General features: G+C 48.0%; 43 protein-coding genes, 1 rRNA gene and 5 pseudogenes (1 of these 49 running past the window's edge). 31 read left to right on the forward strand and 18 right to left on the reverse strand.

Annotation, left to right across the window (positions count from 1 at the left end):
* Nucleotides 1–45: 45 nt before the first annotated feature.
* Nucleotides 46–1,588: ribosomal RNA gene (locus AYY17_RS05695) — 16S ribosomal RNA — on the reverse strand.
* 493 nt (nucleotides 1,589–2,081) lie between these two features.
* Between AYY17_RS05695 and AYY17_RS05700 the strand changes: the two genes are divergently transcribed.
* Both AYY17_RS05700 and mdtD read left to right on the forward strand, forming a co-directional pair.
* Entirely contained in the window at nucleotides 2,082–2,768 is a 687-nt protein-coding gene (locus AYY17_RS05700; RefSeq protein WP_067422121.1) for a FadR/GntR family transcriptional regulator, read from the forward strand.
* Nucleotides 2,769–2,853: 85 nt separating this feature from the next.
* Nucleotides 2,854–4,269 carry a multidrug transporter subunit MdtD gene (gene mdtD / locus AYY17_RS05705; protein ID WP_067422123.1) on the forward strand — a complete coding sequence of 472 codons (1,416 nt, stop codon included), beginning with the start codon at nucleotides 2,854–2,856 and terminating at the stop codon, nucleotides 4,267–4,269.
* Nucleotides 4,270–4,404: 135 nt separating this feature from the next.
* Here mdtD and rbsR read toward each other — a convergent pair whose 3' ends face one another.
* The 6 genes from rbsR to rbsD all read right to left on the reverse strand — a co-directional run bounded on the left by rbsR (nucleotide 4,405) and on the right by rbsD (nucleotide 10,371).
* Nucleotides 4,405–5,406, reverse strand: a complete 1,002-nt coding sequence (gene rbsR / locus AYY17_RS05710) for a ribose operon transcriptional repressor RbsR (protein WP_412779009.1) — start codon at nucleotides 5,404–5,406, stop codon at nucleotides 4,405–4,407.
* Between the two features lie 4 nt (nucleotides 5,407–5,410).
* Nucleotides 5,411–6,337 (reverse strand): ribokinase, encoded by a 927-nt coding sequence (rbsK, locus tag AYY17_RS05715; RefSeq protein WP_067422269.1) that lies wholly within the window; start codon nucleotides 6,335–6,337, stop codon nucleotides 5,411–5,413.
* A gap of 79 nt (nucleotides 6,338–6,416) precedes the next feature.
* Nucleotides 6,417–7,307, reverse strand: coding sequence for a ribose ABC transporter substrate-binding protein RbsB (gene rbsB / locus AYY17_RS05720; RefSeq protein WP_067399262.1), 891 nt, complete (start codon nucleotides 7,305–7,307; stop codon nucleotides 6,417–6,419).
* Between the two features lie 156 nt (nucleotides 7,308–7,463).
* Nucleotides 7,464–8,435 (reverse strand): ribose ABC transporter permease, encoded by a 972-nt coding sequence (gene rbsC, locus AYY17_RS05725; RefSeq protein WP_067422127.1) that lies wholly within the window; start codon nucleotides 8,433–8,435, stop codon nucleotides 7,464–7,466.
* 3 nt (nucleotides 8,436–8,438) lie between these two features.
* Nucleotides 8,439–9,944: a ribose ABC transporter ATP-binding protein RbsA gene (gene rbsA, locus AYY17_RS05730; protein ID WP_067422129.1), complete on the reverse strand. Its 1,506-nt coding sequence runs from the start codon at nucleotides 9,942–9,944 to the stop codon at nucleotides 8,439–8,441.
* Between the two features lie 7 nt (nucleotides 9,945–9,951).
* Nucleotides 9,952–10,371: a D-ribose pyranase gene (gene rbsD, locus AYY17_RS05735; protein WP_067422131.1), complete on the reverse strand. Its 420-nt coding sequence runs from the start codon at nucleotides 10,369–10,371 to the stop codon at nucleotides 9,952–9,954.
* A 348-nt stretch (nucleotides 10,372–10,719) separates the two neighbouring features.
* Here rbsD and AYY17_RS05740 point away from each other — a divergent pair, with 348 nt between their 5' ends.
* The 3 genes from AYY17_RS05740 (at nucleotide 10,720) to viaA (ending at nucleotide 14,363) form a co-directional block, all read left to right on the forward strand.
* Entirely contained in the window at nucleotides 10,720–11,259 is a 540-nt protein-coding gene (locus tag AYY17_RS05740) for a lytic polysaccharide monooxygenase (protein WP_067422133.1), read from the forward strand.
* Between the two features lie 144 nt (nucleotides 11,260–11,403).
* Nucleotides 11,404–12,915, forward strand: coding sequence for an ATPase RavA (gene ravA / locus AYY17_RS05745; protein ID WP_067422135.1), 1,512 nt, complete (start codon nucleotides 11,404–11,406; stop codon nucleotides 12,913–12,915).
* The gene (viaA, locus tag AYY17_RS05750) at nucleotides 12,909–14,363 is read left to right on the forward strand and encodes an ATPase RavA stimulator ViaA (RefSeq protein ID WP_067422137.1); all 1,455 of its coding nucleotides are present in this window, start codon (nucleotides 12,909–12,911) and stop codon (nucleotides 14,361–14,363) included. The genes ravA and viaA overlap by 7 nt, the downstream gene beginning before the upstream one ends.
* Nucleotides 14,364–14,386: 23 nt before the next feature.
* Here the strand turns inward: viaA and asnA are convergent, their stop codons facing one another.
* Nucleotides 14,387–15,379 (reverse strand): aspartate--ammonia ligase, encoded by a 993-nt coding sequence (gene asnA, locus AYY17_RS05755; RefSeq protein ID WP_067422139.1) that lies wholly within the window; start codon nucleotides 15,377–15,379, stop codon nucleotides 14,387–14,389.
* A 163-nt stretch (nucleotides 15,380–15,542) separates the two neighbouring features.
* Between asnA and asnC the strand changes: the two genes are divergently transcribed.
* The 16 genes and pseudogenes from asnC (at nucleotide 15,543) to AYY17_RS05835 (ending at nucleotide 31,993) form a co-directional block, all read left to right on the forward strand.
* Complete coding sequence (gene asnC / locus AYY17_RS05760) at nucleotides 15,543–16,004, forward strand: transcriptional regulator AsnC (RefSeq protein WP_067368974.1); 462 nt, start codon at nucleotides 15,543–15,545, stop codon at nucleotides 16,002–16,004.
* 89 nt (nucleotides 16,005–16,093) lie between these two features.
* Nucleotides 16,094–16,537: an FMN-binding protein MioC gene (gene mioC, locus AYY17_RS05765; RefSeq protein ID WP_067422141.1), complete on the forward strand. Its 444-nt coding sequence runs from the start codon at nucleotides 16,094–16,096 to the stop codon at nucleotides 16,535–16,537.
* Between the two features lie 372 nt (nucleotides 16,538–16,909).
* Nucleotides 16,910–18,798: pseudogene (gene mnmG / locus AYY17_RS05770) on the forward strand (tRNA uridine-5-carboxymethylaminomethyl(34) synthesis enzyme MnmG).
* Nucleotides 18,799–18,801: 3 nt separating this feature from the next.
* The gene (gene rsmG / locus AYY17_RS05775) at nucleotides 18,802–19,428 is read left to right on the forward strand and encodes a 16S rRNA (guanine(527)-N(7))-methyltransferase RsmG (protein WP_067422271.1); all 627 of its coding nucleotides are present in this window, start codon (nucleotides 18,802–18,804) and stop codon (nucleotides 19,426–19,428) included.
* A 602-nt stretch (nucleotides 19,429–20,030) separates the two neighbouring features.
* Nucleotides 20,031–20,409, forward strand: a pseudogene (gene atpI / locus AYY17_RS05780) (F0F1 ATP synthase subunit I).
* Between the two features lie 30 nt (nucleotides 20,410–20,439).
* Nucleotides 20,440–21,264, forward strand: a complete 825-nt coding sequence (gene atpB, locus AYY17_RS05785; RefSeq protein ID WP_067399287.1) for a F0F1 ATP synthase subunit A — start codon at nucleotides 20,440–20,442, stop codon at nucleotides 21,262–21,264.
* 51 nt (nucleotides 21,265–21,315) lie between these two features.
* Nucleotides 21,316–21,555 (forward strand): F0F1 ATP synthase subunit C, encoded by a 240-nt coding sequence (gene atpE, locus AYY17_RS05790; RefSeq protein ID WP_000429386.1) that lies wholly within the window; start codon nucleotides 21,316–21,318, stop codon nucleotides 21,553–21,555.
* Nucleotides 21,556–21,613: 58 nt separating this feature from the next.
* The gene (gene atpF, locus AYY17_RS05795) at nucleotides 21,614–22,084 is read left to right on the forward strand and encodes a F0F1 ATP synthase subunit B (protein ID WP_067368990.1); all 471 of its coding nucleotides are present in this window, start codon (nucleotides 21,614–21,616) and stop codon (nucleotides 22,082–22,084) included.
* A 12-nt stretch (nucleotides 22,085–22,096) separates the two neighbouring features.
* Nucleotides 22,097–22,630 (forward strand): F0F1 ATP synthase subunit delta, encoded by a 534-nt coding sequence (gene atpH, locus AYY17_RS05800; RefSeq protein WP_067399290.1) that lies wholly within the window; start codon nucleotides 22,097–22,099, stop codon nucleotides 22,628–22,630.
* A gap of 14 nt (nucleotides 22,631–22,644) precedes the next feature.
* Nucleotides 22,645–24,186: a F0F1 ATP synthase subunit alpha gene (gene atpA, locus AYY17_RS05805; RefSeq protein ID WP_067422143.1), complete on the forward strand. Its 1,542-nt coding sequence runs from the start codon at nucleotides 22,645–22,647 to the stop codon at nucleotides 24,184–24,186.
* Nucleotides 24,187–24,239: 53 nt separating this feature from the next.
* On the forward strand, nucleotides 24,240–25,103 hold the full coding sequence (atpG, locus tag AYY17_RS05810) for a F0F1 ATP synthase subunit gamma (protein WP_067422145.1): 864 nt from the start codon (nucleotides 24,240–24,242) through the stop codon (nucleotides 25,101–25,103).
* Nucleotides 25,104–25,137: 34 nt separating this feature from the next.
* Nucleotides 25,138–26,520, forward strand: a complete 1,383-nt coding sequence (gene atpD, locus AYY17_RS05815) for a F0F1 ATP synthase subunit beta (protein WP_067399299.1) — start codon at nucleotides 25,138–25,140, stop codon at nucleotides 26,518–26,520.
* Between the two features lie 21 nt (nucleotides 26,521–26,541).
* Nucleotides 26,542–26,967 (forward strand): F0F1 ATP synthase subunit epsilon, encoded by a 426-nt coding sequence (locus tag AYY17_RS05820; RefSeq protein WP_004236731.1) that lies wholly within the window; start codon nucleotides 26,542–26,544, stop codon nucleotides 26,965–26,967.
* Nucleotides 26,968–27,098: 131 nt separating this feature from the next.
* Nucleotides 27,099–28,472, forward strand: coding sequence for a bifunctional UDP-N-acetylglucosamine diphosphorylase/glucosamine-1-phosphate N-acetyltransferase GlmU (glmU, locus tag AYY17_RS05825; RefSeq protein ID WP_067422147.1), 1,374 nt, complete (start codon nucleotides 27,099–27,101; stop codon nucleotides 28,470–28,472).
* A gap of 234 nt (nucleotides 28,473–28,706) precedes the next feature.
* Complete coding sequence (glmS, locus tag AYY17_RS05830) at nucleotides 28,707–30,536, forward strand: glutamine--fructose-6-phosphate transaminase (isomerizing) (RefSeq protein ID WP_067422149.1); 1,830 nt, start codon at nucleotides 28,707–28,709, stop codon at nucleotides 30,534–30,536.
* Nucleotides 30,537–30,835: 299 nt separating this feature from the next.
* A complete protein-coding gene (locus tag AYY17_RS05835) occupies nucleotides 30,836–31,993 on the forward strand; it encodes a methyl-accepting chemotaxis protein (protein WP_067422151.1) in 1,158 nt (385 codons plus the stop codon).
* A gap of 105 nt (nucleotides 31,994–32,098) precedes the next feature.
* On the opposite strand, the gene AYY17_RS05840 is transcribed toward AYY17_RS05835, so the two are convergent.
* From AYY17_RS05840 to nagK, 3 genes are all read right to left on the reverse strand, one after another.
* Nucleotides 32,099–33,640: a methyl-accepting chemotaxis protein gene (locus tag AYY17_RS05840; RefSeq protein WP_067422153.1), complete on the reverse strand. Its 1,542-nt coding sequence runs from the start codon at nucleotides 33,638–33,640 to the stop codon at nucleotides 32,099–32,101.
* Nucleotides 33,641–34,025: 385 nt separating this feature from the next.
* Nucleotides 34,026–35,072 carry a DUF2169 family type VI secretion system accessory protein gene (locus AYY17_RS05845; RefSeq protein ID WP_067422155.1) on the reverse strand — a complete coding sequence of 349 codons (1,047 nt, stop codon included), beginning with the start codon at nucleotides 35,070–35,072 and terminating at the stop codon, nucleotides 34,026–34,028.
* A 700-nt stretch (nucleotides 35,073–35,772) separates the two neighbouring features.
* Nucleotides 35,773–36,684 (reverse strand): N-acetylglucosamine kinase, encoded by a 912-nt coding sequence (nagK, locus tag AYY17_RS05850; protein ID WP_067422273.1) that lies wholly within the window; start codon nucleotides 36,682–36,684, stop codon nucleotides 35,773–35,775.
* Nucleotides 36,685–36,888: 204 nt separating this feature from the next.
* Here nagK and asd point away from each other — a divergent pair, with 204 nt between their 5' ends.
* The 5 genes from asd (at nucleotide 36,889) to AYY17_RS05875 (ending at nucleotide 43,644) form a co-directional block, all read left to right on the forward strand.
* Complete coding sequence (gene asd, locus AYY17_RS05855; RefSeq protein ID WP_067422157.1) at nucleotides 36,889–37,998, forward strand: aspartate-semialdehyde dehydrogenase; 1,110 nt, start codon at nucleotides 36,889–36,891, stop codon at nucleotides 37,996–37,998.
* A gap of 1,031 nt (nucleotides 37,999–39,029) precedes the next feature.
* A complete protein-coding gene (locus AYY17_RS05860; protein ID WP_067422159.1) occupies nucleotides 39,030–40,412 on the forward strand; it encodes a glutamate decarboxylase in 1,383 nt (460 codons plus the stop codon).
* A gap of 65 nt (nucleotides 40,413–40,477) precedes the next feature.
* Entirely contained in the window at nucleotides 40,478–41,959 is a 1,482-nt protein-coding gene (gene gadC / locus AYY17_RS05865; RefSeq protein ID WP_067399325.1) for a putative glutamine/gamma-aminobutyrate antiporter GadC, read from the forward strand.
* A complete protein-coding gene (gene glsA, locus AYY17_RS05870) occupies nucleotides 41,956–42,885 on the forward strand; it encodes a glutaminase A (RefSeq protein ID WP_067422161.1) in 930 nt (309 codons plus the stop codon). The genes gadC and glsA overlap by 4 nt, the downstream gene beginning before the upstream one ends.
* A 96-nt stretch (nucleotides 42,886–42,981) precedes the next feature.
* Nucleotides 42,982–43,644, forward strand: coding sequence for a MarC family protein (locus tag AYY17_RS05875; protein WP_067399332.1), 663 nt, complete (start codon nucleotides 42,982–42,984; stop codon nucleotides 43,642–43,644).
* 79 nt (nucleotides 43,645–43,723) lie between these two features.
* On the opposite strand, the gene gyrB is transcribed toward AYY17_RS05875, so the two are convergent.
* From gyrB to dnaA, 4 genes and pseudogenes are all read right to left on the reverse strand, one after another.
* Nucleotides 43,724–46,138, reverse strand: coding sequence for a DNA topoisomerase (ATP-hydrolyzing) subunit B (gene gyrB, locus AYY17_RS05880; RefSeq protein WP_067422163.1), 2,415 nt, complete (start codon nucleotides 46,136–46,138; stop codon nucleotides 43,724–43,726).
* Between the two features lie 27 nt (nucleotides 46,139–46,165).
* Complete coding sequence (gene recF, locus AYY17_RS05885) at nucleotides 46,166–47,248, reverse strand: DNA replication/repair protein RecF (RefSeq protein WP_067422165.1); 1,083 nt, start codon at nucleotides 47,246–47,248, stop codon at nucleotides 46,166–46,168.
* Nucleotides 47,249–47,251: 3 nt separating this feature from the next.
* A complete protein-coding gene (gene dnaN / locus AYY17_RS05890; RefSeq protein WP_067369032.1) occupies nucleotides 47,252–48,352 on the reverse strand; it encodes a DNA polymerase III subunit beta in 1,101 nt (366 codons plus the stop codon).
* A gap of 4 nt (nucleotides 48,353–48,356) precedes the next feature.
* Nucleotides 48,357–49,762 (reverse strand): annotated as a pseudogene (dnaA, locus tag AYY17_RS05895) (chromosomal replication initiator protein DnaA).
* A gap of 774 nt (nucleotides 49,763–50,536) precedes the next feature.
* Here dnaA and rpmH point away from each other — a divergent pair.
* The 5 genes and pseudogenes from rpmH (at nucleotide 50,537) to mnmE (ending at nucleotide 54,385) form a co-directional block, all read left to right on the forward strand.
* The gene (gene rpmH / locus AYY17_RS21115) at nucleotides 50,537–50,677 is read left to right on the forward strand and encodes a 50S ribosomal protein L34 (protein ID WP_004393543.1); all 141 of its coding nucleotides are present in this window, start codon (nucleotides 50,537–50,539) and stop codon (nucleotides 50,675–50,677) included.
* Between the two features lie 18 nt (nucleotides 50,678–50,695).
* Nucleotides 50,696–51,056 (forward strand): annotated as a pseudogene (gene rnpA, locus AYY17_RS21120) (ribonuclease P protein component).
* Entirely contained in the window at nucleotides 51,020–51,277 is a 258-nt protein-coding gene (yidD, locus tag AYY17_RS05900) for a membrane protein insertion efficiency factor YidD (protein WP_067399341.1), read from the forward strand. Before rnpA ends, yidD begins: the two are co-directional and overlap by 37 nt.
* 2 nt (nucleotides 51,278–51,279) lie before the next feature.
* A complete protein-coding gene (gene yidC, locus AYY17_RS05905) occupies nucleotides 51,280–52,902 on the forward strand; it encodes a membrane protein insertase YidC (RefSeq protein WP_067422167.1) in 1,623 nt (540 codons plus the stop codon).
* 119 nt (nucleotides 52,903–53,021) lie between these two features.
* Nucleotides 53,022–54,385, forward strand: a pseudogene (mnmE, locus tag AYY17_RS05910) (tRNA uridine-5-carboxymethylaminomethyl(34) synthesis GTPase MnmE).
* Nucleotides 54,386–54,460: 75 nt separating this feature from the next.
* Here the strand turns inward: mnmE and AYY17_RS05915 are convergent.
* The 3 genes in view from AYY17_RS05915 to AYY17_RS22130 are tightly spaced (at most 4 nt apart) and all read right to left on the reverse strand, a layout consistent with a single transcriptional unit that may run on beyond the window.
* Nucleotides 54,461–55,264, reverse strand: a complete 804-nt coding sequence (locus AYY17_RS05915; RefSeq protein ID WP_067422169.1) for an energy transducer TonB — start codon at nucleotides 55,262–55,264, stop codon at nucleotides 54,461–54,463.
* 4 nt (nucleotides 55,265–55,268) lie between these two features.
* Nucleotides 55,269–56,330, reverse strand: coding sequence for a TonB-dependent receptor domain-containing protein (locus tag AYY17_RS22125; protein WP_235845300.1), 1,062 nt, complete (start codon nucleotides 56,328–56,330; stop codon nucleotides 55,269–55,271).
* On the reverse strand, nucleotides 56,305–57,671 hold the 3' portion of the coding sequence (locus AYY17_RS22130) for a TonB-dependent receptor plug domain-containing protein (protein WP_235845301.1). 529 nt of this gene lie beyond the right edge of the window; the window shows 1,367 of its 1,896 coding nt (coding positions 530–1,896); the start codon falls outside the window, past its right edge; it ends in the stop codon at nucleotides 56,305–56,307. The genes AYY17_RS22125 and AYY17_RS22130 overlap by 26 nt, the downstream gene beginning before the upstream one ends.

Genomic DNA, 57,671 nt, shown 5'->3' on the forward strand with positions numbered 1-57,671 from the left:
TATCAGACAATCTGTTGTGAACACTCACATTCTCTACCGACTAGGTAAGGAGGTGATCCAACCGCAGGTTCCCCTACGGTTACCTTGTTACGACTTCACCCCAGTCATGAATCACAAAGTGGTAAGCGCCCTCCCGAAGGTTAAGCTACCTACTTCTTTTGCAACCCACTCCCATGGTGTGACGGGCGGTGTGTACAAGGCCCGGGAACGTATTCACCGTAGCATTCTGATCTACGATTACTAGCGATTCCGACTTCATGGAGTCGAGTTGCAGACTCCAATCCGGACTACGACGTACTTTGTGAGTTCCGCTTGCTCTCGCGAGGTCGCTTCCCTTTGTATACGCCATTGTAGCACGTGTGTAGCCCTACTCGTAAGGGCCATGATGACTTGACGTCATCCCCACCTTCCTCCGGTTTATCACCGGCAGTCTCCTTTGAGTTCCCGCCATTACGCGCTGGCAACAAAGGATAAGGGTTGCGCTCGTTGCGGGACTTAACCCAACATTTCACAACACGAGCTGACGACAGCCATGCAGCACCTGTCTCAGAGTTCCCGAAGGCACCAAAGCATCTCTGCTAAGTTCTCTGGATGTCAAGAGTAGGTAAGGTTCTTCGCGTTGCATCGAATTAAACCACATGCTCCACCGCTTGTGCGGGCCCCCGTCAATTCATTTGAGTTTTAACCTTGCGGCCGTACTCCCCAGGCGGTCGACTTAACGCGTTAGCTCCGGAAGCCACGCCTCAAGGGCACAACCTCCAAGTCGACATCGTTTACAGCGTGGACTACCAGGGTATCTAATCCTGTTTGCTCCCCACGCTTTCGCACCTGAGCGTCAGTCTTTGTCCAGGGGGCCGCCTTCGCCACCGGTATTCCTCCACATCTCTACGCATTTCACCGCTACACATGGAATTCTACCCCCCTCTACAAGACTCTAGCCGACCAGTCTCAGATGCAATTCCCGGGTTGAGCCCGGGGATTTCACATCTGACTTAATCAACCGCCTGCGTGCGCTTTACGCCCAGTAATTCCGATTAACGCTTGCACCCTCCGTATTACCGCGGCTGCTGGCACGGAGTTAGCCGGTGCTTCTTCTGTCGGTAACGTCAATTGCTGAGCATATTAAACTCAACACCTTCCTCCCGACTGAAAGTACTTTACAACCCTAAGGCCTTCTTCATACACGCGGCATGGCTGCATCAGGCTTGCGCCCATTGTGCAATATTCCCCACTGCTGCCTCCCGTAGGAGTCTGGGCCGTGTCTCAGTCCCAGTGTGGCTGATCATCCTCTCAGACCAGCTAGAGATCGTCGCCTAGGTGAGCCATTACCTCACCTACAAGCTAATCCCATATGGGTTCATCTGATGGCGCGAGGCCCGAAGGTCCCCCGCTTTGGTCCGAAGACATCATGCGGTATTAGCTACCGTTTCCAGTAGTTATCCCCCTCCATCAGGCAGATCCCCATACATTACTCACCCGTCCGCCGCTCGTCAGCAGAGAAGCAAGCTTCTCCCTGTTACCGCCCGACTTGCATGTGTTAGGCCTGCCGCCAGCGTTCAATCTGAGCCATGATCAAACTCTTCAATTAAAAGTGTTTGATGCTCAAAGAAATAAACTGTTTACTGCTGCTTCTTTCGAAGCTGCTGTTTTGGTCACTCTTCAAGACTTCTCAAAAATAATATTTTTTGCGATATGTCCTGTGAGTGCCCACACAGATTGTCTGATAAATTGTTAAAGAGCGTTGCAACTTACGCTGCCGTTGCCGGTCTTCTGCGTTGTTGCGAGGCTGCGTATGTTACGCTTTTCACCTCTGAAGTCAAGCATTTGTTTTTCAACTTTTTGCTGTCCTTCTCACTGTCGGCGCGCTTGTCAGCGTGTTGTTCCGTGTCAGTGAGGGCGCATTATAGACACTCGTTCAGATCTGGCAAGTGTTTATTTGAAAAAAATGTGCGTTCGCGTTTTTTTTAGACAAAACACGGGTATTTGGATTTTTATTCACCAGTTTTGTCATCAATATGCGTCATAATACCCCTTATTAGTCATTTCCCTGCTTTGCTAATGCATCACGTCAAGGAATCCGAATGCAGTTTTCAGAACAACTCAATGCCTCACAAAAGAATCTGTCCTATCTTCTGGCTGAAAAACTGGGGAAACAGATTTTATCCGGTCACTATCCGCCTGAATCTATATTGCCGGGTGAGATTGAGCTGGCCGCTCAATTTGAGGTCAGCCGGACCGCCGTCCGTGAAGCCGTCAAAATGCTGGCAGCGAAAGGGATGGTGTTACCCCGCCCGCGCATAGGAACCCGGGTTATGCCGACCATCAGCTGGAATTTTCTCGATCATGATTTTATTAAATGGTGGCTGAGCAGTGGTGACCACCGCCTGGTACTGAAGTATTTCCGTGAATTGCGTATCGCCATAGAGCCACAAGCCTGTGCACTGGCCGCTGTTAATGCCGCCAAAGAACAAAAACAGTCTCTTTCTTTTCTTTTAAAGGAGATGACATTGTTGTCAGATGATTTTGAGCGCGAAAAATGGATTGCTGTTGACCACCGTTTTCATCATTTAATTTATCAGGCGTGCGGAAATCCGTTCTTTGCTTCTTTCGCCAATTTATTCGATTTTGTGTATCACAACTTTTTTGAATCCATTACGACAAACCAGGTAATAGAGGTTGATCTCCATAAAGAGATAGTGGATGCCATTCTTGATGGTAATGGTGAGCGGGCCCTCCATGCTTGTCAGTTGTTGTTGAGCAAGGTATGAATGTGTAATAGTTATATTCATGACTATTAGCTTATGACTATATAGTAGTAGTGACAGTTACAAAGATAATGCATTAAGGGAAAATATGTTTAAAACAGCCCGGAATATGGCGGGTCTGCCGTGGATCGCCGCAATGGCGTTCTTTATGCAGGCGCTTGATGCCACCATTCTGAATACGGCTTTGCCGGATATCGCCAAAAGTCTGAACCATTCACCACTGGCGATGCAGTCTGCTGTCATCAGTTATACGCTGACAGTGGCATTGCTGATCCCGGTCAGTGGCTGGCTGGCAGACCGCTTCGGTACACGCCGGGTGTTTATTATTGCTGTTATTCTGTTTTCCCTGGGGTCTTTATTATGTGCCTTTTCTCCGAGCCTGCCGTTTTTAGTCACATCCCGGGTTATTCAGGGGATCGGCGGGGCGATGATGATGCCGGTTGCCCGCCTCGCATTATTACGTGCCTATCCGCGCAGTGAATTACTGCCGATTCTGAACTTTGTTACGATCCCCGGGTTAGTCGGTCCTGTATTGGGACCTTTGTTAGGTGGGATTTTAGTTACCTATGCGACCTGGCACTGGATTTTTATCATTAATATCCCTATCGGGATTTTAGGGATTATCTATGCCATCCGCCACATGCCTGATTTCACTATGCCTAAGCGCCGGTTTGATACCTTAGGGTTTGCGCTGCTCGGCGCCGGCCTGGTTTCACTTTCTGTCAGCCTGGATTTGTTCGGTGATAACGGACAGATCCCCGCGATGCCGTTCCTCGTCATGGGCGGTGGTTTTCTGTTACTGGTCTTTTATGCGCTCCATGCCCGCCGTATTACTGCACCGATTATTCCGTTAAGTCTGTTCCGCACGCGGACATTCAGTGTCGGGATCGCCGGAAATGTCGCCACACGCCTCGGTACGGGATGTATCCCGTTTCTGATGCCGCTGATGTTACAGGTCGGATTCGGCTATCCGGCCGTTGTCGCCGGAATGATGATGGCACCGACCGCTATCGGGGCAATTGTCGCCAAATCTGCCGTTACACAGATATTACGCCGCTATGGTTATCGCCTGACACTATTTGCTATCACATTGGTGATCGGGTCAATTATTTCTTCTTTCTGGTTCCAGTCGCCGGGCATGTCGATTTATCTGCTGGTTCTGCCGCTGTTTGTTTTAGGGATGGCGATGTCCACCCAGTTTACTGCAATGAACACCATTACTCTGGCAGACCTTACGGATCATAATGCCAGCTCGGGTAACAGTGTGCTGGCGGTAACACAGCAGCTTTCTATCAGTTTCGGGATTGCGGTGAGCGCATCAGTGTTGCGCTATTTTGAATCGCAGGATGAAGGGTCGGTTGTGGATAATTTCCATGCAACCTTTGTAACTGTCGGCGTGATGACGATTTTGTCCGCGTTTGTGTTCTTGTTCCTCAGCCGGACTGACGGACGGAATCTGATTAAAAAGAAAACCAGTCCCGCGGATACCCCGGCAACACACTAATATCCCCTTATTCATTCAAACTGCAGGTGTGTTGGCTGCTCTCAGCCAGCCGGGTCACATACTTGTGTATGCTCCCCGTCTGTCTTCCCTTGCCGCCTGCCTGCATCCTGAATGACGTTGGGTATAAAAACTATATCAGTGGGCAATCACCGATCCCCGGTCCACCAGCACCGGGGTCAGTACCAGCAGGTCAGATGGCGCGTCAGCATCATCCATACGGCGCAGTAGTTTATCGACAGCCAGTTTGCCCAGTTCATCTTTCGGCTGATGAACCGTTGTCAGCGGCGGGGTAAGATACGCCGCCAGATCGATATCATCATAACCAATCACCGCGATATCCTGCGGGACACGCAGTCCTTTCTGATATATCGCCTGATATGCCCCGACGGCCATTGCATCATTTCCGGCAAAAACAGCCTGCGGCAGAACCGGTAGTGATAACAGCTGATTCATGGCGGTAAAACCACCGCTGAACTCAAAATCACTTTCCAGTACATATTCTGCGGGCACATTCAGTCCGGCCAGTGACATTGCGCAGTAAAATCCCTCCAGGCGGGATTTCGCAGGTGATTTATCCAGCGGACCGGCAATACAGGCGATGCGGGTAAATCCATTTTCGATTAAATGATTTGTGGCAATTTCACCGCCGAGAAATGAATTATCCTGAATAACATCGCCACCGTATTCAAACGGTGACCAGTCCATCATTACCATAGGGATGCGCGGATAGCGGCTGAAAACATCCGGTGACGGTCCCCGGGTTTCCGTACACATCAGCAATAAACCATCGACCCGCTTTTGCAGCAGCGTTTCCAGGCTGCTGTTCATCCGCTGGTGATCCCCTTCCGTATTACAGAGGATCAGGCTGTAACCCCGCTCATAGCAGCTGCGCTCAACGCCACGGACAACTTCGGCATAAAACGGGTTATTACTGGTGGTGACCAGCATCCCGATAGTTTGGGTGCGGTTCATTTTTAAACTGCGCGCCAGCGCAGACGGCGCGTAATTCAGTTCAGTGATGGCATCATCAACTTTCTTGCGCACACCATCACTGACAAAACGATTGTTATTAATAACGTGGGAAACTGTTGAGGTCGAAACACCCGCCAGCCGTGCCACATCTTTCATTGTCGCCACAGTCTTAACCACGCGCAGCTAAAAAAGCATCAATTTCTTTACGCCATGGCACAGACGACTGTGCGCCGCGCCGTGTTACTGAGATTGCAGCAGCAGCATGAGCAAAACGCACTGCATCATCCGCTGGTTTGCCTTCCAGCAGCGCAGTCACATAGGCACCATTAAACGTATCACCTGCCGCAATCGTATCGACTGCATTCACTTTAAAGCCTGGGATACAGCGCCCTTCCCCGTTAATACTGAGCCAGACACCCCGGCTGCCCAGGGTGATAAGCACCTGTTCAATACCTTTGTCATGCAGCGCCTGTGCCGCTTTCGCCGCACCGGTTTCATCACTGACGGAAATCCCGGTCAGTTTTTCTGCTTCCGTTTCATTTGGCGTGATGACATCAACCAGACTCAGCAAAGTGTCAGGTAATTCACGGGCCGGTGCAGGGTTTAAGATGACTTTTGTCTGATTTTTCTTTGCGATTTCAGCCGCCGCAATCACTGTTTCCAGCGGAGACTCAAGCTGCATCAGCAATGCGTCCGACTGTGCCACAATCATCTGATATGGTGAAAAACATTCAGGAGTCAGTGCGGCATTCGCACCTGCGCTAATCCCAATCACGTTTTCACCGTCTCCGTTAACAAAAATCATCGCAACGCCGGTCGTGGTTTCCGGTATCACGCTAATCGCCGCGGTATGAATACGGTCATGCTTTAATTGAGCGAGGATCTCCGCGCCGATGGCATCATCACCCACACAGGCAATAAAGGTAATATCAGCACCACTACGCCCGCAGGCAACCGCCTGGTTTGCGCCCTTGCCGCCGAATGCTGTCTGGTATTGCTTACCGATCACCGTTTCGCCGGGGGCCGGAAACTGCGCAATATTCATAATGTGATCGACATTAATACTGCCAAGAACTGTCAGACGGGATGTTGTCATTACCTTTATTTCCTTATAGCTTACAATACTGCCGGTACGATACGCCCCGGCACACATGGTGCGTGCCGGGGAAATACAGTCAGTCTTTTACAATCAGTTCTAATTCAACCGGGATTGTTTTATCTGTTTTCTCACCTTTGAGAATTTTGTCAGCGGTCTGAATACCGATAATACCAATCTGGTCAGGGCGCTGTGCAACGGTTGCACTTAATTTGCCGCTTTTCACCGCTTTAATACCATCAGCTGTGCCGTCAAAACCCACCACCAGCACATCGTCACGACCGGCAGTCTGTAATGCGCGCTGCGCACCTAATGCCATTTCATCATTCTGTGCAAATACCGCCTGAACAGCCGGGTGCGCTGTCAGCAGGTTCTGCATCACATTCAGACCTTTGGTGCGGTCAAAATCAGCAGGCTGGCTCGCCAGAACATTCATTTTGTGCTCTGCAACTGCCTGTTTAAAGCCTTCGCCGCGCTCACGGGAGGCAGATGTTCCGGTAATTCCTTCCAGCTGAATAACTTTTGCATCATTACCGGCTTTACGGGCAATAAAATCACCGGCCAGTTTGCCGCCGAGGACGTTATCAGAGGCTACGTGGCTGACAACTTCACCTTTGTTGGCAACACGGTCTAAGGTGATAACCGGGATATTCGCTTTATTTGCCATCAGAACCGCATTACCGACTGCATCAGAGTCTGTCGGGTTGATAAGCATCAGTTTGGTGCCTTTGACAGTCAGATCCTGCACATTTGCCAGCTCTTTCGCCGGGTTATCCATAGAATCCAGCACAACCAGGTCATAACCCAGTTTGTTGGCTTCTTTCTGCGCACTGTCTTTCATGGTGACAAAGAACGGATTGTTCAGAGTGGAGATAACCAGGGCAATTGACTCTTTGGCCAGCGCATTTGCACTGATAGTGGCACTCAGCGCAACAACAGATAACAGGGTCGCAATCTTTTTCAGTTTCATATATCAGTTCCTGTAGGATCGGGTAAGTATACCCTTATTCATTCAAACTGCAGGTTCGTTGGCTGCGCTCAACCCGCCGGGTCACATAGTTTATCTATGCTCCTCGTCGGGCGGAGCTTGCCGCCTGCCTGCAACTTGAATGACGTTGGGTATAGATTATTTACTGCTTTTATTATCAACGAGTACGGCCAGCAAAATCACAACGGCTTTAACAATCATCTGGTAATTGGATGAAATTCCCAGCAGATTCAGCGCGTTATTCAGAAAACCTAAAATCAGCGCCCCGATAAGGGTGCCCATGATGCGTCCTTTCCCTCCGGCAAGACTGGTGCCGCCCAGAACCACTGCCGCAATGGCATCCAGCTCATAACCATTCCCGGCCATTGGCTGTGCAGAGGACAAACGCGCCACTTCAATCACACTGGCTAATGCCGCCAGCAGACCACACAATGCGTAAACAATAATTTTGATTTTATCGACACTGATACCGGACAACCGGGTGGCGGATTCATTACCGCCCAGCGCATAGATATGACGTCCGAGGCGGGTATGGTTCAGCAGATACCAGGCGCCGGCAAAAACGATAATCATCAGCCAGACCGGTGCGGGGATCCCGAACAGGCGACCGATCCCCAGCCAGCTGAATACATCGGCATTATCGCTGAAACCGGTACTTACCGGGCTGCCGTCGGTATACACACGGGTTACACCGCGCAGTAACAGCATCATTACCAGTGTGGCAATAAACGCCTGTACTTTTCCCTTGGCAACTATTATCCCGGTAACACCACCGATTGCCGCTCCCAGCGCCAGTGCGCCGAATACCGCCACAATCGCATTCACATCCGCGCCGACCATAGATGCCGCAACGGCGCCGGTCAGTGCCAGCAGAGAGCCGACAGACAGGTCAATTCCGGAAGTCAGGATAACCAACGTCATCCCTACCGCCATGATGGCGTTAACCGATGTCTGCTGAAGAATATTGAACATATTGTTGAGCGTAAAAAAGGTCGGGCTGATCATTGAGACGACAAAAATCAGGATAAATAATGCGATCAGTGATTTCTGCTCAAGCAGCCATTCTTTGGTAAACCAGCGCTTAGACGCCGGGGTTGAATCTGTACGCATATCTTACTCCTGCCCTGCGCCATATTGTTTGCCGACTGCCGCGGCCATTAATGCTTCCTGAGAGACCTGGTCTGCCGCAAACTCGCCGCTTATCCGTCCCTCATGCATAACAAGGATGCGATCACTCATTCCCATCACCTCCGGCATTTCCGAAGAGATAAGAATGATGCTTAGTCCCTCTTCTTTAAATTTATTAATCAGCTGATAAATTTCTTTTTTTGCCCCGACATCCACACCGCGCGTCGGCTCATCGAGGATAAGGACTTTCGGCCGGGTCATTAATCCGCGGGCAATCGCCACTTTCTGCTGATTTCCGCCGGATAAGAAGCCAATAGTCTGATCCATTCCGGGGGTTTTGATATTGAACAACTGAATAAAATCACCGACAGTCAGATGCTCTTCTTTATGATTAAGCCGCCCGGTTTTGCTGCTGAAATGCGGCAGTGCGGTCAGGGACATATTTTCTTTTACCGACATACCCAGCACCAGACCATCACGTTTGCGGTCCTCGGAGATATATACGATGCCGCTATCCAGTCCGGCTTTAGGCGATGAAATCTGACAGGTTTTGCCGTCGAGGGTCACGGTTCCGCCGGTTTTCGGCAATGCGCCGTAAATGATTTTCATCAGTTCTGTGCGCCCGGCGCCCATCAGCCCGGAGATTCCGAGGATCTCATTTTCATGCAGTGTGAAGCTGACATCATGCACATCGTGCCCGCTCAGATTTTTCACCACCAGCTTCTCTTTGCCGCGCGGTAAATTCAGGCGAGGATACTGTTCTTCCAGTTTGCGCCCGACCATCATTTCAATCAGGGTATCTTCTGTCAGTTCAGAAACCGGTTTTTCGCCGATAAACTGGCCGTCACGGAAAACCGTCACATCATCGCAAATCTCAAAAATTTCTTTCAGGCGGTGGGAGATATACACAATGCCGCAGCCCTGCTCACGCAGTTCACGGATAACACTGAAGAGGGATTCGGTTTCAGTGTCAGTCAGCGCGTCCGTCGGTTCATCCATAATGATGACTTTAGACTCAAAACTGAGCACTTTGGCAATCTCAACCATCTGCTGATCACCGATAGAGAGATCGGCCACCAGCCGGTGGCTGCTGTAGCGCAGATTCAGGCGGGCCAGTAATTTATCGGCTTCGGCATACATTTTTTTCCAGTCAATCGCGCCGAATGCCCGGGTAAACTCGCGTCCCAGAAAAATATTTTCGGCGATCGTCAGCTCAGGAATAAGGTTCAGTTCCTGATGGATAATCCCGATCCCGGCTTCCTGAGACGATTTAGGTCCCGTAAACCCGCACTCCTGCCCCAGAAACAGAATCTGACCGGCGTCTTTTTTATAGATCCCGGTCAGCACTTTCATCATGGTGGATTTTCCGGCACCGTTTTCCCCGACCAGCGCCATGACTTTACCGGGATACACCCGCAAAGCGGCACCGGATAAAGCTTTCACGCCGGGGAACGCTTTATCAATGCCTTTCAGTTCAAGTAACGGTTCCATAGCCACCTCAGAACGTGACGCCGGAGAACAACATAACATTGGCGAACGGCGTACATTCACCGGTACGGATCACCGCACGACTGTTTTGTGTCTGTAATTTAAAAGAGGCATGAGTCACATACTGAATCTGAATCACATTGCCCTGCTGTAACTCCAGTGCTTTCAGGTGCGCCACAATGGCATCATGCAACTCACTGTTACGGGTCTGAATATCTTCAGCCATTAACGCCGCTTCCACCTGCATTTCCTGCGTTATCACTTTAAACACAGACATAAAATCAGGCACACCCTGCGTTAACGCAAGATCAATACGAGGTGTGGCAGGCGGGATTGGCAGCCCGGCATCAGCGATAGTGATATGATCCGTATGACCCAGACGCGAGATAACGGCGGAAACATCACTGTTCAGTAAAGCCCCTTTCTTCATAAAATCCTCCTGAGCGAAACGTTTCGCTTTTGATATATGGTAGAAAAAACACAAGAAAACACAATGTTCAGCAATGAAAATTGTGATGGTGATCGAAACGTTTCGCTTATGAATATGTTAAATAAAAAAACTAACTGATTGAATGGCTTATAGCTGAATGGATTCACTTCAAAAAATACAGCCAGCACAAATAATCACACGCCGCTGACCCGGTGTAATCCCCTGTTTTCCGTCACTGACCTGCCGGTATATAACATTCTGATAATCCCCCCGCATCGCTATGCTCTCCGGGACACATAACCGGAGATCCATCATGCAAAAAAATACATAATCATCCCCCTTATCACTATGCTGTTCGCCACATCTGTTCTGGCTCACGGATATATCATCAGCCCGGCCAGCCGTTCCGAAAACTGTAAAGCGGGCAGCAATCCCGCCCAAATGTGTGGCTCAGCGCAGTGGGAGCCTCAGAGCATTGAAGCACTTTCCGGCTTTCCCGCAGGTAATTTTCCGCCGGATGGTCATCTGGCCAGTGGCGGAATTCCCCGCTTCCTGCCACTGGATATGCCCGGTGACGGCTGGCATAAAGTCCCTGTTAAAGCAGGAAAAACAGAATTTGTCTGGCGCAATACCGCATCCCACAAAACCCGGAACTGGCGGTATTACATCACCCGTCCGAACTGGGACAGTCACACGCCGCTGACCCGCAATTCCTTTGAACCGGAGCCGTTCTGTGTTCATGACGCAAAAGAGAGCGTGCCGCCGGTAACCCTTTCTCATCAGTGTGATATTCCGGAGCGTACCGGTTATCAGGTGATATACGGCGTATGGGAGATTGCAGATACCGCTAACAGTTTTTATCAGGTCATTGATGTCCGTTTTGACTGAACACCGCCGCCGCCGGAACTCCCGGCGGTTTTTTTATCATTAATTACCTGAAAAACAGAATAAACGTGATTTAACACAGTAAACACGGTAGCTTTTTTAGTTTATAAAGGCAGAAACTGCATCAGTAAATTTACGGGGATCGCCATGCAACGTTCAGAACGCATTGCTTTATTAAGCCGCCATCTGGAAACCGGCCTGTATGAACGCCAGCACGCCATCCGGCTCTGTTTATTAGCCACTCTCTGTGGTGAAAGTGTTTTTTTGCTCGGTCCGCCGGGAATAGCCAAAAGTATGATCGCACGGCGGATGAAACAAATATTCAGCCATGCCCGCGCGTTCGAATATCTGATGACCCGCTTCTCCACACCGGAAGAGATTTTCGGCCCTCTCTCTATTCAGGCATTGAAAGATGAAGGGAAATATCAGCGCATCACACAAGGTTATCTGCCGGATGCGGAAATTGTTTTTCTCGATGAAATCTGGAAAGCCGGTCCGGCTATTCTCAATACACTGCTGACCGCTATAAATGAACGCAAGTACCGCAATGGTAACAGTGAAGATACTATTCCCATGCGCTTGCTGGTGGCTGCATCGAATGAATTGCCGGACAATGACAGCAGCCTGGAAGCGCTTTATGACCGGATGCTTATCCGGCTGTGGCTCGATAAGTTGCAGGAAAAACAGAATTTCCGCGCCATGCTGAACAATACTCAGCGCGTCCCTGAAGACGTGATCCCCACACATTTACAGGTTACAGATGAAGAATACCATCAGTGGCAGACTGAGATTGACAGCATTGTGCTGACCGATCAGATATTCGAGCTTATTTACCAGTTACGCCGCGATATTGAACGGCTGGATAATGCGCCTTATATTTCTGACCGCCGCTGGAAAAAAGCCCTGAGACTGTTACAGGCCAGTGCCTTTTTTAACGGGCACGGCAGTATTACACCATTAGATCTTATCCTGCTGAAAGATTGCCTCTGGCATGATATGACCTCGCTGAAATCCATCCCGCAACTGCTGACACAACTGATGAGTGAACAGGCTTACCAGCAGCGCAGCCTGCTGCTGAAACTGGAGAAACACTATCAGGAGTGGCTGCTGGCAACACAAGCACAGCAATTACAGGATGCATTCGCTGTCATCAAAAATTCAGGGCGTTTCGCGCGCAAAGCCAGTTATGCATTACCGGATAACCAGCCGCCCGGCGCACTGACACTCTTTCTGCATACGCCACTCACATTGCATGATATTACTGTCACACATGTGGTTATTGAGCGCAGTGCTTTTGATACCTTTTTTGAAAAAGGCGAGCACATTGCAGTGAAATTCAACGGGATAGGATTTACCCAGTCTGTTTCTGCGGTGGTTAATGATAACGGACAGTTAATACTGCGTGATGTCAGCCTGCGCAGTTCCACACTGTTTCCCGCCGGAGAAAACCATCAGATGACGGATATTCAGAGGCAAACCTGGCTCGATACCTTGTCACCTATCCGCCAGTCACTGGTGCAACAGCGCCAGTTATTCGCACAGCATCAGCCGGCGCTGTTTATCAGCCATGAATGGATAGCCCTGATTGAAGAGAGCTTTCTGCCGGTTACAGAACGCCTGGAACAACTGACACACCAGATAAGCGGTAACCTGTGTTAAGTCTTTCGGCATTGGACCTGGCACTGGCCATTAATGAAGGGGAGCTGATTGAAGAGATCCTGCTGACATTATTAGCCGCCCCGCAGTTAGCCTGGTTTTTTGAAAAACATCCTCGTCTGAAGCGGGCGGTATTACACGACCTTCCTTCATGGCGGAAATCGCTGGAAGAGCGGGTGAAAGAAGCGCTCGTTCCGGCCGCGCTGGCAGAAGAATTCCGCCTTTACCAGCAAAGTATCAGTGCTGACCGCGTGGAATTTTACCGCCTGCTGCCCGGTGTGCTCACAGCCCTGTCAGAAAATAACTCCCCGTTTTCACCGGAAGCGCACCGCCTGCACCGCGATGAGCAGGAAACTACCTCACATCAGATTTTATTTAACCAGCGCTGGCGGCTGAGCCTTATCCTGCAGGTTACGACATACCACAAAAAAATTCTGGAGCAGGAAAAAGAACAATTACTGGCTGAGCTTCAGCAACATCTGGCTCTGAGCGGTAATTTAGATCCCCTTATCAGTGAAAATGATCGTGCTTCCGGTAAGTTGTGGGATCTGGCGAAAGGATCACTCAGGCAACCTAAACAAACAGATGATCTTCTGCTGCGCTACAGCGAGTTTCTGAAATCCCAGCCGGAGCTGGAAAAACTGGCGTCGCTGCTGGGGCGCAGTCAGACAGCAAAATCCGTTCCGGAAGAGAGCCATATACTTGAGCCATTCATAGTGACAGAACAGGTACCGGATTTTACACCGGAAGAAGTCAGCGGCGTCGGGCTGAGTGATGATGTACTGCGCCTGCTGCCGGCTGAACTGGCGTTTCTCGGTATAAGTGAGCTGGAGCTGGAGTTCTACCGGAAACTGGCGGAAAAACAATTATATACCTATCGCCTGCAAGGCGACCACTGGCAGGAGCGTCAGGTAATGCGTCCGGTTGTTCATCATCATGATGAAAAGCAGCCACGCGGACCATTCATTATCTGTATAGATACTTCCGGTTCTATGGGAGGCTTCAATGAACGCTGCGCCAAAGCATTTTGTCTGGCACTGGTGAAAATAGCGATGGCGGATAACCGTCAGTGCCATGTGATGCTCTTCTCCACAGAACAGGTACATTATGATTTTCTGGACCGGGATGGTATCGAACAAATGACCCGCTTTCTGTTGCAGAGTTTTAAAGGCGGAACTGATCTGGCGTCCTGTCTGGCAGAAACAGCAAAACGGCTGGAGATGCCGCAGTGGCGTGATGCGGATGTGGTTGTGATGTCTGATTTTATTGCCCAGCGGTTGCCGGATGACGTGGTAAAACAGGTAAAACACTCACAGTTACAGGGGAAACACCGCTTCCATGCGGTAGCCCTGTCCCATTACGGAAAGCCCGGTATCATGCGTATTTTTGACCACATCTGGCGCTTCGATACCGGCTTAAAAACACGTTTGCTACGCCAATTCAGACGGTGAGCCGGTCAGCTCACCGGGAACATTTACAGCATATCAGCGATAGTTTCGCGCACTTCCGGTGCCCAGACGCTGCACTGTACCTGACCGATATGGCTGCGTTGCAGCAATAACATCACCAGACGCGACTGACCAATCCCGCCACCGACAGTCTGCGGCATTTCACCGGCAGCCAGCGCTTTATGCCAGTCCAGCTCCATGCGCTCCTGCTGACTGGTCAGATCCAGCTGGCGGGCCAGTGTAACCGGGTCCACGCGGATCCCCATGGAAGATAACTCAAACGCATCCTGTAATACCGGGTTCCACACGAGGATATCCCCGTTTAACCCTTTGTAACCGTCGCTGTTTTCAGTCGTCCAGTCATCGTAATCAGGTGCGCGGACATCGTGTGATTCACCGTGTGATAATTTACCGCCGATGCCGATTAAAAAGACGGCGCCCAGCTCTTTTGCGATGGCACGCTCACGACCTTTGGCATCAAGATCCGGATAACGTGCAAGCAGTTCTTCAGAGTGAATAAAATGAATTTGGTCCGGCAGGAACGGTGTCAGACCAAATTCCTTACTTACTGCAAGTTCTGTTTCTTTTATTGTCTGATATATTTTACTCACTGTCTGCTTCAGATAAGGCAAGGTACGCTCCTCATCTGCCATCACTTTTTCCCAGTCCCACTGATCAACATACACAGAGTGGATTGGGGTTAAGCGATCCTCATCAGGACGCAACGCTTTCATATCAGTGTACAAACCCTGTCCCGGCTGAAAATCAAAACGCCCTAAGGTTTTACGTTTCCATTTAGCCAGTGAATGTACAACTTCAAAGGTTGAGCCCGGCAATGATTTAACTTTCACCTGAACCGCTTTTTCACTTCCGGATAAATTATCCTGAGTACCATCACCCACGCGGCTTAAGATAGGACCCTGAACTTCAATCAGGCCCAGTTGTTTTTCCAGCAGACGTGAAAAATAAGATTTCACGAAGCTGATTTGCTGCTGCTGTCGGATGAATGATTTTTCCATGATAATAATCCTTGTTATGCGGAACATGTATTGCCTGTGAGATAGATTAAGCAACAGAATAGGGTATAAATTCAATATACTTTATCAAAAATACCCTTTACCATTTATAAAATTCATTTTAAAGGCGTCTAAAATGAATTTTCGCTAATTTAGAGGGCTTAAAATGACCGAAATTTATCAGATCGATAATCTGGACCGTGACATACTTCACGCTTTAATGGCAAATGCCCGCACACCTTATGCGGAATTAGCTAAAAAATTCGCCGTCAGTCCGGGAACCATTCATGTCCGCGTCGAAAAAATGAAGCAGGCAGGTATCATCACCGGGACGCGGGTGGATATCAGTGCAAAGCACCTGGGCTTTGATGTGACCTGTTTTATCGGCATCATTTTGAAAAGTGCCAAAGACTATCCCACCGCTCTGACAAAACTCGATAAGCTTGAAGAGGTGGTTGAAGTCTATTACACCACCGGGCAGTACAGCATTTTTATTAAAGTGATGTGTAAAACGATCGAGTCACTTCAGGATGTACTTATCAACAAGATCCAGAGTATTGATGAGATACAGTCCACCGAAACACTTATCTCCTTACAAAACCCGATCATACGAACGATCCACCCGTAAGAAAAAAAATGTTATAACCACAATATCCACAGGTAGATCCCAGCTGTTTCACAGAGTACAATGTCGGCTCTTTACAGCAGGGGATCACCATGACCACAGTTACACTCATCAGCGGAAGTACAATGGGCAGCGCAGAATATGTCGCTGAGCATGTTGCGGAAATACTGGATAACAGCGGGTTTACCACTGATATACAGCATGGCCCTGAACTGAATGATGTCCCGCAGCAGAACTGCACCTGGTTAATCGTCGCATCAACGCATGGCGCAGGTGACCTTCCTGAAAATATTCAGCCATTCGCTGACGCCCTGCGTGAGCAGAAACCTGACCTGAGCAGCATCCGCTATGGTGCTATCGGGATCGGCAGCAGTGAATATGATACTTTTTGCGGTGCAATCCGGACGCTCGATACGCTTCTTGCTTCTCTGGGTGCGCAAAAAATCGGTGAATCACTCGAAATAGATATCCAGAAACATGAGATTCCTGAAGATCCCGCGGAGATCTGGATCAAAGAATGGATAAATTTGTGCTGATTTGCTGATAAAAACAGCAGTCAGATGTGGATAACTCTGGGATCAACCTGCGATCAACCCGTAGTTATTCACTGAATAAGATCGCCTCTCCTACCCCCCTGTGGATAAACAGGTCTTTTAACCCCAGCTTATACGTGCCGGGATCAACGGAACCTCACAGGAAAGGATCCTTTACAGTTTAATGATCTGTATAGGGATTTTTAACTTATCCACAGAAGGTCACGATCCTAATAAAAGATCTAATAAAGAGATCTTTAAATAAAAAGATCTTTAAATAATTACACCGCTCATACCGCACATGGTCAGATGCCACGAGTTGAGTTATATTCTTTTCCCCGATGCACAACTGCATTTTGTAATGAAGGTTTTAACATGTTTTATCCGGATCATTTTGACGTCATAGTTATCGGTGGTGGCCATGCCGGTACTGAAGCTGCAATGGCTGCTGCACGAATGGGTCGTCAAACTCTTTTGCTGACTCACAATATCGACACTCTGGGTCAGATGTCCTGCAACCCTGCTATCGGTGGGATCGGCAAGGGACATCTGGTAAAAGAGATCGATGCCATGGGCGGTCTGATGGCACATGCCACTGACTGCGCCGGTATTCAGTTCAGAACACTCAATAACAGCAAAGGACCGGCTGTTCACGCCACCCGTGCCCAGGCTGACCGTGTGCTTTACCGGCAAGCCGTCAGAATGGCTCTGGAAAATCAGCCTAACCTGACTATCTTCCAGCAACCGGTTGAAGATCTTATCGTTGAAAACGATATAGTGACCGGTGCTGTAACCAAAATGGGACTGAAATTCAGGGCAAAATCTATTGTGCTGACAGTCGGGACATTCCTGGACGGCAAAATTCATATCGGACTGGAAAACTACAGCGGTGGCCGTGCCGGTGATCCGCCGTCTGTCTCCCTGTCACACCGTCTGCGGGAATTGCCGCTGCGTGTTGGTCGTCTGAAAACAGGCACACCGCCACGTATTGATGCACGGACTATTGATTTTGCTCAGCTGGCAGCACAATACGGTGATAATCCGGAGCCGGTTTTCTCGTTCATGGGAAATGTGGATCAGCATCCTGAACAGATGCCGTGCCACATCACGTACACCAATGAAAAAACCCATGATGTTATCCGTCAGAATTTAGATCGCAGCCCGATGTACGCCGGTGTGATCGAAGGGATCGGGCCGCGTTACTGCCCGTCCATTGAAGATAAAGTGATGCGGTTTGCTGATCGTAATCAGCATCAGATTTTCCTGGAGCCTGAAGGGCTGACCAGCAATGAGATTTACCCTAACGGGATCTCCACCAGCCTGCCGTTCGATGTGCAGATGAAAATCGTTCATTCGATGAAAGGCCTGGAAAATGCACAAATTGTCCGTCCCGGTTATGCCATCGAATATGATTTCTTTGACCCCCGTGACCTGAAACAAACGCTGGAAAGCAAACATCTGCACGGCTTGTTCTTTGCCGGTCAGATTAACGGCACGACAGGTTACGAAGAGGCTGCGGCTCAGGGCCTGCTGGCAGGACTGAATGCAGCCCGTTATGCGACAGAACAGGAAGCTGGTTCCCGCGCCGTGATCAGGCATATATCGGCGTACTGGTTGACGATCTCTGTACGCTCGGCACCAAAGAACCGTACCGGATGTTTACGTCCCGTGCGGAATACCGCCTGATGCTGCGTGAAGATAACGCCGATGCCCGTCTGACCGAAACCGGTCGTGAATTAGGGCTGGTGGATGATGCCCGTTGGGCTCATTTCTGCGAAAAAATGGAGTTGATCGAAAAAGAACGTCAGCGCCTGCGCGATATTCGTGTACATCCGCAATCGGAATCAGTCAAAGAGATCAATGCGATCCTCAATACTCCGCTGTCAAAAGAAGCTAACGGGGAAGATCTTCTCCGTCGTCCGGAAATTGACTACGCGGGACTGATGACCCTGAGTACATTTGCCCCGGGTGTCGATTCTCCGGTTGCTGCTCAGCAGGTGGAAATTCAGGTGAAATATGAAGGGTATATTTCACGTCAGCAGGAAGAAATTCAGCGTCAGTTGCGCAATGAAAATGCCACACTGCCGGCTGATATTGATTACCGCCAGGTATCCGGCCTCTCTAACGAAGTCGTGGCCAAACTTATCGATCATAAACCGACATCCATCGGACAAGCTTCCAGGATTTCAGGTATCACACCGGCAGCCATTTCAATTTTGCTGATCTGGCTGAAAAAACAGGGACTTTTGCGGCGGAGTGCGTAAGTGATGAATGATTTACACCAACAATTGTCTGCGTTGCTGCGCAGTGCGGATATCCGGCTGACCGATCAGCAAAAACAGCAGTTGGTCGGCTATGTGGACATGCTTCACAAGTGGAACAAAGCCTACAATCTGACATCGGTACGTCAGCCGGAACAGATGCTGGTACGCCATATCATGGACAGCATCGTTGTTAATCCGCACCTGACCGGCAACCGGTTTATCGATGTCGGTACGGGGGCCGGTCTGCCGGGGGTTCCGCTGGCGATTGTCCGCCCCGATGCACATTTTGTCCTTCTGGACAGCCTGGGCAAGCGCATACGCTTTCTTAAGCAGGTTCAGCATGAGCTGGGACTGACAAACATCGAGCCGGTTCAGTGTCGTGCGGAAGAGTATCAGGGGGAACGGTTTGACGGTGTCATCAGCCGGGCATTTGCCTCACTGGACGATATGCTCAAATGGTGCCGGCATTTGTCTGCGCAAGAGAACGGACGGTTTTTTGCACTGAAAGGAAGTGTTCCGCAAGAGGAACTGACCCGGTTACCTGAAGGTATTTCTCTGGTGAATGTGGAGAAATTATCGGTTCCGCAACTTGATGAACAACGCCATCTGGTCGTTCTTAAAGTAAATTGAGTTTGCTGTACATCAAAAAACTGAAATATATTTAAGGGGTCGGAGTCAGCGCATTTTCTGCACCGCCCCTTTATTTTTACCGGTTTGAAAATAAAATGCGTAACGGTGACGTTACAAAATGACAACTGGTGACAGAGTAAACATTGGTCTGTTTTTATACCGGAAAAATGCGGGCAGGCAAATTTTCCCGATAATCTATTTTTTAAAAAAAAAATTATTTAATTTAAAATTAATCTGTAAATATCAGATTGTCATTTAAATATTTAATTAACTGGTTGATTGGTATTACTATTTTAACTATCGTTAATCGCTATAAAATGTTAATTCAACTAATGTATTTTATGTTATGTGATTTTTATCACGTTTCAAAAATGAGTCGCGCATCGTATTCTGAGGTAAGGTAGACTCTCTTTTTTATACGATTTGTGGTGGATGCAGAGAAATTAATTTTTTATTCACTTTTTCGCTACTTATTGATTGAAAACAATCTGACTGCCCGTATAATTTGCACGTTTTTGTCTCTTGACACTCTCGCGCAAAGGCAGTTTTATACATCATCAGTAAGCCTGACTCTAAAGGTGCATACGGGGAAAATAAATGTCATGTCTGTCTCCCTTTTCAACGGAAAATTGACTAAAAAACTGTTATTTTTGCAGTTTATGACGTTTGTTGTACTTAGTGCGCTTTTTTGCATAAAAAGTATCGAATGGGGTGCTTCCGCGCTGGCCGGGGGAGTTGCTGCATGGATACCGAATGCGATTTTTTTTGCTGGTTAGTAACCGGCAGAAAGCGTACGAGGAATTACAGTCGTACCGGATTGCATGGTTTTTTGTACTGGGGGAAGGGTTTAAAGTTATCCTTGCGATAGCAATACTGATGGTTGCTTTAGGAGTGTTTAAAGCGGCAGTTGTACCACTTGTACTGACCTATTTAGCGGTGCTTTTTGTGCAGATTATTGCACCGGCCGTGCTAAGCCGTTAGCGGTTTTAACAACAAAGGGTAAGAGGCATCATGTCTGCATCAGGAGAAAGTTTAACCACAAAAGAGTATATCGGTGGACACCTGAATAACCTTCAGCTGGACCTGAATACTTTCGAGTTGGTCAATCCCCATGCGAACGTTACTCCATCGTTTTGGACGCTGAACATTGACTCCCTCTTCTTCTCAGTCATATTAGGTATTTTATTTTTATGGCTTTTCAGAAGAGTGGCAAAGAAAGCGACAAGTGGCGTTCCCGGGAAATTTCAGACTGCGGTAGAAATGCTTATCGGCTTTGTTGATAGCAACGTACGTGATATGTATCACGGCAAGAGCAAGGTTATTGCACCTCTCGCATTAACTGTGTTCGTGTGGGTGCTATTGATGAACGCACTGGACTTATTACCAATCGACTTCATTCCGTATATCGGTGAACACATCCTCGGTTTACCTGCTCTGCGTATCGTTCCGACCGCAGATGTAAGTATCACACTGTCGATGGCGATTGGTGTATTTGTTCTTATCCTCTTTTACAGCATCAAGATGAAAGGCGTGAAAGGATTTGCTAAAGAGCTGACATTACAGCCCTTTAACCATCCTATCTTCATTCCTGTCAACCTGATTCTGGAAGGGGTAAGCCTGCTATCAAAACCGGTATCACTCGGTCTCCGACTGTTTGGTAACATGTATGCAGGTGAGCTGATCTTCATTCTTATTGCAGGTCTGCTACCGTGGTGGTCACAGTGGTTACTGAGCCTTCCGTGGGCTATTTTCCACATACTGATTATTACGTTACAAGCCTTTATCTTTATGGTTCTGACGATCGTCTATCTGTCGATGGCATCTGAAGAGCACTAATTTTTATTATCAATAAACTGTGATTTAACTGAAACAAACTTGGAGACTGTCATGGAAAACCTGAATATGGATCTGCTGTACATGGCTGCCGCTGTAATGATGGGCCTGGCGGCTATCGGTGCTGCGATCGGTATCGGCATCCTCGGTGGGAAATTTTTGGAAGGTGCTGCTCGTCAGCCTGATTTAATCCCTCTGCTGCGTACGCAGTTCTTCATCGTTATGGGTCTGGTTGACGCCATCCCGATGATCGCTGTGGGTCTGGGCTTGTATGTAATGTTTGCGGTCGCGTAGTGACGCGGCTTCACCCTGATATTTACATCAACTCAATTAACAAAAGAGGTATTGTGCTGTGAATCTTAACGCAACAATCCTCGGCCAGGCCATCGCGTTTGTCCTGTTTGTTTTGTTCTGTATGAAGTTTGTATGGCCACCGATTATGGCGGCCATTGAAAAGCGTCAAAAAGAAATTGCTGACGGTTTATCTTCCGCAGAACGTGCTAAAAAGGACCTGGACTTAGCGCAAGCCAATGCGACCGACCAAATGAAAAAAGCGAAAGCGGAAGCATCTGCCCTTATCGATCAAGCGAATAAACAACGCGCTCAGATTATCGATGAAGCAAAAGCAGAAGCGGAAGTTGAGCGTAGCAAAATCGTTGCTCAGGCACAGGCGGAAATTGACGCCGAACGCAAACGGGCACGGGAAGAGTTACGCAAGCAGGTCGCCATTTTAGCTGTCGCGGGTGCCGAGAAAATTATTGAACGTACCGTGGATGAAGCTGCTAACAGCGACATCGTTGATAAACTTGTCGCTGAACTGTAAGGAGGATGGGGCATGTCTGAAATCGTTACTGTAGCTCGCCCCTACGCCAAAGCAGCTTTTGACTTTGCTGTGGAAAACCGGGCCGTTGAAAAATGGCAGGATATGCTTTCGTTCACCGCTGAAGTGACACGCAATGAGCAGATCGAAGATCTGATTTCCGGTTCGTTTGCTCCGGAAACCTTAGCTCAGGCGTTCATTACTGTATGCGGTGATCAAATCGATGAGCATGTTCAGAACCTGGTTCGTATCATGGCTGAGAACGGGCGCTTAGTGACCCTGCCGGAAGTTTGCCGTCAGTTCGCATCACTGCGGGCTGCGCTGGAGTCAACTGTTGAAGTTGAAGTCACTTCAGCCGCTGAGCTCAATGAACAGCAGCTGGCGAAAATTTCTGCAGCGATGGAAAAACGTCTGTCACGCAAAGTTAAGCTGAATTGCAAAATTGATAAGTCTGTTATCGCGGGGTTTGTATTGCGAGCAGGTGACCTTGTCATCGACAACAGCATTCGCAATCGACTCGAGCGTTTAACCGACGTCTTGCAGTCTTAAGGGGACTGGAGCATATGCAACTGAATTCCACCGAAATCAGCGAACTGATCAAGCAGCGCATTGCTCAGTTCAATGTTGTGAGCGAGGCTCACAACGAAGGTACGATTGTTTCCGTCAATGACGGTATCATTCGTGTCCACGGTTTAGCCGAGGTTATGCAGGGTGAGATGATCTCTCTGCCGGGTAACCGTTATGCAATTGCACTGAACTTAGAGCGCGACTCTGTTGGTGCGGTTGTTATGGGTCCGTATGCCGACTTAGCAGAAGGCATGAAAGTTAAGTGTACCGGTCGTATCCTGGAAGTTCCGGTTGGCCGTGGTCTGTTAGGCCGCGTGGTCAACACTCTGGGTGAGCCTATTGATGGTAAAGGTCAGCTTGACCACGATGGCTTCTCACCTGTTGAAGTTATCGCACCGGGTGTTATCGAGCGTCAGTCTGTAGACCAGCCTGTACAAACCGGTTACAAATCTGTCGATGCGATGATTCCTATCGGTCGTGGTCAGCGTGAGTTGATCATCGGTGACCGTCAGACGGGTAAAACTGCTCTGGCAATCGATGCAATCATCAATCAGCGTGATTCTGCAATCAAATGTATTTACGTTGCGATTGGTCAGAAAGCATCCACTATTGCAAACGTTGTCCGCAAATTAGAAGAACACAATGCCCTGGCTAACACGATTGTTGTCGTGGCGAGTGCGTCTGAATCTGCGGCACTGCAATATCTGGCACCGTATTCTGGTTGCGCGATGGGTGAATACTTCCGTGACCGCGGTGAAGATGCGTTAATCATTTATGATGACTTATCTAAACAGGCTGTTGCTTACCGTCAGATTTCCCTGCTGCTGCGCCGTCCGCCAGGACGTGAAGCATACCCGGGTGACGTTTTCTACCTGCACTCCCGTCTTCTGGAGCGTGCTGCGCGTGTAAACGCAGAATATGTGGAAGCGTACACGAAAGGTGAAGTGAAAGGCCGGACTGGGTCACTGACCGCACTGCCTATCATTGAAACTCAGGGCGGGGATGTTTCCGCGTTCGTTCCGACGAACGTAATCTCCATCACTGATGGTCAGATCTTCCTGGAATCGAGCCTGTTCAACGCCGGTATCCGTCCTGCGGTTAACCCGGGGATCTCTGTATCCCGTGTGGGTGGTGCTGCACAGACTAAGATCATGAAAAAACTGTCCGGGGGTATCCGTACCGCACTGGCACAGTATCGTGAACTGGCGGCGTTCTCACAGTTCGCATCTGACCTTGATGATGCAACCCGTAAACAACTTGACCACGGTCAGAAAGTTACCGAGTTGCTCAAGCAGAAACAGTATGCACCAATGTCAGTGGCACAACAGTCTCTGTCACTGTATGCAGCTGAGCGTGGTTACCTGGAAGATATCGAATTATCTAAAGTCGTGCCGTTTGAAGCAGCACTGATTGGCTATGCCATGCGTGAACATGCTGATCTTCTTAAAGAAATCGACCAGACGGGTAGCTATAACGATGATATCGAAGCGAAGTTGAAAAACGTCCTCGATACCTTCAAGGCAACTCAGTCCTGGTAATACTAAACGGCCTGTGTGAACAGCGCAGGCCGTCTGGTTCATGAGGAGAGCAAATGGCCGGCGCAAAAGAGATACGTTCGAAGATCGCTAGCGTACAAAATACGCAGAAGATCACAAAAGCGATGGAGATGGTCGCGGCGTCCAAAATGCGTAAAACGCAGGACCGGATGGCGGCCAGCCGTCCTTATGCAGAGACCATCCGCAGTGTGATTGGTCACATTGCATTAGGTAATCTGGAATACAAACATCCATACCTCGAAGAGCGTGAGGTTAAACGTGTCGGGTACCTGGTTGTTTCTACCGACCGTGGTTTGTGTGGTGGCCTGAACATTAACCTGTTCAAGAAGCTGATTGTTGAGATGAAAGATTGGGCTGATAAAGGTGTTCAGACTGATCTGGCTCTTATCGGGTCCAAAGCAGCGTCATTCTTTTCCGCAGTGGGCGGGAATGTGGTTGCTCAGGTTAACGGCATGGGTGATGAACCTTCGCTGTCTGACCTTATCGGCTCAGTAAAAATCATGCTTCAGGCTTACGACGAAGGTCGTCTGGACAAGCTGTATATTGTAACTAACCGGTTCATTAATACGATGTCCCAGGCTCCGATTATTGTTCAGGTATTGCCATTGCCGCCAAGCGATGATGAAACCATGAAGAAAAAGAGCTGGGATTATATTTACGAACCCGATCCTAAAGCGTTACTGGATTCCTTATTACGGCGCTACATCGAAGCGCTGGTATACCAGGGCGTGGTGGAAAACCTGGCCAGTGAGCAGGCCGCACGTATGGTTGCAATGAAAGCTGCAACTGATAACGGCGGTAACATGATCAAAGAGCTGAATTTAGTTTACAACAAAGCGCGTCAGGCAAGCATCACACAGGAGCTCACCGAGATTGTTTCCGGTGCTGCCGCGGTTTAACAGCTAGGTTTACGAATTACGCAGAGGATTCAAGATGGCTACTGGAAAAATCATCCAGGTTATCGGCGCCGTTGTGGACGCCGAATTTCCTCAGGATGCGGTACCGAAAGTGTACGACGCGCTTGAGGTTATGAATGGTAAAGAAAGGCTGGTGCTGGAAGTTCAGCAGCAGTTAGGCGGCGGTGTTGTCCGTTGTATCGCAATGGGTACATCTGACGGCCTGAGCCGTAACCTGGTCGTAACTGATTTAGGTCACCCGATTGAAGTACCTGTTGGTGTGAAAACCTTAGGACGTATCATGAACGTTCTGGGTGATCCTATCGATATGAAAGGTGAAATCGGCGCAGAAGAAAACTGGTCTATTCACCGTGCGGCACCTACTTATGAAGAACTGTCTAACTCCCAGGAGTTGTTAGAGACAGGGATCAAAGTAATGGATCTGATTTGCCCGTTTGCAAAAGGCGGTAAAGTCGGTCTGTTCGGTGGTGCGGGTGTGGGTAAAACCGTAAACATGATGGAGCTTATCCGTAATATCGCGATTGAGCACTCCGGTTACTCTGTATTTGCAGGGGTCGGTGAGCGTACTCGTGAAGGTAACGACTTCTATCATGAAATGACAGATTCAAACGTTCTGGACAAAGTATCACTTGTGTACGGCCAGATGAACGAGCCACCGGGAAACCGTCTGCGCGTAGCACTGACCGGTCTGACCATGGCGGAAAAATTCCGTGATGAAGGTCGTGACGTACTGCTGTTCGTTGATAACATCTACCGTTATACACTGGCCGGTACTGAAGTATCTGCACTGTTAGGCCGTATGCCTTCAGCGGTAGGTTACCAGCCGACACTGGCGGAAGAAATGGGTGTTCTTCAGGAACGTATCACGTCAACCAAAACAGGCTCTATCACGTCTGTTCAGGCCGTTTACGTCCCTGCGGATGACTTAACTGACCCATCTCCTGCAACTACGTTCGCCCACTTGGATGCGACCGTTGTTCTGAGCCGTCAGATTGCGTCACTGGGTATCTACCCTGCGGTAGATCCTCTGGATTCCACCAGCCGTCAGCTTGACCCGCTTGTTGTTGGTCAGGAGCACTATGATGTGGCTCGTGGTGTGCAGTCAATTCTCCAGCGTTATCAGGAACTGAAAGATATCATCGCAATCCTCGGGATGGATGAGCTGTCAGAAGAAGATAAACTGGTTGTTGCCCGCGCCCGTAAAATCCAGCGCTTCCTTTCTCAGCCGTTCTTCGTGGCAGAAGTCTTCACTGGTTCACCAGGTAAGTTCGTTTCCCTTAAAGACACCATCCGTGGCTTTAAAGGTATTCTGGAAGGTGATTACGATCATCTGCCGGAACAAGCGTTCTACATGGTGGGTACCATCGAAGAAGCCGTGGAAAAAGCGAAGAAGATTTAATCCGGTTGACAGGAGGCTGATATGTCTGCAATGACGTTTCACCTGACGGTAGTAAGTGCCGAAAAACAACTGTTTAAGGGCTTAGTCCAGAAGATTCAGGTGACGGGCAGTGAAGGTGAGCTGGGTATTTACCCGATGCATACCCCGCTGCTGACTGCCATAAAACCGGGCATGGTACGGATTGTTAAGCAATTTGGCGAAGAAGAACTGATTTATCTCTCCGGCGGTATGCTGGAAGTTCAGCCAAATGGCGTTATCGTACTTGCGGACACGGCTATCCGTGCAAACGATCTGGATGCAGCGCTGGCGATGGAATCAAAACGTCGCGCAGAAGAAAACATCCGGAAAGCACATGGTGACGTGGATTATGCTCAGGCATCAGCCGAACTGGCCAAAGCAATTGCAAAATTACGTGTAATTGACGAATTAGCCAAGAAGATGATGTAACGGCAGTAAGTAAAAAGATGAAAGCCAGTCAGCACTATGCTGACTGGCTTTTTTGCGTTGCGAAATATGTGGTATTTTCTTGTGTAAACAGGTTTACTTGGCACTCTAAAAGAGGAGCGATCAGATTTCTTATGTCAACGAATGCTAAAAGTGTAGTGATTCTCGCGGCGGGTAAAGGCACCCGTATGTATTCCAATCTGCCGAAGGTGTTACATCACCTGGCGGGCAAACCAATGGTTCAGCATGTTATTGATACAGCGCTGTCATTGGGCGCGCAGAATGTGCATCTGGTTTACGGACACGGCGGAGATTTGCTGCAAAATACGCTGTCAGATCAGAATCTGAACTGGGTTTTACAGGCAGAACAGCTGGGAACCGGACATGCGATGCAGCAGGCTGCACCTCACTTTACGGATGATGAAAATATTCTGATGCTGTACGGCGATGTCCCGCTTATTGCCAAAGAGACGCTGGCACGCCTGATGGCGGTAAAACCAGAGGGCGGTATCGGTTTGCTGACTGTGATTCTGGATAACCCGTCAGGTTACGGCCGTATCATTCGTGAAAATGGTCAGGTCACCGGGATTATCGAACAAAAAGATGCCACCGATGATCAGCTGAAAATCAATGAAATCAACACCGGCATTTTGGTTGCTAATGGTGGTGATCTCAAACGCTGGCTGGCAAAACTGAATAATAATAATGCGCAGGGTGAATTTTATATCACGGATATTATCGCGATTGCGCATCAGGAGGGTCGTCGTATTGAGACGGCACATCCGGAAAAACTGAGTGAAATGGAAGGCGTGAATAACCGCCTTCAGCTTGCCGCACTTGAGCGCATTTATCAGCGTGAACAGGCGGATCGCCTGTTACTCGAAGGTGTGATGATCCTGGATCCTGCCCGTTTTGATCTGCGCGGTACACTGACTCACGGCAAAGATATCACGATTGATGTGAATGTGATTATCGAGGGCAATGTTACCCTGGGTGATAATGTGGTGATCGGTGCCGGTTGTGTGCTGAAAGATTGTGTTATCGGAGATGGCTCGGTAATCAGCCCTTATTCAGTCATTGAATCCTCTGAAATGGCACGCGATTGCTCTGTCGGCCCGTTTGCGCGTTTGCGTCCGGGCTCTGTGCTGGCTGATAAAGCTCATGTCGGTAACTTTGTTGAGATGAAGAAAGCGATACTGGGTGAAGGCTCCAAAGCCGGACATCTCAGTTATTTAGGCGATGCTGAGATTGGCAATAATGTGAATATCGGCGCGGGAACCATCACCTGTAATTATGATGGTGCGAATAAATTCAAAACGGTTATTGGTGACGATGTGTTTGTCGGCTCTGATACCCAGCTGGTGGCACCGGTTACAATCGGAAAGGGTGCAACTGTCGGCGCAGGCACAACGGTAACCAAAAATGTGGGTGACAATGAACTGGTGATAAGCCGGGTCAGACAAACACAGATTGCCGCCTGGAAGCGTCCGGAAAAGATTAAGAAGTAAGAAATATTAAGAAGTAATATACCCAACGTCATTCAAGATGCAGGCAGGCGGCAAGGGAAGATAGACGGGGAGCATACATCAGTATGTGACCCGGCTGGCTGACCGCGGCCAACGAACCTGCGGTTTGAATGAATAAGGGGATAATAATAATAACCCCGCATCTACATAGCCCGGGGACACGGCAAAGCCGTAAAACAATCAGGCCGGACATCGTCAAATCAGGAATGTACAACTATGTGTGGAATTGTTGGTGCAGTAGCACAACGTGATATCGCAGAAATTCTGTTAGAAGGGCTTCGTCGTCTGGAATACCGTGGTTATGACTCTGCGGGAATGGCAATCGTGGACAGCGACGGAAAACTGACACGGTTACGTGAAGTCGGCAAAGTCAGAATGCTGGCGGAAGAAGCAGAAAAAGCCGCTGTCACAGGCGGAACCGGTATTGCGCACACACGCTGGGCAACACATGGCGAACCTCTGGAGCGCAATGCACACCCGCATGTTTCCGGAAATATTGCTGTTGTTCATAACGGTATTATTGAAAACTTCAGTGAATTACGTGAAATACTGAAAGGCCGCGGCTATCAGTTCACATCTGATACTGATACTGAAGTGATTGCTCACCTGGTCAACTGGGAGCATTCACAAGGCGGTACACTGCGTGAAGCAGTACAGCGCGCCATCCCGCAACTGCGCGGTGCGTACGGTACGGTCATCATGGACTCACGCACACCTGAGCTGCTGGTTGCAGCCCGTTCAGGCAGCCCGCTGGTGGTTGGTCTGGGGGTGGGTGAAAACTTCCTGGCATCTGATCAACTGGCACTTTTGCCGGTAACCCGCCGCTTTATCTACCTTGAAGAAGGGGATATTGTCGAAATCACCCGCCGTGATGTGTCTATTTTTGACAAAAACGGTGATGCAACTGAACGCGATGTTATTGAGTCCAATGTTCAGTACGATGCCGGTGATAAAGGTATTTACCGCCATTACATGCAAAAAGAGATTTATGAGCAGCCGCTGGCCATCAAAAACACGATGGAAGGACGTCTGCACAACGATACTATTGAGTTCAGTGAACTGGGTGCAAAAGCCCGTGAAACACTGTCGGGTATCGAACATATCCAGATTATTGCCTGTGGTACATCCTTCAATGCAGGTATGGTATCCCGTTACTGGTTTGAAGCGCTGGCCGGCATTCCGTGTGATGTGGAAATCGCGTCTGAATTTCGCTACCGCAAACCGGCTTGTCGTAAGAACAGCCTGCTGATCACCATTTCACAGTCCGGTGAAACAGCTGATACTCTGGCTGCTCTGCGTCTGGGTAAAGAACTGGGCTATCTGACATCGCTGGCTATCTGTAATGTCGCCGGCTCATCTCTGGTACGTGAGTCAGACTTTGCGGTGATGACTAAAGCCGGGACTGAAATTGGTGTGGCATCAACAAAAGCATTCACAACACAACTTACCGTGTTACTGATGCTGGTGGCGTATCTGGGTCGTCTGAAAGGAAAAGGTAAAGCGCTGGAGCACAATATTGTTACAGCTCTGCACGCATTACCGAGCCGCATTGAAAGCATGCTGTCTCAGGATAAAGTGATTGAGCAGTTGGCAGAAGATTTCTCCGATAAAAGCCATGCATTGTTCCTTGGTCGCGGGGATCAGTTCCCGATCGCGGTTGAAGGCGCACTGAAGCTGAAAGAGATCTCTTATATCCACGCAGAAGCCTATGCAGCCGGAGAATTAAAACACGGTCCGCTGGCGCTGATTGATGCGGATATGCCGGTCATCATTATCGCACCGAATAACGAACTGCTGGAAAAACTGAAATCCAATATTGAAGAAGTGCGCGCCCGTGGTGGTTTACTGTATGTCTTCGCAGATAAAGACGCGGGTTTCAGCAACAGTGAGAATATGAAAATTATTCCTCTGCCGTATGTGGAAGAGCTGATCGCACCTATTTTCTATACTATTCCGTTACAGCTGCTCTCCTACCACGTCGCCTTAATCAAAGGTACGGATGTGGATCAGCCACGTAATCTGGCGAAATCAGTCACAGTAGAATAAATAACAATACGGTTTAGTTTTAACTGACTAAATCAATCCATCAATAGCCCGGTCGTGCTGTCTGTCAGACATGCATTCCGGGCTATTTTTTTGTGAATTTTTCTAATTGTTAAGAAAATCGACATAATTAGTTGGTTTATTATTATATTTATAGGCCAGATGTGATTAAGTTCACTTATTCGTGAGCAATAAAAATTGAAATACCATGGGTAATAATCAATTATATAGAAAGCAAAAGAAAGGGTAAGTGGCTATTTAGATACTTAAAATATCGAAAAACCTAAATGATGGAGTGAGTTATGCTAAAAAACACCAGTATAAGAACCGTCATCGTTATATTTCTCATCTGTAATTTCACTACAATTAATATTATATTTTTGTTACCTCTCTCATTCCTGATTAAGTTATTTTTACTTAACATTGTCAGTATTTTTACGTTTATCTCATCATGGATTTACATCACTAAATATTTAGTTAAGCCAATCAATGCTGTAAAAAACAGTATTGATGAGGTTAATGCCGGTAACTTGTCGGTGCGTATCCCCGTGTTTGGTAATAACTGTGCCGGTCGCCTGATCCCGGGTGTAAACCAACTGGCGGAAAGTATCTCCGTGCTGGTGACAGAGATCCGCGCCTCTTCTGATTCCGCATCGGTATTATCAGAGCAGCTGGCCATGCGTAGCTTTGAGTTATCCGCCAAGACAGAGCAACAATCTGCGATGTTGATTGAAACGTCTGCCAATATGGAAGAAATTGCAGCAGGAACAAAGAATAATGCAGAGAATACGGTACTTGTCAGCAAGCACGCTCAGGAAGCAACTCTGTTTGCCGGGCGTGGTGGTGATTTGATGGTAAATGTTGCCACAAATATGCAATCGATCAATAAATGCACAGGTAAGATGACGGAAATTATCACACTGATCGATTCAATCGCTTTCCAGACAAATATTCTGGCATTGAATGCTGCGGTTGAAGCCGCCCGTGCCGGTGAACACGGAAGAGGATTTACGGTTGTTGCCGGTGAAGTCAGGAACCTGGCTCACCGCAGTTCTGAATCAGCAAAAAATATTAAAGCACTGATTGATGTCACTACCGGGAATGTAAAACAGGGTACGGATATTGTTGCGCAAGCCGAAGAAAATATGAATAAGATTGTTCAGGGCGCTGAGTTAGTTAATGGATTAATGGCGCAAATTTCAGTCTCCACACAGCAGCAGCAGCAGGGAATTGAACAAATTGCCACAGCACTTTCAGAGCTGGAGCAGGCAACACAAGGCAGTGTGATGATTGCAGATGAACTGGCCGGCTCTTCTGATGAGCTGAAAATGCAGGTTGCTGAGCTACAATCACGGACCCGTGATTTCCACCTGTCAGCATCCGGTAAGAAACCAGTACCACCAAACCCGCCGGCCAAAGCCGGTAAACCCTTACAGGTATCGCATTTCACCGGATATTGATTATACCCTTGCAGGTTCGTTGGCTGTATCCTGAATGACGTTGGGTACAGGCTTTTATCTGACAGATACTTATCAGGTATCTGTCAGTGGTCTTATTAAACCGGCTCAGGCCTGGTTGCCGAATACCGTAATCGCCTGTTGCAGGCGGGAAGAGCGCCGTGTTAATTCAGAGGTGGCATTAGTGACATTATCCACCATCTCCGTATTGTTGCCGGTCATTGTGCCGATGCGGGCAACAGAGTCGTTAATTAATTCCAGTGCCAGAGTCTGTTCTTTGGTGGCAATGCCAATCTCATTGATCATTGATGACATCTTAATTACATCCGTAACCATTTTACTCAGATGTGCTTCTGTCTGTTCTACCATAGTGACGCCGGTGTTTACATTCGTCACATTTTTCTCGATCAGCATTTTAATCTCTTTTGCGGCAGAGGCTGAATGCAGTGCAAGATTACGGACTTCTGCGGCAACAACAGAAAACCCGCGTCCGGCATCACCGGCACGGGCTGCTTCTACAGAGGCATTCAGTGCCAGAATGTTGGTTTGGAAGGCGATGCGGTCAATTACACCAATAATATCGACAATCTGACTATTATCCGCAGAAATGGTATGCATCATATCAATCGTTTTCTGCATGGTATCATTGCTTTGTATTGCGCTGTTGCTTGCCTTATCCGCAATATCCATGGTCAGATACACACTCTCTGCTGTCTGTTGTACCGCGCTGCTTATTTCCTCAATGGCGACCGCCGTTTGCTGGAGATCCGCAGATGCCTCTCCGGAGCGTGTATGCAGTGCTGTTGTTTCCTGCGATACCCGCAGATTAATCGCCCTGATCCCGGCAATTTGTGTGCTGACATCATCAATCAGTGAACTGAGGTTCAGCCCTGACTGATTCACCAGCCGCATCAGCAGGCCTATTTCATCTACTCTGTCAGGATGTTGCGGAACTAATTTTCTTCCCGAAACAACTTTTTTCATTTGAGATAATAATAACTTAACCGGATCTGTAATTTGTGATTTAAGGTAAATTGACAGCAGGATAAATAAGAAAAGAGTACCACCAGCCTGAATGAATGGATTAAACGGAGAAAATATCAGGGCTAAAATAAGCAGCATAATAGTTGCTAAAGAATAATTAATACGTTGATTGACAGGGAGCCATTTAAATACAGACAGTAATGCCATTTTCCCCCGTCGAATAACTATCCCTTTAAAAAGACTAAATCCTTTTAATTTATTGTTCGTTATTTTTTTATAAAGAGATTCACTTTTCTCAACTTCATCTTGAGAGGGCACAGTACGAACAGAAATATAGCCTGTTAGTTTTTCGTTATGCCACACGGGGGTAACATTTGCCCTGACCCAGTAATGATCACCATTCCGGCAGCGGTTTTTTATTATTCCGGTCCAGCTGTCACCCTGCTGTAACGTATACCACATGTCAGCGAACGCAGCGGATGGCATATCGGGATGGCGGATAATATTATGTGGCTGGCCTGTTAACTGTATTTCATTAAAACCACTGGCCGTTATAAAAGCAGAATTCGCATATGTTATATGGCTTTGTGTATCGGTTGTCGACATTAATATTGCATTGTCGTTAAGTGTATATTCACACTGTGTGACGGGAGTGTTGTTTTTCATGATAACCCGGTGATTATGTAAAATAATTAGCAGATTGCCTCCCGTACAGCAGAGTAACTGTATGGGACGGTCATTTTATTTTTCAGTAATATATTCTTTATCGTTGGTAAGAGATATGACTTTTTCTTTTTTAATAAATATTTTTTTGTTTGTTTAAAATAACATTAAGATATATTTGTGTTTGAACCCTGTAATTTTAAATTACATATAAATTGATTTATATACATGTTTTATTTTATATTTTGGTATTTTAAGAATGTACGATTTTCATAATTGATAATATGAGTTTTAAGGATAATTTATCGCTACTTAACCGTAATTTTTGGTGCAGACAATCAGGGGCGACTTAAATGAAAATTGTTAAGCCGGACCGGCAGACAGCGAACTACCTGCCGGAATTTTCGGGGATATGACGCAATGTCATTTCTGAAATATTCAGTGATCCCGGCAGTGCTATCCGGTAAGTACAGAAAACTTTCCGCAGATTCATATCTACAACCACGGTATCGAGTTGTAAATTTTTCGGGATAGAAAACCCGAGTCCGGATCCGATAAACACAAACATATTTTCAACCGGCACATAAAATGAAACGTGCTGGCGCTCAATTTCTGTGGCAGAGAGCAGACCAAACAGTTTCAACGGCAGTTTATTACCGGTTTTGAGATGCGGAATTTGTAATGTCGGGTGCGCGCCGCACCAGTAGTGAAAATTCTCCGGCATCTGAGGCTGGCGTGATGACATTTCTTCCTGATGATATGCCCCGGCATATTCCGTCCGCCCCAGCCAGTTACGCCCGAAAAAACCCAGACCATCAGGGCGGATTATCTGACTGATATGCTCAACAGGGGTGTTAGGTGATTCTATTTGGTTGGCTGGTAGGTGTAATTCATTACACTGTGCCAAAAACGATTCCGGATACCATCCCATACCTATCGGATTTGCCGGTGAGGAAATAATGTCATTATTGACGGTATAAGAGCCGCCGAAAGCATACTCATAACGGATATCAAGATAGCTGATTGGTTCTGATTCCGTTAATAACCATTCGTTGTCCTCTTTTATCCAACTCCTGGGACCAAAAATCCGCAGAGCCTTCAGGAATTTGCCAATCTGAATACCCACATCAAAAACAGGCACAGGATTATTTTCCGGAACAAATGCAGTTGCATTAATCACAATATCTGTTTTTGGCTTATAAGGTGCTAAATCACTTTCATATTCAATACTGGTATCTATTGTTTCATTGTAACTGACATCAGTATAATTCAGGGGGTGCTGCTCAGGGGAGATGATAAGCTGACTCTGTCCGTCACGATTATTTATTCGGATATCATACGTAACACGCGATGCAACAACATGAAATTTATCATCATGCAGATCAGCACCTTCATAATTTATTGCCGGAAAAATAGTGTGATTAATAAAATTCATTATGTTTTGCCTTTATGATATATCAATATCACAAAAATACGCAATTTCCCTTAGGTCTGTTTAATCCAAAGCTGATATGCGGGCGTCAGCGTTATGATATCGTATTAATATAGCATTGTTTGTTAATTACATTATGGGGCTATTACTGAGTTTTCCGGTAAGCGCATGCATATCCTATGTATAAATAACAGTGTTCTCATATTATTCACTATCTTTCAGGTACACTGAATTTATCTTTTTTTTCAAAAAAAATAAGATAAGAGTTAGCTGATATTTTTTTTACAACCAAACATACTTTAATTATATTTATCATTCTTGTGATGTATAAACTATGTCCGTCTACATTATGATAATAATTAATATGTATGTTCAGTGTTTTAATTGATAACACATCACAAAATATAATGCGTTTATCTGCAAAAATATAAACATAATATGTTCATTAACATTACTGATAACCATATTGTAGCAAAAGTTTGAAGGTAATATTAACTATTATAGTGGAATAAATAAAGGTAAGAGTGACAACGTTATATTTCCCGGCTTTTACAATAAAAAATAATTAGTAATGTTACTGTTTTTTGATATATCCGGAATTTTCAGGATACAGGCGGCGCTCTTCGTACAGCCGGCAAATTTGTCGTTTAAATGAACAAGGGGGATATAACGCCCGGCTGACCGGGCATTATCGTATTGACTGTCAGTCAGTTAAATTCAGGCATGCTGCACCCCGTGCCCCGCCTGAATCACCGTAACGGGCTTTATGAATGGCGGGCAGAGATGCAACACCATAAAGGTGCGGCGGCAGATATTCCGGTAACAGACGGTAAATTTCTTCAAACTGAGATAATCCGCCACCGATAACCAGTAAATCCGGATCAAATATACTCAGAACATTACCGAGGTAGTGGGCCAGCAGTGACATATAGCGTTCAACGTGCTGTTTTTCCTTAATATCACCATTGTAATAACGGGTGATAATATCAACGGCACTGCGCTTTTCACCATAGAATGCAGTGAAAATACGTTCAAAACCGGGGCCGGACAGATAAGTTTCAAAACAACCGGTTTTTCCGCAACCACAGAGTGTGGCGGGCACTTTATGTTCCAGTAATTTATCGCCTTCCAGCGTCATATTGATATGACCTATCTCCCCGGCAATCCCGTTTTTTCCCGGCAGAATTTTTCCGTCAATAACAAAGCCACCGCCGACACCCGTTCCCAGAATTAAACCGAGCACAGTCGGATATTGGCGGAACTCCGGATCCCAGGCCTCAGAAAGTGCAAAGCAATTTGCATCGTTATCTATTTTTACCGGACGTTTCAGCAGGGTTTCCAGGTCATGGCGAAGTGGCTGATATTTTGCCGCAGGAACATTGGTGGTAAATACCGTGCCTTTCTCATGATTGACTATCCCGGGCACACCAATACCAATTTTTCCTGTGCATTTCAGTTCATTATCAGCCTGTTCTGTCAGCAGCCGGAATGCATCAAGGAGTGCTGCATAGCTCTCTTTCGGGGTCGGAACCCGTTTTTGCCAGACCAGTTCGAGTGCATCATTAAAGACCGCCAGCTCAATTTTTGTACCACCCATATCAAAACCGTAATACATCATTATTTTGCCCTGTTCCGGAGATTGTTATGCTTATGCCCTGCATAAATCAGGCGTTGCCGGATGAAAACCCGCAGCCTCTGTTATTAGTGTGGCTTCTTACCCGTGCGGAGTCATCAATAAATTCACTTGCACCGTTACTCAGATTTTGTCACGTTAACACTATTGCAAATACAGTTCAGATAATAAAAAGGAAACATCACGATGAAAAATGTGGGATTTATCGGCTGGCGCGGGATGGTGGGGTCAGTGCTGATGCAGCGCATGACAGAAGAGCGGGATTTTGACGGCATTCGTCCGGTATTTTTCTCCACATCACAGACCGGCGAAGAAGCGCCACAGTTCGGCGGGCATCGCAGCACGCTTCAGGATGCGTTTGATATTGATGCACTGAGTGCCCTTGATATCATTATCAGTTGTCAGGGGGGGGATTATACCAATGAGGTTTATCCTAAGCTGCGGCAGAGCGGTTGGAGCGGATACTGGATTGATGCGGCCTCGGCACTGCGGATGAATGATGATGCTATTATCATTTTAGATCCGGTTAACGGAAAACATATTGAGGCAGGGCTGAACAACGGGATCAAAACCTTTGTCGGTGGTAACTGTACTGTGAGCCTGATGCTGATGTCGCTGGGCGGCCTGTTTACCAATGATCTGGTTGAATGGGCATCTGTTGCGACTTACCAGGCCGCATCCGGTGCCGGTGCACGGCACATGCGTGAGTTGCTGGTTCAGATGGGTGCGCTGAATGCACATGTGGTAAAAGAATTACAAAATCCGGCGTCTGCAATCCTGGATATTGAGCAGAAAGTGACAGAATTTACCCGCAACGGATCATTACCGACAGAGCAGTTTGGCGCGCCGTTGGCGGGCAGTTTGATTCCGTGGATTGATAAGAAGCTGGATAACGGGCAGAGCCGCGAAGAGTGGAAAGGGCAGGCGGAAACCAATAAAATTTTGGTTCGCGGTCAGGATATTATTCCTGTCGATGGTCTGTGTGTGCGGATTGGCGCGCTGCGCTGTCACAGTCAGGCATTCACTCTTAAACTGAAAAAAGACCTGCCGGTAGCGGAAATAGAAGCCCTGTTATCCGCTCATAATGAATGGGTACATGTCGTGCCGAATGATCGTGAGATAACCATGCGTGAGCTGACGCCGGCGGCGGTGACCGGAACATTAAAAACACCTGTCGGGCGTATTCGTAAACTGAATATGGGACCGGATTACATTTCAGCGTTCACTGTCGGTGATCAGCTGTTATGGGGTGCCGCTGAGCCATTACGCAGAATGCTGAATATTTTAATAAAATAACGATAAAAAAGTATAATTGGCAAGAAATGCCAACTTATTGGCCGTGAAAGGTTGGTTTGTTGGCTTTTTTGTTTGTTGTGCATTTTTTTAACGGTGTTTTCTGCTTTTTCCTGTTTAATATCCCTTATCGTAATAATAGAACATTATAAATGTTGTTTTTTTTAACCAGACATAATGTTCAGATTTCTGTTTTTATATTTTTCAGAGAAGTGATGTAACTGCATATCATTTCTGATTGCGTTTTTTTCCGTAAACTTGCCGTTATTGCTCTCAGATAGCAGAACAACATCATACAGAACACCTTTTATAAAATTAATCAGTCTTATTTCGGGTCAGGTATATTTTGTGAAAAACTCCATTTTATATTTGTGGTGGAAACATCTCCCGGTAAAGGCTTTTTTAGCTCATCAACTACGTATTTATCCTGTGTTTTCTGCTTTTCACTGTTATTTAATCAGTAAAGGCGGAGTTTCCTGAAAGTGTTTAATCTGAGTAATTTTTATAACCGGTTTTATTTAACCCGGGGTTTGCTTGTTTTCTATTCAGGTAAGATTAATTTATTCCTGTTTTTGACTGTTATGCGGGATGTATTTTCACGCCGGTTGTCATAATTCCTTAATCAGATAAATTAATGTTTTATCTTTGTTTTTTCATTGTCCTGATATGGGTTGTTTATTTCTCATTCTATATTTATTTCCTTTTAAGATAAATAACATAAAAAATAATAATACATGGTCTGCTTGTGAGTTTGAGGTTTGCTTGGTTTATAAGCTAATCTACTTAGTGTCCATTCGGTTTTTAGTGTGATTTTTATTTTTTACACTCTGAATACCCCGGGATGCATGCAGATAAAAAACGAAGACATTCGGGAGTATAGATAAGCTATGTGACGGATTGTGCTTTATGTAGTCAATACCCGGGCATCCTGAAGCAGAACGGGTATATATCTGCATGTCATTAATCACCGGATATTACCGGTGAGAGATGTTAATTATTTTTAATGGTTAATAAAAGGGAAGTGAGGAAAAATTATGTCTCTTCATGCTGTGAAAACAAAGAATAGTTCAGATTTTATTGACATTTATGCGTCAGCGGATGCGGATACAAAATTACCTAAGTATACGATCCCTGAAGAGAGCAGTGATCCCCGGATTATCTACAGTGTTGTGCGTGATGAGCTGTTATTGGATGGTAACTCACGCCAGAACCTGGCGACATTCTGTACGACCTGGGTTGAAGATGAAGTTAAACAACTGATGACAGACAGTGTCGATAAAAACATGATCGACAAAGATGAATATCCGCAAACAGCTGAAATAGAAAGTCGCTGTGTGCATATTATTGCTGATCTATGGCATTCACCCCGGGCTGAAGACACTATCGGCTGCTCCACAACCGGGTCCAGCGAAGCGGCCATGCTTGGCGGACTGGCGATGAAATGGCGCTGGCGCAAAAAACGCGAAGCGCAGGGTAAAGATACAACAAAACCGAATATGGTGACCGGGCCGGTTCAGGTGTGCTGGGAAAAATTTGCCCGTTACTTTGATGTGGAAATCCGTCAGGTGCCGCTGAAAGGTAATGCATTAGGTATGCAACCCGCTGATTTACGTGAGTATTGTGATGAAAATACTATCGGCGTAGTGGCAACGCTCGGGGTAACGTTTACCGGTATTTATGAACCGGTGGAGGCGCTGGCAAAAGAGCTGGATGCCATTGAACGCGATACCGGGCTGGATATTCCGCTGCATGTGGATGGCGCCAGCGGCGGGTTTATTGCACCGTTTATTCAGCCGGAACTGGTATGGGATTTCCGTATTGAGCGCGTGAAATCAATTAACAGCTCAGGACATAAGTACGGTTTATCACCTCTGGGTGTGGGCTGGGTTGTCTGGCGCAGTAAAGAGGATTTACCGGAAGAGCTGATTTTTAGTGTGGATTATCTCGGCGGTAATATGCCGACGTTTGCCCTGAACTTCTCCCGGCCGGGCGGGCAAATCATTGCTCAGTATTATAACTTCCTGCGTCTTGGTCGTGCCGGTTATACCAAAATCCAGCAATCCTGCGCGGATACAGCACAGTGGCTGGCTCAGGAACTGGATAAACTGGGGATTTTCGAACTGGTTTATAACGGACACGGCGGATTACCGGCAGTTGCTTATAAACTGAAGCCGGAAGTCACGCAGTTCAATCTCTACGACCTTTCTGACCGTATCCGGGCGCGTGGCTGGCTGATTGCCTCTTATCCGCTGCCGGCTGACAGAGAGAAAACCATCGTTCAGCGGATTATGATCCGCCATGGTGTCAGCCGTGATTTGGCTGCACTGTTGCTGGATGATATTAAGCGGGCTATCGATCACTTCAGGCAAAATCCGGTGGTGAAATCTACGGCGAAAGCGACTTTCCATCACGGCTGACCAAACAGCTCCTCCGGCAGATGAATTGCCGGAGGCTCTCCTTTATGTTTCTTCCGGGGTGTTTTATGGTTGATAACGCAATAAAAAAACCGTCTGTTAACACAGCGAAGCTGACTGTCGGAACACTTATCGTCATGAATATTGTGGCGGTGGTCAGTCTGCGCGGGTTGCCCGCTGAAGCAGAATACGGGCTGAGTGCGATTTTCTATTATCTCTTTGCTGCGGTGTTCTTTTTGATCCCTGTTTCATTAGTCGCAGCGGAACTGGCAACCGGCTGGTCAGAAAAGGGCGGTGTATTCCGCTGGGTAGGGGAAGCATTTGGTCCCCGTCTGGCATTTCTTGCGATGGCAATGCTGTGGATTGAAGTGACAGTCTGGTTCCCGACCGGGCTGACATTTGGTGCTGTTTCCCTTGCCTTTATCGATCCGCATCAGACGTTTGATGAAGCATTGGCGGCAAATAAATTCTTTGTGCTCGGCATAGTCTTGTTTATCTATTGGCTGGCGACCTTTATTGCGTTTAAAGGTGTCGGTGCATTTGCCAAAGTATCAAAATGGGGCGGGATTATCGGGACAATTGTTCCGGCTATTATCCTGATTGTTCTTGGATTTTCCTATATTTTCAGTGGGCAGACACCGCAGATAGATCTTGCCTGGGATCAGGTTCTGCCTGATTTTTCCAACTTCGATAATATTGTTCTGGCAGCCAGTATCTTCCTGTTTTATGCGGGTATGGAGATGAATGCAATCCATGTGAAAGATATTGAGAACCCGACAAAAAACTACCCGAAAGCGATTATTCTGGCGGCCGGCGGGACAGTGGCTATCTTTGTGCTGGGAACACTGGCTATCGCGTTTATTATTCCTCAGTCAGAGATAAGTCTGACGCAGAGTCTGTTGGTTGCGTATGACGATATGTTCCGGTGGGCGCATATTTCGTGGATGGGGCCGATTGTGGCGTTTATGTTGGCGATTGGCGTGCTGGCAAGTGTGGTGACGTGGGTCGCGGGTCCGTCTTCCGGGCTTCTGGAAGTGGCGAAAGCAGGATATCTGCCGCACTGGTTTCAGCGCACCAATAAAAACGGAATGGCGACACATATTCTGCTGGTGCAGGCCGTGCTGGTGTCATTGCTTGCGGTACTCTTTGTGGTGCTGCCATCCGTTCAGGCAGCGTATCAGATCCTCAGCCAACTGACTGTTATCCTTTATCTTATTATGTATATGCTGATGTTCAGTGCGGCGATTTATCTGCGTTTCAGTCAGCCGCAGCGCGCCAGACCTTACCGGATCCCGGGCGGAAATGCCGGGATGATTATCCTCGGCGGCATGGGGCTTCTCGGCTCACTGACGGCTTTCCTGTTCAGTTTTATTCCGCCGGCGCAAATTGCGGTCGGCAGCCCGCAAGTGTATGTCGGCTCGCTGATCGGGTTAACGGTACTGTTTGTTCTGCTTCCGTTTGTGATTTATCAGATCCGCAAACCGGGCTGGCGTGACCAAAACAGTGACTTCGCACCATTCACATGGGAAAACAAAGGAAAATCATCATGACGGACTTAACCGCAATTAAGCAGGCCGTTGATAATGCCCTGACTCAGTTTCATAAAACGCCGGGCGGTGCGAATGCAGATTACATTCCGTTTCTGGCAAATATCCCGTCTGATCTCGCGGCGGTTGCCGTTGTGACAGCGGCAGGCGATATTATCAGCAGTGGTGATGCCGGTTACCGTTTTGCCATCGAATCCATTTCCAAGGTTTGCACGCTGGCGCTGGCGCTGGAAGATATTGGTCCGAAAGCGGTTCAGGATAATATTGGTGCTGATCCTACCGGGCTGCCCTTTAACTCAGTCATGGCGCTGGAGCTGCATAACGATAAACCGTTGTCGCCGCTGGTCAATGCAGGAGCCATTGCGACAGTTAGTGCGGTTCAGGCAAAATCTGCAGATGAGCGCTGGCAGAGAATTTTAACTATGCAGCGCCGCCTGGGATCTGACCAGATAGCGCTGTCAGATGAACTTAATCACTCGGAGCAAACGACAAATTTCCATAACCGGGGAATATCGTGGCTGCTGTATTCGGCACAAAATCTGTATTGTGATCCGATGGAGGCCTGTGATGTTTATACGCGCCAATGCTCCACGTTACTGACAACCATTGAGCTTGCAACCATGGGGGCAACGCTTGCCGCGCACGGGCGCAACCCGGTTACCGGTGAGCAGGTACTGGATCCGGCGCATACACCGTATATTCTCGCAGAAATGACAATGGAAGGGTTGTATGGTCGCTCCGGTGATTGGGCGTACACCGTCGGGCTGCCGGGGAAAAGTGGTGTCGGCGGAGGGATCCTGGCCGTGGTTCCGGGTGTGATGGGAATTGCGGCATTTTCTCCGCCGCTGGATGATGACGGGAATAGTGTCCGTGGGCAAAAAATGGTGGCATCTGTCGCGAACGCGCTGGGATATAACCTTTACCGGTAATAATGGCAGATGACTCTGGTATCTTTCTGAGCGTGATTGCAGGCACGCTTATTTTCTGTTTGGTTGCCGGTTACCTGAGAAAATGGAATCTGAAAGATGAATGTATGGTTCGATAATATTCTGCTTAATTATGTGACTTTCCTGTCACTGTTCAGTCCCCCGGCGACCATAACCGCAGCCACAATTATACTGGGCCGGGTTGATCGGGGGATACTGTGGCAAATTGCATGGAAAATTGCAGCAGGATATACACTGGTCATGCTGGTGGTTATCTGGTTAGGTAACTGGTTACTGACGGCTCTGGGACTAAGCGCTGATGCGCTGACCGTAACAGGCGGAATTGCATTACTGTCTCAGGGATGGCCGATGCTTATTCGTGGTGTCAAAGAGGAGCACAGTGATATTCCGGTCAACGTTACGCCGCCGAAAGATATCATGAGGCTGGCGATGGTGCCGTTGCTTTTCCCGCTGTCTATGGGGGGGGGAACTATTGCTGTCGGTATTTCTCTGGCGGGGCATAGTGATTCGCTGTCCGGACTGCTGCAGCTTTCCGTTGTTATTCTTATGATGCTGCCTACTGTTGCCCTGACTTTTCTGGCGACAGGACCACTTCACGGGCGTTTATCCTCCGGTGTTATGGATACGCTGGCCCGAATCTCAGGCATTATTCTTGTTACATTAGCTATTCAGTTATTGATGTCCGGATTACTCAATATTATTGCGGATAAACTGAAACTCTTTCCGCAAATTACGGGGTAAATGTGTTGAGGTTATTCAGGACGAATCGCAGATAAAAATAAAGCCCGGAAATCCGGGCTTTATTTATGAAGAGAGGGGGTTATACGTCGATATTTGCTGCTTTCAGGGCATTCTCTTCAATAAAGGCACGACGCGGCTCGACATCATCACCCATCAGTGTGGTGAATAAGTGGTCGGTTGCAATCGCATCTTTCACTGTAACCTGGAGCATACGGCGGCTTGCCGGATCCATCGTTGTTTCCCACAGCTGGTCAGGGTTCATTTCACCCAGCCCTTTATAGCGCTGTACAGAAAGACCGCGACGCGACTCTTTCATCAGCCAGTCCAGCGCCTGTTCAAAGTTGCTGACGTTCTGACGGCGCTCGCCACGGACAACATAAGCACCTTCTTCGATAAGACCACGGATTAACTCACCTAATTTTGAAATACGGGCGTATTCACTGCCGTGGATAAACTCGAAATCAAGGTTGTAATCCGTATCCACACCATGAGTACGGATAGTCAGTACCGGCTCAAACAGCTGGCGCTCTTTATTTTCCGCAATGGTGTAACTGTAGGTACTGCCGTGCTCTTCGTGCTCAGTCAGACGCGCGACCAGGGTTTTCGCCCACTCATCCACCTGCGGCATTGCCATCAGTGCGGATTCTTCCAGCTTCGGCTGGTATACCAGGCTGTTCAGCAATGCAGACGGATAGAGACGTTCCAGACGACGGATAATTTTGTGTGCGGCATTGTATTCGTGCAGCAGTTTTTCCAGGTGTTCACCCTGAATCGGTGCGGCGTTTTCATTTACATACAGTGCGGCATTATCCAGTGCGATAGAGACCTGATATTGTTCCATCGCTTCATCATCTTTGATGTACTGTTCCTGCTTACCTTTCTTCACTTTATACAGCGGTGGCTGTGCGATATAAACATAACCACGCTCAATGATTTCCGGCATCTGACGATAGAAGAAGGTCAGTAACAGCGTACGGATGTGTGAACCATCGACATCGGCATCGGTCATGATGATGATGCTGTGATAGCGCAGTTTGTCCGGGTTGTATTCATCACGCCCGATACCACAGCCGAGAGCAGTGATCAGTGTGGCAACTTCCTGAGACGCAAGCATTTTATCAAAACGCGCTTTTTCGACGTTCAGAATTTTCCCTTTCAGCGGAAGAATTGCCTGGTTCTTACGGTTACGCCCCTGTTTTGCAGAGCCGCCCGCAGAGTCCCCTTCCACTAAGTACAGTTCTGAATGTGCGGGATCGCGTTCCTGACAGTCAGCCAGCTTACCCGGCAGACCGGCTAAATCCAGCGCACCTTTACGGCGGGTCATTTCACGGGCGCGGCGTGCAGCTTCACGGGCACGCGCGGCATCAATAATTTTACCGACAATAATTTTGGTATCGTTCGGGTTTTCATCCAGATATTCAGACAGTTTTTCGTTCATGATGGATTCAACAGCCGTTTTCACTTCTGAAGAAACCAGTTTATCTTTTGTCTGTGAGGAGAATTTCGGATCCGGTACTTTCACTGAAATTACCGCCACCAGTCCTTCACGGGCATCATCCCCGGTGGTACTGACTTTGGATTTTTTATTCAGACCTTCTTTCTCAATAAAACTATTGAGAGTACGGGTCATTGCCGCACGGAAACCGGCGAGGTGAGCTCCGCCATCGCGCTGAGGGATGTTATTGGTAAAGCAATATACGTTTTCCTGGAAAGAGTCATTCCATTGCATGGCGACTTCGACATTAATGTCATCTTTCTCAGTAGAAAAATAGAAAACGTTATTATGAATAGAGGTTTTGGCGCGGCTTAAATACTCCACAAAGGCTTTGATACCGCCATCATAGTGGAAATGGTCTTCTTTGCCGTCACGCTTATCAATCAGGCGGATGGATACACCGGAATTCAGGAATGAGAGTTCACGCAGGCGCTTGGCCAGAATATCATACTGGAATTCGGTTTCTGTTTTAAAGGTATCCATACTTGGCCAGAAACGCACGCGGGTACCGGTTTTGTCGGTTTCACCCACGACAGTCAAACGACCCTGCGGTTCGCCATGGCTGTAAATCTGCTCGTGAACTTTCCCTTCACGGCGGATAACCAGTTCCAGCTTTTCAGACAGGGCGTTAACAACCGATACCCCGACGCCGTGCAGGCCTCCGGATACTTTATAAGAATTATCATCGAACTTCCCGCCGGCATGCAGAACCGTCATGATAACTTCTGCGGCGGAGACACCTTCTTCTTCATGGATCCCGGTCGGGATACCACGGCCGTCATCCTGTACGGAGACTGAATTATCATTGTGAATTGTCACAACAATATCTTTGCAGTAACCGGCTAAGGCTTCGTCGATAGCGTTGTCAACAACCTCGAAGACCATGTGGTGTAAACCGGTGCCGTCATCGGTATCACCAATGTACATTCCCGGGCGTTTACGTACCGCATCCAGCCCTTTTAATACTTTGATACTTGAGGAGTCATAAGTATTCGACATCAACGTTTCCCGCTTATCTAATCCTGATTATTGAACCTGTATTTTACCTTTTTCCACGAAGAACAGACGACTATTTTCATCCGCCATATCCGTCACCTGTTCAGGTGTGATAGCGCTGACGAAAACCTGTGCTTGCGTGGCTTTCAGCCGGTGTGCCAGTAAAAGGCGACGTCCTGCGTCGAGCTCGGAGGCAAAATCATCAAGCAGATACAGGCATTGCTGCCCGCTCTGACGGGTGAAATATTCACCCTGTGCTAACCGCAGCGCACACATAAGTAGTTTTAACTGACCGCGTGAAAGTAAATCTTCCACCGCCACTCCGTCTGCCCTTATCCGTAAATCCGCTTTGTGCGGGCCGGAGGCGGTATACGTAAGTGAGCGGTCACGTTCAAACTGGCGCTGAAGCAGCTCTGAATAATCGGTCTCTTTCTCCCATCCGCGCTGGAAAGAGACGCTCAGTGAAAATTCAGGTAAAAACTGCTGACAGGTCTGCTCAATATCCTGAGCAATCGCTGTCACATAATTTTCCCGCCACTGGCTGACTTGCGTCGCAACCGGAATCAGTTGCTGATCCCAGTGACGGATCTGACTGTAATTCGACACCTGACGAAGTGCGGCATTGCGCTGTTTCACCAGGCGTTTTAAATCACTCCACACCGCAAAAAATTGTGGTTCGTTGTGAAAGCATCCCCAGTCAATAAATGCACGACGGAATTTCGGCCCGCCATTGAGCAGGGTAAAACCTTCGGGGGTGATTAATTGCATTGGCAGTAATTTTGCCAGTTCTGCAATTTTGTGCCCGTCAGTCCCATCAATACGGACTTTGCTGTCACCCAGCCGGTTTTTACTCAGACCAACATTGGTGGCTCTGTCTGTATTTTCCTGATTTAATTTCCCGTGAAGAATAAATTCTTCATTTTCATGGCGGATAACCCGACCGGCCTGAACTGACCGGAACGCTCTGCCATGACCAAGAGTATAAATGGCTTCCAGAACACTGGTTTTGCCGCTGCCGTTCGGGCCGATTAAAAAATTAAACCCGTTTGACGGCGACAAATCCGCGTTTTCGATATTACGAAAGTCGCGGATAAGTAAACGCGAAAGGATCATATATTACAGACGCATCGGCATTACAACATACGCGGCTGCATCACTGGCGGCGTCTTCAATTTGAACACTGGACGTCGCATCTGTGAGTTTAATTGATACATTTTCGCATTTTAATGTGTTAAGGACATCGAGGACATAACTGACATTGAAACCGATTTCCATTTCAGTGCAGGGATAGGTGACATCCACGATCTCTTCGGCTTCTTCCTGTTCCGGGTTGTTAGCTGTAATTCTGAGTTGGTTATCACTCAGGTAAATACGAACCCCGCGGAATTTCTCGTTCGACAATATTGCCGCCCGTGAAAAAGCCTGCTTCAGCATATCACAATTTGCCGTCAGGGTTTTGTCCGGGTTTTTCGGCAGAACACGGCGGTAGTCCGGGAAGCGGCCATCGACCAGTTTCGAGGTAAAGATAAACCCGCCGACATGAGCGCGGATATTATTACTGCCGATTTCCAGTTTCAGCAGTGTTTCCCCGCCGTCCAGCAGGCGCATCAGTTCGATAACCCCTTTGCGCGGCACAATAACCGAATGGTCCGGTAAATCCTGTCCGATATCCAGTGAGCAGACCGCCAGGCGGTGTCCGTCGGTAGCGACAGTACGCAGGACCGATCCGCTGGTTTCGAACAGCATGCCGTTTAAGTAATAACGGACATCCTGATGAGCCATGGAAAACTGAGTGGATTCAATCAGGCGTTTGAGTGTCGCCTGCGGCAGAGAAAACGTTACATCACTCTGCCAGTCATCCAGGTTCGGGAAATCCGATGCCGGTAAAGTGGAGAGAGAGAAACGACTGCGCCCTGAGCGGACGAGCAGACGGTCGCCATCCAGTTCAACACTGATTTGCGCACCATCCGGCAGACCGCGCCAGATATCCAGGAATTTCCGTGCCGGTACCGTGGTTTCGCCGTTCTCATGTGGCTGAACCAGGGGAACCCCGGCCATCATTTCCATCTCAAGGTCAGTCCCGGTGAGATGCAATACGCCATCAGAGACTTTCAGCAGTAAGTTACCCAAAATCGGTAGGGTCGGGCGACCGCCCAACGGACTGCTGACCTGTTGCAAGGGTTTTAACAATTGCTCACGTTCAATGATAAATTTCATAGCGCTATGATGATAATGTCCGGATTAGGTTAGAAAAATCTTCTTTGATGTCGTGACTTTCTTCACGCAGCTGCTCGATTTTACGGCAGGCGTGCAGAACGGTGGTATGGTCACGGCCACCAAAGGCATCCCCGATTTCAGGTAAGCTGTGGTTTGTCAGCTCTTTTGCCAGCGCCATCGCCATCTGGCGCGGACGGGCTACGGAGCGTGAGCGGCGTTTGGAGAGCAGATCCGCGATTTTAATTTTATAATATTCAGCGACCGTTTTCTGAATATTATCAATCGTGACCAGTTTCTCCTGTAGTGCTAACAGATCCCGCAGGCTTCCCGTACGAAATCAATGGTGATCGCCCGGCCGGTAAAATTGGCATTGGCAATCACCCGGTTTAGTGCCCCTTCGAGTTCACGGACGTTGGAACGCAGGCGTTTGGCGATAAAAAAAGCGACTTCATCCGGTAACTGGATGTTGTTTTCATCGGCTTTTTTCATCAGGATAGCAACCCGTGTTTCCAGCTCCGGTGGCTCAATAGCAACTGTTAATCCCCAGCCGAACCGTGATTTCAGACGGTCTTCCACCCCGTTTATTTCTTTCGGGTAGCGGTCGGAGGTCAGGATTATCTGCTGATTTCCTTCGAGCAGGGCATTAAAGGTATGAAAAAATTCTTCCTGAGAACGTTCTTTATTGGCAAAAAATTGAATGTCATCAATAAGTAACGCATCAACAGAACGGTAATAACGTTTGAATTCTTCGATCGCGTTGTTCTGCAGTGCTTTGACCATATCCTGAACAAAACGTTCTGAGTGCATATAAACCACTTTGGCGTTGGCTTTATTTTCCATAATGCTGTTGCCGACGGCATGTAATAAGTGGGTTTTACCCAGACCGGTTCCGCCATACAGAAAAAGCGGGTTATAAGCGCCACCCGGGTTATCCGCCACCTGACGGGCAGCTGCACGCGCCAGCTGGTTTGATTTACCCTCAACAAAGCTGTCAAAGGTGTGTTTCGGGTTGACGTTTGAACGGTAAGCAACGTCCGGTTGTGTGCCGCTGTCATCCCAGCTGGGGCGCAGTGCGGGCCGGGTATCGCGGGAAGGCTGTTTCATCGTCCGTGATGCAGGGATACGTCTTTCTTGTGTTTCCTGAGTCTGCGGTGCAGCGGTTACCGGCTTATTACCGACTTCAAAACGCAGCAACGGAATGTCATTTCCGCAGAAATCGGACAGGAGGGCATTGATATTATTAATGTACTTCTCCCTGACCCAGTCGAGAACAAACCGGTTAGGGGCGTACAGAGCCAGAGTATCATCATTCAGCTCAGCCTGAAGGGGGCGTATCCACATACTGAATTCTGTGGCAGGTAATTCATCCTGCAAACGGGCAAGACATTGCTGCCAAAGCGAAAGAGACACGGTGAACTCCCCTAAACAAGACCAGTCAAAGAAACGAAATAAGATTTATCACGCAGACACAGCACATACAGACATGTTGTTGCATGCTTTAACGGACACTTTTAATGATACAAAGTGAGGCTGTGTTAAGGACGATCTTCCGCCGCGCTGACGATCAACGTCCGGGTGAAAAAGATCGTGACGACGGATCATATCGCAAAAGCGGGATAAGATCTTCATCCTTTTGCACAGTTTTCCTGGTTTTTATCCACAGGGGCTGCCAGCCCGTCCGGAGTGGGATCCAGCCCCAAAGTATAGCGAATTTCCGGCAGAGAATACAGCAGTCAGATTCCGCTTGGGGATAAGTTATAACGAATTATCCCCGGCGGGGATAAATCCTCCTCCGATCTGAGGTGGATCGAAAATACACGGATCGCAGATCGATCCTTGCGCTTTGCCCGGGAGTCCGTATAATCTTGCTCCCTGTGTGCTATATTGTTGCGTTTGTTTACCGGAAGCTGTCAGCCGGTGAGTGTCGTGATACATACAGGCAGGTTATGGGTAAATGCAAATATGTGCAGAAATCTGTGTTGGAGCGACATCTTTGATTGACGAACAGGCCCGGATTTTATTACAATCCCGCATCTTTCCATATTGATGTTGCGATAAGGCACAGAGGTTACCACTCATCGTGTTAACTGTTTCAGTAACTGGGCATGTTTCAGTCTCTGGATTTACTGTTTGCTGACGCGTTTACTAAATCAGTAATAATTTAAAGTTTAGGTAGAAACCGCTATGAAACGCACTTTTCAACCGTCTGTACTGAAGCGTAACCGCTCCCATGGTTTCCGCGCTCGTATGGCAACTAAAAATGGTCGTCAGGTTCTGGCTCGCCGTCGTGCAAAAAGCCGTACTCGTCTGACTGTTTCTAAGTAATAAAGCTAACCATCTCACGTGGTCAAGCTAGCTTTTCCAAGGGAGTTACGTTTGTTAACTCCCAAGCATTTCAACTTTGTTTTCCAGCAACCACAGCGGGCAAGTACTCCTGAAATAACACTTCTGGGACGCCGTAATGAGCTGGAATATCCCCGCATTGGTCTTACCGTCGCGAAAAAAAAACGTTAAACGTGCTCACGAGCGTAACCGGATTAAACGGTTAACGCGCGAATTCTTTCGTCTGCATCAACATGAGCTGCCCGATATGGATTTTGTGCTTCTGGTAAGAAAAGGGGTATCGGAGTTGAGTAATCGCGAGATTACGGAGGCATTGGGCAAGCTATGGCGCCGTCACAGTCGCTTGGCGCACGCTTCCTGATCCTGTTAATCAGAGGTTACCAGCTGGTGATTAGTCCGATGCTGGGGCCCCGTTGTCGCTTCACACCAACATGCTCACAATACGGAATTGAGGCATTGCGCAGGTTTGGTATGGTAAAAGGCGGTTGGTTAACGGTGAAACGCGTATTAAAATGCCACCCTTTACACGAAGGTGGTGATGATCCTGTCCCACCTAAAAATGATGATAACAGAGAACATTAACGATGGATTCGCAACGTAATCTTCTATTCATCGCTTTGCTACTCGTATCCTTCTTTGCATGGCAGACGTGGGAAAGTGATAAAACACAAACACTCAACGCGGCTACTCAGGCAACGCAGCAGACGACAACGCCAAGTGGTGAAAGCAGCGGGCAAAATAAATATATCACGGTCAAAACAGATGTGCTGTTACTGAACATCAATCTGCGCGGTGGTGATATTGATGAAGCCGACCTTCTGGCTTACCCGGCAACATTAAAGTCCGAAGACCCGTTCCGTTTACTGGAAACGACACCTGAATTCGCCTATCAGGCAGTCAGTGGCCTGACCGGTACACATGGCCCGGATAACCCGAATAACAGCAAAGAGCGCCCATTGTATACCGCAGCGGGTGACACATTTGTGTTAGCTGAGGGACAGGATGAGCTGCGCGTTCCGCTGACATATACTCAGGATGGTGTCACTTATGTGAAAACCTATACCCTGAAGCGGAAAAATTACGCACTCAGCGTTGATTACACCATCAAAAATGACACCGCGAATCCGCTGGAAATGGCATTTTTTGGTCAGTTAAAACAGTCTGTTAGTTTACCTGAACGCTTAAACAGTGGCAGCAGTAACTTTGCTCTGCACACGTATCGCGGTGCGGCGTATTCGTCTGAAGAGACAAATTACAAAAAATACAGCTTTGGTGATATCGAAGAAAAATCACTGAATATCAACACCAACACCGGTTGGGTGGCGATGTTGCAGCAGTATTTTGCTACTGCGTGGATCCCTGAAAAAAATACCACAAATAACTTCTACACCCTGTATAACGCTAAATCCGGTGATGCATTTATCGGCTATAAGAGTGATGCAATCCGTGTGGAAGCAAACGGTGAAGCGAAATATAACGCCACACTGTGGGTGGGTCCTGAGTTACAGAATGAAATGGAAGCCGTTGCTTCTCACCTGGACTTAACAGTAGATTACGGCTGGTTATGGTTTATTTCACAACCACTGTTTAAGTTACTGAAATTTATCCACAGCTTTATCGGTAACTGGGGTTTCTCCATTATCGTGATCACCTTTATTGTCCGCGGTATCATGTATCCGCTGACCCGTGCGCAATACACCTCTATGGCAAAAATGCGTATGCTTCAGCCTAAGCTGAAAGCAATGCGTGAGCGTATTGGTGATGATAAATCGCGTATGAGCCAGGAAATGATGGCGCTGTACAAAGAAGAGAAAGTGAATCCGCTGGGTGGTTGCTTACCGCTTGTCATCCAGATGCCAATCTTCCTCGCATTGTACTATATGCTGATGGGCTCGGTTGAATTGCGTCATGCGCCGTTCATCGGCTGGATCCATGACTTATCCGCACAGGATCCGTACTACATTCTGCCTATTCTGATGGGTATCACGATGTTCGTGATTCAGAAACTGTCTCCGACGGCAGTGACGGATCCGTTACAGCAGAAGATTTTCACCTTTATGCCGGTGATCTTTACTGTCTTCTTCCTGTGGTTCCCGTCTGGTCTGGTTCTGTACTATATCGTCAGTAACTTAGTGACCATTCTCCAGCAGCAGATTATTTATCGCGGGCTGGAAAAACGCGGGCTTCACAGTCGCGACAAAAAATAAGTGACTGGCCGGCAGGGAATATCTGCCGGTCTATAGTAATATTTAAGGGCGGTCATATTGACCGCCCTTATTATTTATCACACGGTAAGAAAAGAGAGATTGTTATGAATAACGTTGAAATTCAGAGCACCGATACCATTGTGGCACAGGCAACACCACCCGGGCGTGGCGGCGTCGGGATCCTGCGTGTATCCGGACCGCAGGCGGTACAGGTGGCTCAGATTGTTTTGGGTAACTTCCCAAAGCGCGTTATGCCGATTATCTGCCTTTCCGTGATGAAACCGGCAATATCCTGGATCAGGGGATCGCGATTTTCTTCCCGGGACCGAATTCTTTTACCGGGGAAGATGTACTGGAGCTCCAGGGACACGGCGGGCCGGTTATCCTTGATTTATTGCTTAAACGTATATTACTTATCGATAATATTCGTATTGCCAATCCCGGTGAATTTTCTGAACGGGCATTTCTCAATGACAAACTGGATTTAGCCCAGGCGGAAGCCATTGCCGATCTGATTGATGCCAGCTCAGAGCAGGCCGCGCGTTCTGCGATGAATTCATTGCAGGGCGCTTTTTCCGGGGAAGTCCACCAAATGGTGGAAGCACTTACTAACCTGCGGATCTATGTGGAAGCGGCGATAGATTTTCCCGATGAAGAAATCGACTTTCTCTCTGACGGCGTGATTGAGGCAAAGTTAGATACCGTGATCGCTCATCTGGAACGTGTTCGTTCGCAGGCTCGTCAGGGCAGTTTACTGCGTGAAGGTATGAAAGTGGTGATTGCCGGGCGCCCGAATGCCGGGAAATCCAGTTTACTGAATGCACTGGCTGGACGTGAAGCGGCGATTGTGACGGCTATCGCGGGAACCACCCGTGATGTTCTGCGCGAACATATTCATATCGATGGTATGCCGCTGCATATTATTGATACCGCGGGGTTACGTGAAGCCGGTGACGAAGTCGAGCGTATCGGTATTGAGCGGGCATGGCAGGAAATCAGTCAGGCTGACCGCGTTCTGTTTATGGTGGATGGCACAACGATTGATGCGCAGACACCAGAGCAAATCTGGCCTGAATTTATGGCGCGCTTACCGGCAGGTATTCCGGTGACGGTGATCCGCAATAAAACCGATATTACCGGGGAATCTACCGGTATGACGGAGCTGAACGGACATACGCTGATTAAGCTCTCTGCCCGCGAAGGTCTTGGGATTGATTTGCTGCGCGATCATCTGAAAGTCACGATGGGGTTTGAAGGAAATACCGAAGGGGGATTTCTTGCCCGCCGCCGACATTTACAGGCACTGAACACTGCCGCAGAACACCTGATATCCGGTCATGAACAGTTAGTGGTCGCTTGCTCCGGTGAATTACTGGCAGAAGAGCTGCGCCTTGCTCAGCTGACGCTGAGTGAAATTACCGGCGAATTTACTTCTGATGATTTACTCGGTCGCATTTTCTCGAGTTTCTGTATTGGTAAGTGATTGATCAGATATGACAGAAAAACCCCGTACACATTGCAGTGTGTACGGGGTTTTTATCGAAATTTACATCCGCACTCAAAATCCCTTATTCAACTGAAAATGCAATGAAAACGTCACTTCCCGTTTAGCGTCCGCTGGCGGCGCGCCTATCGCTGCAACATTTATCACGGCTTCCATTGCGGCCTTATCCAGTAATTCGTAACCGGAAGAACGGCTGACTTTGGGTGAAAATGGTTTGCCGTTGTTATCGAGTGAAAATGAAATCTCACTGATACCCCGTTGTCCGGCACTCCGTGCCCGGCGCGGATAGTGTTTTTGTTCCTCAATTTTTTGTCTCAGCAGACTAAAGTAATCATCCTGTGCTTTTTGATTATCACGACCTTGTGTGGCTGAGTGTGTTGGCGAGATAGCCTGCCCGCCCGATTGCTGCAGGGTAGTTTTATCCTCACCGGTGTCCGTAGTGGTATCAGCCGTGACGGGCGAAGGCTTTTCCTGTTTTTTCCTGATCGTTTTCTGCACGGGTTTCGGCGGGGATTTTGATGTCACCGGTGCCTGTTTTTCCCGGCGGGCGGTTGCCAGTTCAGCCTGAGACGGAGAATCCTTTGGCGGGGGTAATTTCTCCGCTTCCGGTTGTGGTTCCTGATAAGCAGGTGCCGCAGTCATATGCACTGCCATTGTTGCCGCGGGTGTTTTTCCACTGTTATCAATCTGATGTAACTGTGCTGAAGGTAGCGGGGGGCTGCCCGTAAGGAGCAGCCCGGTGAAGCATAACAATACACATAACCCGGCAGAGAAAAATGTCTGCTGTTGTGTTCCGTATTTTGCCAGCACGCGCAAAAAAGGCGGATGCGGTAATGCCACTATTGTACAGGTATTCATGTCATCAGAACCTCGCTGACATACTGAGCTTCACTGCTCTGCCCGGTGCCGGCATCATCGAGCGGGTAAGCGGATCGAGGTAATATTCATTGGTCAGGTTAGTTGCAGTCAGCTCCAGTGAGACATCGGGTGTCACTTTATATTTAGCGTAGGCATCCACCGTCAGTACTGAATTCCAGCGCATCGGGAAGTTATTAAAATTACTGTATTTATTTGGCACAATCGTCATTAAGCGCTTTTCCTGACTATTTTCCACGGCACTGTGGTAAAGCCAGCGGCTGCCGATTTCTAATGACTCCTGTAATAAACGTCCGCCCAAATTGAGGGTGACAGAGTATCGCGGCTGGATTTGGGTGCGCAGGAAACCGCCCGGATAACCACCGTCAAGGCATGGCGGCAGGTTCTTCAGCCCGGTCGGATCCATAAAGGCATTGGATGTTTCATCACACACTTTGTTTGTCAGGTTATACGTCACGCCCAAATCACTGAAAATCCAGCCGTGGTCATACCTGGCCTGTACTTCTATCCCTTTCAGTATCTGCTTATCCATTTGTGTGAAGCGGAAAAAATTGTCACGATCAAAGACATTGTGGATATCGGTATGGAAATAATTCAGACGGATATCGGCATGACGGGCAGCATTGAGCAGTGATTTACCATTTAAGACCGCACCGTATTCGCGGGTGACAGCGCGCTCCGGTTTATAATGGTAACCAATATGCGGGAAAGAGATACCGGAGAAACCGACAGTGTCCTCAAACAGGCTCGGCATACGTACGGTTTCGGCATAGCGCCCGTACAGGCGCAAATCATCTGTCAGATGAACGGAGGCAGACAGTACAGGTGTCCAGGCACCGGCCTGACGGCGCGGTTTTTCTTTCCAGGTGTGGGTGACAGGTTGCAGGACTCTATCACCGGCCATTATAGGATAATCATTATACTCATAGACATAGGTTTCTTTGCCTGTGTAAGGATCGATACCCCGCAGTGAGGTATCAATATCCGGTTTATCTTTATTTTTCAGGCGCCCGTCGCTGGTATCAACTGGCCAGGTTTTTTTTTTCATGCACCATAACCCGTGGTGTTTTACCGGTTGGGTCATCTCTGTGAAGTAATGGCTGAAAGATTTTACCGATAAGTTGGTGTTTTTCATCCAGTGTAAGTTCATGCCATTTACCTTCTTTTCGTTTTTTATAAGCATATGACTCCTCTTCTGTCATATTCCGGTAGTAATTCAGGTAATAGCTGGTGACTTCATAATTTTGTTTGCAGTAGGGTTCTTTACGGGCGGCACACTCATTGGATAAGTCATCAACACTCCAGTAGACCGTCTGTTTCCCTCCGGCGCTGAGAGTCAGCCAGGAGGCGGGTTGCCAGTCAATATTGACGGATTGCTGATATTCAAAGCGACGGCCTTTACGGGCAGGAACCGCAAACATAAATAATTTGTAGTTTTCCAGTCCGGTATTACTGTCCAGATGTTCAAATTGCATATTGGCAGCCAGTGTCATGGACAGTTCCGGGGTGAAGGTGAATTTATTCGAAAAATCCAGCCCGTAGCGCTGGTTCTGTACATTCAGGGTGGCGGTGTTAATTAATGTCCCGTCGATAGCCGGGTTAATAGTACTGGCATCCCCCTGTTTATAGCCATCGTCCATATTTTTAGGGTAGCGCGGCCAGCCACCGGCAGAGTTGGTATTGCTGGTGGTCAGAGTTGTCCACAGACGAATATCAGAATCGATGTAAGCAAGATGTGCGGGTTGTGATTTCAGATGAATATAGCCTGCCTGTGCATGAAGGTCAGCCAGCGGCCATTGCGGAATAATATTATCTTCTGCACGTATCCAGCCCAGCCGGGAGGGCATAATATCGCCGAAGTCTGACCGGGTATCCCGCCAGCTCAGTTGCAGCGCGTGATCATCATTAAGGTACCAGGTATTTTTTATCAGTATAGATTCGGTTTTTGCCGAGGTATTCGGCACTTCGTTGCCTTTGCGGTAAATCCGCGACACAAACGGCATATAGGGGTCATAGGTCTTATTAGACGTTTGCAGAATACCAATATCGTCTTCTGTCATTTCTTTATTATAGTTTTCGCTGTGGCGTTTACCGGCAAAATAGTTTCCCCGGTCGCGGTAAGCATACGCAAATAACAAGTCCATATTCTCCCGGCGGGTGCCCAGAGCCAGCCGCCAGGCATAATCACTTTTATTTATCCGCGGGGCGCTATCACGATTTTCAGGGGTTAAATGGGTGCCGGGATCATCAATGATAAACCATTGAAAATTCATATTATCCACAAGGCGGTAGTCTTCACCGATACCCAGATCCGGCACTCTTGCTTTTGTTGTGTTGCTGCTGTTTTCCAGCATCAGTGCTGCACCGAACTGTTCGCCTTTTTTGACCA

Source organism: Morganella psychrotolerans, from assembly GCF_001676055.1.
Lineage (GTDB): Bacteria > Pseudomonadota > Gammaproteobacteria > Enterobacterales > Enterobacteriaceae > Morganella > Morganella psychrotolerans_B.

What these genes read in the sequence shown, in the direction of transcription:
- asnC (WP_067368974.1), top strand. Translation starts at nt 15,543, where the DNA reads ATGACCGAAATTTATCAGATCGATAATCTGGACCGTGACATACTTCAC.
- mdtD (WP_067422123.1), top strand. Translation starts at nt 2,854, where the DNA reads ATGTTTAAAACAGCCCGGAATATGGCGGGTCTGCCGTGGATCGCCGCA.
- yidC (WP_067422167.1), top strand. Translation starts at nt 51,280, where the DNA reads ATGGATTCGCAACGTAATCTTCTATTCATCGCTTTGCTACTCGTATCC.
- atpE (WP_000429386.1), top strand. Translation starts at nt 21,316, where the DNA reads ATGGAAAACCTGAATATGGATCTGCTGTACATGGCTGCCGCTGTAATG.
- atpH (WP_067399290.1), top strand. Translation starts at nt 22,097, where the DNA reads ATGTCTGAAATCGTTACTGTAGCTCGCCCCTACGCCAAAGCAGCTTTT.
- yidD (WP_067399341.1), top strand. Translation starts at nt 51,020, where the DNA reads ATGGCGCCGTCACAGTCGCTTGGCGCACGCTTCCTGATCCTGTTAATC.
- AYY17_RS05740 (WP_067422133.1), top strand. Translation starts at nt 10,720, where the DNA reads ATGCTGTTCGCCACATCTGTTCTGGCTCACGGATATATCATCAGCCCG.
- atpG (WP_067422145.1), top strand. Translation starts at nt 24,240, where the DNA reads ATGGCCGGCGCAAAAGAGATACGTTCGAAGATCGCTAGCGTACAAAAT.
- AYY17_RS05875 (WP_067399332.1), top strand. Translation starts at nt 42,982, where the DNA reads ATGAATGTATGGTTCGATAATATTCTGCTTAATTATGTGACTTTCCTG.
- mioC (WP_067422141.1), top strand. Translation starts at nt 16,094, where the DNA reads ATGACCACAGTTACACTCATCAGCGGAAGTACAATGGGCAGCGCAGAA.
- dnaN (WP_067369032.1), bottom strand. Translation starts at nt 48,352, where the DNA reads ATGAAATTTATCATTGAACGTGAGCAATTGTTAAAACCCTTGCAACAG.
- rbsB (WP_067399262.1), bottom strand. Translation starts at nt 7,307, where the DNA reads ATGAAACTGAAAAAGATTGCGACCCTGTTATCTGTTGTTGCGCTGAGT.
- asnA (WP_067422139.1), bottom strand. Translation starts at nt 15,379, where the DNA reads ATGGAAAAATCATTCATCCGACAGCAGCAGCAAATCAGCTTCGTGAAA.
- AYY17_RS22125 (WP_235845300.1), bottom strand. Translation starts at nt 56,330, where the DNA reads ATGAAAAAAAAAACCTGGCCAGTTGATACCAGCGACGGGCGCCTGAAA.
- rsmG (WP_067422271.1), top strand. Translation starts at nt 18,802, where the DNA reads ATGAATGATTTACACCAACAATTGTCTGCGTTGCTGCGCAGTGCGGAT.
- ravA (WP_067422135.1), top strand. Translation starts at nt 11,404, where the DNA reads ATGCAACGTTCAGAACGCATTGCTTTATTAAGCCGCCATCTGGAAACC.
- atpA (WP_067422143.1), top strand. Translation starts at nt 22,645, where the DNA reads ATGCAACTGAATTCCACCGAAATCAGCGAACTGATCAAGCAGCGCATT.
- AYY17_RS05915 (WP_067422169.1), bottom strand. Translation starts at nt 55,264, where the DNA reads ATGAATACCTGTACAATAGTGGCATTACCGCATCCGCCTTTTTTGCGC.
- rbsC (WP_067422127.1), bottom strand. Translation starts at nt 8,435, where the DNA reads ATGCGTACAGATTCAACCCCGGCGTCTAAGCGCTGGTTTACCAAAGAA.
- gyrB (WP_067422163.1), bottom strand. Translation starts at nt 46,138, where the DNA reads ATGTCGAATACTTATGACTCCTCAAGTATCAAAGTATTAAAAGGGCTG.
- gadC (WP_067399325.1), top strand. Translation starts at nt 40,478, where the DNA reads ATGGTTGATAACGCAATAAAAAAACCGTCTGTTAACACAGCGAAGCTG.
- atpB (WP_067399287.1), top strand. Translation starts at nt 20,440, where the DNA reads ATGTCTGCATCAGGAGAAAGTTTAACCACAAAAGAGTATATCGGTGGA.
- AYY17_RS05860 (WP_067422159.1), top strand. Translation starts at nt 39,030, where the DNA reads ATGTCTCTTCATGCTGTGAAAACAAAGAATAGTTCAGATTTTATTGAC.
- glmU (WP_067422147.1), top strand. Translation starts at nt 27,099, where the DNA reads ATGTCAACGAATGCTAAAAGTGTAGTGATTCTCGCGGCGGGTAAAGGC.
- AYY17_RS05845 (WP_067422155.1), bottom strand. Translation starts at nt 35,072, where the DNA reads ATGAATTTTATTAATCACACTATTTTTCCGGCAATAAATTATGAAGGT.
- glmS (WP_067422149.1), top strand. Translation starts at nt 28,707, where the DNA reads ATGTGTGGAATTGTTGGTGCAGTAGCACAACGTGATATCGCAGAAATT.
- rbsD (WP_067422131.1), bottom strand. Translation starts at nt 10,371, where the DNA reads ATGAAGAAAGGGGCTTTACTGAACAGTGATGTTTCCGCCGTTATCTCG.
- atpD (WP_067399299.1), top strand. Translation starts at nt 25,138, where the DNA reads ATGGCTACTGGAAAAATCATCCAGGTTATCGGCGCCGTTGTGGACGCC.
- rbsK (WP_067422269.1), bottom strand. Translation starts at nt 6,337, where the DNA reads ATGACAACATCCCGTCTGACAGTTCTTGGCAGTATTAATGTCGATCAC.
- AYY17_RS05840 (WP_067422153.1), bottom strand. Translation starts at nt 33,640, where the DNA reads ATGAAAAACAACACTCCCGTCACACAGTGTGAATATACACTTAACGAC.
- recF (WP_067422165.1), bottom strand. Translation starts at nt 47,248, where the DNA reads ATGATCCTTTCGCGTTTACTTATCCGCGACTTTCGTAATATCGAAAAC.
- AYY17_RS05820 (WP_004236731.1), top strand. Translation starts at nt 26,542, where the DNA reads ATGTCTGCAATGACGTTTCACCTGACGGTAGTAAGTGCCGAAAAACAA.
- AYY17_RS05700 (WP_067422121.1), top strand. Translation starts at nt 2,082, where the DNA reads ATGCAGTTTTCAGAACAACTCAATGCCTCACAAAAGAATCTGTCCTAT.
- nagK (WP_067422273.1), bottom strand. Translation starts at nt 36,684, where the DNA reads ATGTATTACGGTTTTGATATGGGTGGTACAAAAATTGAGCTGGCGGTC.
- asd (WP_067422157.1), top strand. Translation starts at nt 36,889, where the DNA reads ATGAAAAATGTGGGATTTATCGGCTGGCGCGGGATGGTGGGGTCAGTG.
- rpmH (WP_004393543.1), top strand. Translation starts at nt 50,537, where the DNA reads ATGAAACGCACTTTTCAACCGTCTGTACTGAAGCGTAACCGCTCCCAT.
- glsA (WP_067422161.1), top strand. Translation starts at nt 41,956, where the DNA reads ATGACGGACTTAACCGCAATTAAGCAGGCCGTTGATAATGCCCTGACT.
- AYY17_RS05835 (WP_067422151.1), top strand. Translation starts at nt 30,836, where the DNA reads ATGCTAAAAAACACCAGTATAAGAACCGTCATCGTTATATTTCTCATC.
- rbsA (WP_067422129.1), bottom strand. Translation starts at nt 9,944, where the DNA reads ATGGAACCGTTACTTGAACTGAAAGGCATTGATAAAGCGTTCCCCGGC.